The organism is Halomonas heilongjiangensis (assembly GCF_002879645.1).
Lineage (GTDB): Bacteria > Pseudomonadota > Gammaproteobacteria > Pseudomonadales > Halomonadaceae > Halomonas > Halomonas heilongjiangensis.
The window spans coordinates 1-55,595 of sequence record NZ_PNRE01000065.1 but is presented as its reverse complement, the minus strand read 5'-3'; the positions used below and the strand labels follow the sequence as shown (position 1 = coordinate 55,595).

Sequence of the window (55,595 nt, the reverse complement as noted above, 5' to 3'; positions counted from 1 at the left end):
CCTACCTCGCCGTCGTCGATACCGGCAGCCTGACCCGGGCCGCCCGCCAGGTGCACCGAACACAGGCCGCACTCAGCATGCAAATGAAGCGCCTGGAAGAGCAGGCAGGCTGCAGCTTGTTCTTCAAGGAAGGCCGCAACCTGGAGCTCACCAACGACGGCAAGCGTCTCGTCAGCTACACCCGCCGCTTGCTGGCCCTGCACGACGAAGCACTCAGCCAACTGAGAACGGACGCCTCTCTGCCTCCGCTGCGCCTCGGCAGTCCGGATGACTACGCCCAGAGCCTGCTTCCCTTGTTGGTGGATACCATTCATGACCAACACCCCAGAGTACAACTGCAGCTGACCTGCGCACCGACCAGCAAACTGAAAAACCTGCTGGATGAGGGAGCACTGGACCTGGCCATCCTGACTCGAGCGATCAACAGTGATGAAGGCCATGTCCTGACGCTCGATAGGGGGATCTGGATACAGCACCCGCAATTCGACTGGCACCGGTACGAAGCCTTGCCCTTGGCCCTGTACGAAGCCGACTGCAAATTCCACAGCTCGGCCCTGGATGGCCTGAACAAGACGCACCGTCCCTATCGCATCAAGGCACTCAGTGCCAACGCCGGTGCCTTGATGGCTCTGGTTCGACAGGGAAACGCCATTACCGCCGCTGCCACGGCCTCCTTGCCGCCTGATTTGATCGAAGTCGATGCCACCCATGAAATGCCGGCGCTGCCCAGCATCGATATCGTGTTGGTCAGTTCCCCCACGGGGCATCCTCTGGTTTCGGTGAATTGGGCGGGTGAGTTGGCAAGAACTCTGGCTCTCAGGCTCGCGTCCGGGCAGCCCTTGTGACGGCGCGAGCACATTCCCTCAGGGGCGGGCCGAGCGTGTCCAACCCCTCGTCGAGTGTCCAGCGGCCTTCAGCAGCGTCAGGAACACTTGCTGACTCCGGAGGGGCTTCCGACACCTGCGAAGCCTTTGCCCAGCAGATGGGGTAGGATCAGTCATGCTGAATGCCGCACAGGAAGTTAGACGGGAAACTCATGCATGTGCTGATTATTGAGGACAACCCGGATATCATCGCGAATCTGTACGGATATCTGGAACCACTTGGCTACACGCTGGACGTGGCGCGCAACGGCAATGCCGGTATCCCCTGCGCAACGGGCTCCTTCCATGATGCGATTGTCCTCGACCTGTCGCTGCCGGGCATGGATGGCGTGGAGGTATGCCGGACGCTGCGCCGGGAGTATCGCCTGGCGACGCCGATCCTGATGCTGACCGCGCGTGACACGGTGCACGACAAACTGACCGGATTCGAGGTCGGCGCCGACGACTACCTGGTCAAACCCTATTCCCTCCCCGAGCTGGACGCGCGTCTGAAGGCGCTGATACGCCGTGCGCGCAACGAGCATGTGCAATCCGTCCTGACCTTCGGCGAGCTTCGGCTGGATACCAGCACCAGCCAGGCCACACGTGCCGGGCAGCCACTCGACCCGACGCCGACGGGTTACAAGATCCTCACCGCACTGATGCGCGCTGCACCGGCGCTGATGCCCCGTGAAGTGCTTGAGCGCGAGGTGTGGGGCGATAACCCGCCGAACAGCGATGCCTTGCGCACCCATATCCATACGCTGCGCCAGGTGCTCGACAAACCGTTTCCCTACCCCATGCTGCTGACTTTGCCGGGCACCGGCTATCGACTGACAGATATCGATGAAACCTAGGCTCTCGCTCAAAAAGCGCATCGCGCTCACCTACATCCTGCTGGCGGTCGCAGTGGCCGGCGCCTTCAGCCTGGTTTCCTATATCTCGGTGAAGGTTATTGAAGAGCAGGTCATCGACGCACGACTCGCCAAGATGGCGGAAAGGCTGATCGAGTTCCATCGGCAGGGCCATATGCCGGATGCACCACCGGAAGTGCGCTTCCTGATCGACGCCAATATCCCGGTCGAGCTGCGGCGGCTGCCCGCCGGCTTCCACGAACTGAAGCTCGGCAATCGGCAGGTTCATGCCCTGCTGCGCGATCATGGCACCAGCCGTTACGCCGTGGTGCAGGAGGTTGACGAACTCGAGCATACGGAGCTGGTCATCCTCCTGTCCCTGGCTATCGGTTTTGCCGTCAGTGTCCTGCTCGCCGCCGTGCTCGGGGTGCTGAGTGCCCGGCGTGTGATCGCGCCGGTAGCGGCGCTTGCCGATGCGGTCTCCCGTAATGCGGGGCCGACGGAGCTGCCTTCTCTTTCCGCGCAAGATGAAATTGGCGTCCTGTCGCGCGCCTTCGCCAAGCGCACCGATGAACTGCAGCAGTTCCTGCAGCGCGAGCAGCTGTTCACCGGCGACGTCAGCCATGAATTACGCACGCCGTTGACCGTCATACTGGGCGCGGCGGAAGTGCTGGCTGCGCAACTGTCGGACCACCCGGCGCAATATGCCACCGCGGAGCGCATCCGGCGCGTGGCTGACGAAACCGCGCAACGGGTCAGTGCGCTGCTCCTGCTCTCCCGCGTTCCGGAATCCCTGGATGCGCCGCGCATCGTGCTCAATACCATCGTCGAGTCGGAAATGGAGCGCTGCCGGCCCCTGCTGGATGGCAAGACGGTCAAATGCAGGTTGGACTGGACCGAACGGGTATCGGCCCAGGTGCGCCCCGAACTGGCCGGAATCGTGATCGGCAACCTGCTACGCAACGCCTGCCGGCATACCGACCAGGGCATGATCCTTGTGCAACTTGCCGCTGGCCGGCTGGTGATCGAAGACACCGGCACGGGCATTCCCCAGAGGGTGCGCGAGCGGCTGTTCGAACGATTCGTCCACGGTGACGATCGGCCGGCACACGAGGGCACGGGCCTGGGCCTGTCGATCGTCAAGCGCGTGGCCGAGCATATCGGCTGGGACGTGCGCCTGGAGATTCCGGAAGTCGGGGGAACCCGCTTCGTCCTGTCCTTTCCCGCCGTGCCACTCCCTTGACGCCCCTTAACGCATCCTTAACGCCCGACGATCTATCTTGTCGATTCCATCAACAAGATATCCAGGAGGAACACCATGAAAGGACCATTGCTTGCCGTGGGGTTGCTGTTGTTTTCGAGCGCCGCATTCTCCAGTGACGGGGCCCCTTGGGACTATAGCGGCGACACGGGGCCTGATCAGTGGGCACAGCTCAGTCCCGAATACGGCGCTTGTGCAGGGAGCAATCAGTCACCCATCAACCTGACGGGGTTCATCGATGCCGAGCTGGAGCCCATTGCTTTCAACTATGAAGCCGGCAGCGAAGAAATTCTTAATAACGGGCACACCGTTCAAGTCAACACGCTTCCCGGTAGCACCATCACCGTTGATGACATCGAGTTCGAACTGAAGCAATTCCACTTTCACGTGCCGAGTGAAAACCTCATACATGGCGAGTCATACCCCATGGAGGGGCATCTCGTACATGCCGACGAGGATGGCAACCTGGCAGTGGTAGCGGTCATGGTGACGGAGGGGCAAGCAAGCGATGCGCTTGAAAAAGCGTGGGCGCAAATGCCGGAAGAAGGCGAAACGCTAGCGCTGTCAACAGATATCTCCCCGCTGGACATCTTGCCTTCAGATCGTGATTACTACCGCTTCAATGGTTCATTGACGACACCGCCTTGCACCGAGGGCGTGCGTTGGCTAGTGATGAAGCAACCAATTTCCGCATCCAAGGAACAGATTGATCAATTCTTGCAGGTGATGGGTCATCACAACAATCGCCCCGTGCAAGCTGTCAACGCACGCCCCGTGCTGGAATGATCGGCATATCACCGGAACAAGCGGGGCCGTTTACAGCGGCCCCTTGATCTCGACGGCCGGGCACCCACTTCCGGTCGGCGCTGGCAGGAATCGGTCTGCCTCGACCTTTCCCGGGTGCTTGGGTTCCACTCGTGCCACCGGCGAACGCCGCCTGTCACCGACCTCAACGACCATCCTCAGCTTTGCATCCAACGTTACATCTGCTTACTCTTGATCGCTAAGGCCGCTGAAGGTGGCCGGCGGCATCGCAGTACACAGTGGAGCGAGGGGACTATCGCATGGATGGCAGGGGGCGTCGCGTCGTGCAGGGTAGGGCGGTAGCGTGCCCGCCCCCTCGAGTTTTACCTACCCCAATGGGCTTCTGGCGCCCGCGAAGCCATTGCCCAGCATGGCTCAAGCGGTTCTCTACACATCCGTCCTGCCTGACCTCTTTGCGTGAGGTCGCTGATCTTCCGAATCCAACCAGCCTAGATCAGATACTTTTTAAAGATATCGCTACTCTGTCTGAGCGCCGGATATGGTTGGATCGCAAGATTATCAACTGGATAGCCGAGCTATCCGAAGGTGATCTGGATTTCGTTCTCAGCTACCACAACACTAAAGGGATTCCTGCCAACAAACGATTTTCGAGCCTGATTCTTCACTTCTTTAACCATCAGACTCACCATCGAGGGCAAGTTTCTACTTTGCTTTCACAGGCGGGGGTGGATATTGGGGTTGCTGACCTATTGGCTCAGATTCCGGAGGGAAATCATGTATAATAAGGCCAGTCACGGCGACGTCTTCTACATTGCGGATTCGCCTTCATTCCGTAGCCGCGCGTGCTAAGCGGCGTTATACGCCACCAGAGAGGAGTAGTTGATGACGACCGCGAATCAACCGATTGCTCGGTGCGCTTGTGGAAGCGTTGAACTCGAAGTAATCGGCTCACCGATTTTGGGTGCAGCTTGTTATTGCGACGATTGCCAGGAAGGCGCTCGTCAGATTGAAGCGCTCCCGAATGCACGTCCGGTTCTGGGGGCGGATGGCGGGACAGAATATCTGCTCTACCGAAAGGACCGCATGAGATGCTCAAAGGGAGGTGATCTCATGCTTGACTACAAGATAAAGACTGAGTCTCCTACGAAAAGGGTCGTCGCGACATGCTGTAATTCAGCCATGTTTCTCGACTTTCAGAAGGGTCACTGGTTCTCGGTGTACCGAGCAAGGTTCGGTGACAATGCCCCACCGTTGCAGATGCGTATCCAAACCAAGTTCAAGCCCGAGAACTGCGACATTCCGAACGACGTGCCCAGCTATGCGACATACCCGTTCAAGTTCGTCGCGAAGCTCATGGCTGCCAGAGTTGCAATGCTGGTCGGTCGATGAAGCGTAGAAGAGTGGCGCATAACAAATGGTTGCAGGTGACGCTGCGCCTGCAGCGCTTCGCACCTGAACCACGGTGTTGAACAACCTCAGGGGATCAGGATGGTGATACGCTACGCTCTCTCACTGTGTGCCCTGATCGTGTTGATGGCGCCTTCCGCTCGTGCGGAGCAGATCATCGCTGCCAGCTATGCCGAGCCGGTCGATCGGTACGGGCATTATGCCCTTGGTCGGCCGCATGAATATGCGCGTTTGGTAGCGACCACCGACGCCGGGCGAGCAGTGGTGCTGGGCTTGCCCATCGATGAGGTGTTCGAAGTCCTTGCGCCGCGCCTCGTGCAAGTGACGGATCAGACGCCGACGGAATTGCTGGTTATCGTCAGTTCGCTTGACAGCGGGTCGCGGCTGGCGCTGGTCGGCCTCGGTGGAAATCGGCTGGAGATCGTGGCGCAGTCGGTCCCGATCGGTATGCCGAACCGTTGGCTCAACCCGGTCGGCGTCGCCGACCTGAGCGGAAACGGGGAGGCGGAGATAGCCGCGGTGACGACACCACACATTGGTGGCGTGCTGAGGGTCTACCGGCGCAGTGGTGAACGCTGGTCCGATACCGATTATGTAAGGAGGCTGCTTTCTGCATCAGGTGTTGGAACCTCTGAAGATGAGGTGCCTTTTTCATCATGGGGCGAACTGCCCGATCTGGCGCTGCTATCGATCAAGCACTATCAGGAAGACGGGAAAGATTTCTGGCATTGGGTCGTTTTCAAAAGAGTAGATGGCCGGCCTCTTGTGCTTGATTCGGCCAGCTATTTGCCGTCCAACATCCGAACAGACTTCGAGAATATGCACCCAAAATGGTTTATTGAGGTCAATATGCATAGCACCTCGATGCATCCGATCGCTGGCGGGTCGGCTGATTGAGGCGTGAAGTCACCTACGCTTTAATCTCGATAATGACAAGGCCCCCGAGTCAGTCACCTGGCTCGGGGGCCTTGCGTTCTGGGGTACGGTTATTTGGCGGCGAGGGCCACCCCGACCTTCGAGCGATTCGGCCGCTTGATGGCCTGGGTGATCCAGGTGCCGGTGGCGGCGAGCGCCTCGAGGTCGATGCCGGTCTCGATGCCGAGGCCGTTGAGCAGGTAGACGACGTCCTCGCTGGCCACGTTGCCGGAAGCGCCCTTGGCATAGGGGCAGCCGCCGAGGCCGGCCACGGAGCTGTCGACCACCGCGATGCCTTCTTCCAGCACGGCGTAGAGGTTGGCGAGCGCCTGGCCGTAGGTGTCGTGGAAGTGGGCGGCGAGCTTGTCCATGGGGATGTCCCTGGCGACCGCCTCGAGCATGCGCTTGGCGGCAAGCGGGGTGCCGGTGCCGATGGTGTCGCCGAGCGAGACCTCGTAGCAGCCCATCTCATACAGGGCCTTGGAGACCTCGGCGACCTTGGCGGGGGCGATCTCGCCCTCGTAGGGGCAGCCGAGCACGCAGGAGACGTAGCCGCGCACGCGCACGCCGGCCTGCTGCGCGCGTTCCAGCACCGGGGCGAAGCGCTCGAGGGACTCGGCCACGGAGCAGTTGATGTTCTTCTGCGAGAAGGCCTCGGAGGCGGCGCCGAACACCGCCACTTCCTCGACGCCGCACTCGAGTGCGGCTTCCAGCCCCTTGAGGTTGGGGGTGAGCGCCGAATAGACCACGCCGTCCAGGCGGACGAGGTTCTGCATCACCTCGCGGTGGTCGGCCATCTGCGGCACCCACTTGGGCGAGACGAAGCTGGCCGCTTCGATGTAGCGGATACCGGCCGCGCCCAGGCGGTCGATCAGTTCGAGCTTGGTGTTGGTGGCGATCGGCTCGGGTTCGTTCTGCAGCCCGTCGCGGGGGCCGACCTCGACCAGGCGCACGTGTTGGGGGAAGGCCATGGGTGTTCTCCAATCCTCTGCTGGCCTGGCCGGGGGAGTCGCCCGCCTTTGGGTCAGACCCCAGCCGAGGTGCCAGCCTGTGGTTGTGTCTTGTCCGAGCGGTGTTACCTCCGCCGGGGTCTGACCCGCAGGCTGCACGGCGCCGTGGATGTATCAGAGGGCGCCTGCGGCGCCAATCGCGCAGAAAATCTGCGCTCCTACAGGGTCCTCGTCAACCTTGCGGTGACTCGTCGGCGGCGAACTCGAGCAGTACGTCGCCCTGGCCGACGGTATCGCCGCCCTGGAAATGGAAGTTTTCCACGTGGCCATCGGCGGGGGCGGTCATGGTGTGCTCCATCTTCATGGCTTCCATGACCATCAGCGGCATGCCTTTCTCCACCCTTTGGCCCGGCTCCACCAGCAGCGCCACCACGGTGCCGTGCATGGGCGCGGTGAGGGTCGATTCGGCCTCGTGGTGGCCGTGGTCGATGGCGTCGATGCGGCGCCAGAACAGCCGCGTCTCGCCGCGCGGGTCGACCATCACCACCACATGGCCGTCGCGACGCGCCTGCAGGCGGCGGCGGTGGCCGTTGAGCGTGACCGCCACGGCGTCGCCTTCCAGGTGCTGCAGGCTGGCGGTGAGGGTCTCGCCGCCGATGACAAGGTGCCAGGTGGTATCGGTGCCGCGCTCGCGCCGGCCCTCGACCACCACCACGGCGTCGGAATCGTCGGGATCCTGGGCGTGGGCTGGGTCGCAGAGGGCGATGCGGATGGTGTGCGGGGCATTGAGGCGGAAGCCGTCGTGGCGGTCCCAGGGGGAGTCGCTCTCGCACTCGCGGGCGAGCTGGCTCAGGCCGATCAGCGCGGCGCCGGCGTACTCCTCGATGCTGTACCGGCGCGGGGCGAACAGGGTCGCCTCGTGGCGCTCGATAAAGCGCGTATCCAGTTCGGCGTTCTTGAAGGCCGGATGGGTGGCCAGGCGCTGCAGGAAGGCACGGTTGGTGATCACGCCCTGCACGTCCAGGGCGGCCAGCGCGCGGTTGAGGGTGGCCAGCGCCTGGTCGCGGTCGTCGCCATGCACGATCAACTTGGCGAGCATCGGATCGTAGTGCATCGAGACCACATCGCCGCTCTCCACACCGCTGTCCAGGCGCACGCGCGCGCGGCCCTTTTCAAAAGAGCTAAGGCCGGCGCCTTCCAGGTCCATGGCGAAGTGGGTCAGGGTGCCGGTGGCGGGCAGGAAGTCCTGCTCGGGGTCTTCGGCGTAGAGGCGCGCCTCGAAGCTGTGGCCGGTGATGGTCAGCTCGTCCTGGGCCAGCGGCAGCGGTTCGCCCATGGCCACGCGCAGCTGCCACTCGACCAGGTCCTGGCCGGTGATCATCTCGGTGACCGGGTGCTCCACCTGCAGGCGGGTGTTCATCTCCATGAAGTAGAACGAGCTATCGGCATCCAGCAGGAATTCGACGGTGCCGGCGCCCACGTAGCCGATCTCCTGGGCGGCGCGTACCGCGGCCTCGCCCATGTCGCGGCGCAGCTCGGCGGTCATGCCGGGGGCGGGGGCCTCCTCGAGCACCTTCTGGTGACGGCGCTGCACGCTGCAGTCGCGCTCGAACAGGTAGACGCCGTTGCCATGGGCATCGCAGAACACCTGGACCTCGACGTGGCGCGGCTGGGTCAGGTACTTCTCGATCAGCATGCGCTGGTCGCCGAAGGCGGCCTGGGATTCGCGGCGGCAGCCGTCGAGGGCGGCCTGGAAGCCGGCGTCGGATTCGACCACGCGCATGCCCTTGCCGCCGCCCCCGGCGCTGGCCTTGAGCAGTACCGGGTAGCCGATCTTGTCGGCCTCGGCCTTGAGCAGGGCGTCGTCCTGGTCGTCGCCGTGGTAGCCGGGCACCAGCGGCACGCCGGCGTGGGCCATGCGCGCCTTGGCGGCGGACTTGTCGCCCATGGCGGCAATCGCCGAGGCGGGCGGGCCGACGAAGACGATGCCGGCCTGGTCGAGGGCCTCGACGAAGGCGCCGTTCTCGGAGAGGAAGCCGTAGCCGGGGTGGATGGCGCCGGCGCCGGTGCGCCGGGCGGCCTCGATCACCGCCGCGATGTTCAGGTAGCTCTCGCGAGCCGCGGCGGGGCCCAGGCGCACGGCCTCGTCGGCCTCACGCACGTGGCGAGCATTGGCGTCGGCGTCGGAGTAGACGGCGATGGTGCGCAGGCCCATGGCGCGCGCCGTGCGCATCACCCGGCAGGCGATCTCGCCACGATTGGCGACCAGCAGGGTATCGAACTTGGTCATGAGTTGGGCTCCGAGGCAGGCTTGTCGGGGGCGTTCTGGTCAGGGGCCCAGGTGGGGCGGCGCTTCTCGAAGAAGCTGGCCAGGCCCTCCTGGCCCTCCCGGCTTACGCGCAGCTCAGCGATCACCCGGCAGGTGCGCTCGCGGGTGGCATCGGCATCGGGCTCGCGGGCGACCTCGGCGAGCAGCGCCTTGGTGGCGCGCTGGGCCTGGGGCGAGCCGGACAGCAGGGTGTCGATCATGGTCTCGACCTCGTCATCCAGGTCGTCGTGGCCGACCACCCGGTGAACCAGACCCAGCCCGAGGCCGGTCGCGGCGTCGAGCACCTCGGCGGAAAGCGCGTAGCGGCGCATCTGGCGGGGGCCGAGGGTGCGCTGCACATAGGGGCTGATCACCGCCGGCGACAGGCCGATCTTCACCTCGGAGAGGCAGAACCTGGCCTTCTCGGAGGCGATCACGATGTCGCAGCAGGCGGCCAGGCCCACGGCGCCGCCGAAGGCGGCGCCCTGTACGCGACACACGGTGGGGCAGGGCAGGGTGTCCAGGCCGTGCATCAGCTGGGATAACTTGCGCGAGTCGGCCAGGTTGTCCTCGACATCGTATTCCACCATGCGCTTCATCCAGCCGAGGTCGGCCCCGGCGGAGAAGCTCTTGCCTTCGGAGCCCAGCACCACCACGCGCACCTCGCCGCGGCCGGCGGCCTCACGCAGGCGATCGAGGTGGGCGTTGAGCTCACTGATCAGGCTGTCGTCGAAGGCGTTGTGCACCTCGGGGCGGTTCAGCGTCAGCCGGGCGACGCCGCGATCGTCGATGTTCAGGTTCGAATAAGTCTGTGTGGTCATATCGGTATCCTGCTGGCTTCGAGCTTCGAGCTTCGAGCTTCGAGCTTCGAGCTTCGAGCTTCGAGCGCTCGTGGCGCGTAGCCCGGTGCTCGTGGCTGGCGCGAAGCGCCTACATCCGGAACACGCCGAACTTGGTTTCTTGCACCTCGGCGTTCATCGCCGCAGCGAGCGAGAGCCCCAGCACGTCGCGGGTCTGGGCCGGGTCGATGACGCCGTCGTCCCACAGCCGCGCGCTGGCGTAGTAGGGGTGGCCCTGGTGCTCGTACTGCTCGCGGGTGGGCTGCTTGAAGGCCTCTTCCTCTTCCTTCGACCACTCGCGGCCATCGCGCTCGATCTGCTCGCGCTTGACCTGGGCCAGCACGCCGGCGGCCTGCTCGCCGCCCATCACCGAGATGCGCGCGTTGGGCCACATGAACAGCAGGTTGGGCTCATAGGCGCGGCCGCACATGCCGTAATTGCCGGCGCCGAAGCTGCCGCCGATCAGCACGGTGAACTTGGGCACCCGGGCGCAGGCCACCGCGGTGACCAGCTTGGCGCCGTGCTTGGCGATGCCCTCGTGCTCGTACTTCGAGCCGACCATGAAGCCGGTGATGTTCTGCAGGAACACCAGAGGGATCTTGCGCTGGGCGCAGAGCTCGATGAAGTGCGCGCCCTTGACCGCGGACTCGGAGAACAGCACCCCGTTGTTGGCGACGATGCCCACCGGGAAGCCGTGGATATGGGCGAAGCCGGTGACCAGGGTGTCGCCGTAGTAGCGCTTGAACTCGTCGAAGTCGGAGTCGTCGACGATGCGCCCGATCACCTCGCGCACGTCATAGGGCTTCTTGAGGTCGGTGCCGACGATGCCGTAGAGCTCGGCCGGGTCGAGGCGCGGCGGCGTCGGGGCCTGCATGGCGAGCCGGCCGCGCTTCTGCCAGTTGAGCCGCGACACGCAGCCGCGCGCCAGCTGCAGGGCGTGGGCGTCGTTCTCGGCGTAGTGGTCGGCCACGCCGCTCACCTTGGCGTGCACGTCGGCGCCGCCCAGGTCCTCGGCGCTGATCGACTCGCCGGTGGCGGCCTTCACCAGCGGCGGGCCGCCGAGGAAGATGGTGCCCTGCTGCTTGACGATGATCGACTCGTCGGCCATGGCCGGCACATAGGCGCCGCCGGCGGTGCAGGAGCCCATCACCACGGCGATCTGCGGGATGCCCTCGGCGGAGAGGGTGGCCTGGTTGTAGAAGATGCGCCCGAAGTGGTCGCGGTCGGGGAACACCTCGTCCTGGCGGGGCAGGAAGGCGCCGCCGGAGTCGACCAGGTAGAGGCACGGCAGGCGGTGCTTGCGGGCGATCTCCTGGGCGCGCAGGTGCTTCTTCACGGTGAGCGGGTAGTAGGTGCCGCCCTTGACGGTGGCGTCGTTGGCGACGATGACGCACTCGACCCCCGAGACGCGGCCGATGCCGGTGACGATGCTGGCGGCGGGCACCGCATCGTCGTAGACCTCATGGGCCGCCAGCGCCGAGAACTCCAGGAAGGGCGAGCCCTCGTCGATGAGGTGGTCGATGCGGTCGCGCACGAACAGCTTGCCGCGGGATTCATGGCGGGCGCGGGCCTTCTCGCCGCCGCCCTGGCTGATCGCGGCGGTCAGCTCGCGCAGCTTCATCACCTCGTGGCGCATCGCCGCTTCATTGGCCTGGAAGGTCTCGCTGCGCGGATTGATCTGGGTTTGCAGGATTGCCATGTACCCCTCCGGGGAGCTTTGAGCTGTAAGCCTGAAGCTGTAAGAAAACCCCGTGAAGCAGTTGCTTACAGCTTACAGCTTAGAGCTTGCGGCTTGGGTTAAACGGATTCGTTGAAGATCTCGCGGCCGATCAACATGCGGCGAATCTCACTGGTGCCGGCGCCGATCTCGTAGAGCTTGGCGTCGCGCAGCAGCCGCCCGGTGGGGTACTCGTTGATGTAGCCGTTGCCGCCGAGCAGCTGGATGGCGTCGAGCGCCACCTGGGTCGCCTTCTCGGCGCAGTAGAGGATCACCCCGGCGGCGTCCTTGCGCGAGGTCTGGCCGCGGTCGCAGCCGGCGGCCACGGCGTAGAGATAGGCGCGGCAGGCGTTCAGGGTGGTGTACATGTCAGCGATCTTGCCCTGCACCAGTTGGAATTCACCGATGGCCTGGTCGAACTGCTTACGCTCGTGGATGTAGGGCACTACCACGTCCAGTGCTGCCTGCATGATGCCGATGGGGCCGGCGGCGAGCACGGTGCGCTCATAGTCCAGCCCGCTCATCAGCACCTTGGCGCCACGGTGCACCTCGCCGAGCACGTTCTCGGCCGGCACCTCGCAGTCCTGGAACACCAGCTCGCAGGTGTTGGAGCCGCGCATGCCGAGCTTGTCGAGCTTCTGGGCGGTGGAGAAGCCCTTGAAGTCCTTCTCGATGATGAAGGCGGTGATGCCCTTGGAGCCGGCCTCCGGGTCGGTCTTGGCGTAGACTACCAGCACGTCGGCGTCGGGGCCGTTGGTGATCCACATCTTGTTGCCGTTGAGCACGTAATGGTCGCCGTCCTGGCGGGCGCGCAGCTTCATGGAGACCACGTCGGAACCGGCGCCCGGCTCGGACATGGCCAGCGCGCCCACGTGTTCGCCGCTGATCAGCTTCGGCAGGTACCTGGCCTTCTGCTCGGCATTGGCGTTGATCTTGAGCTGGTTGACGCAGAGGTTGGAGTGCGCGCCGTAGGAGAGGCCCACCGAGGCGCTGGCCCGGGAGATCTCCTCCATGGCGATGCAGTGGGCGAGATAGCCCATGCCGCTGCCGCCGTCCTCGTCCGACACGGTGATGCCGAGCAGGCCCATGTCGCCGAACTTGCGCCACAGGTCGTTGGGGAACTCGTTCTTCGCGTCGATTTCGGCGGCGCGGGGGGCGATCTCGTCGCGGGCGAAGGCGTTGACCTGGTCGCGTAGCATGTTGAGCTCGTCGTCGAGGCCGAAGTCGAGGGGCTTGTAGGGCGTGTACATGGTGGGCTCCGTTCCTGTCAGGGGATGCGTCCGGTGCCATGGGCGGCGACGCAACCGGCGATCTCATGTCTTGTAGCGTGGCAGATGGCACAAGACTAGGCGAGGTTTACGTTAACGTAAAGTGCAGCTTTTGGCGTCTGTGACGAAAGTCGCATAGGGCCGGACGCAGGAAGCAGGAACGCAGGACGACAAGGGAACGGCGACCGGGGAGGTCGCCGTTGCTGTTTCAGCCGGCCAGCCATTGGATCAACTGGTGGTAGAGCGGGATGCCGACGATCACGTTGAGCGGGAAGGTGAAGCCCAGGGCGGCGAGCATCGCCAGGCCGATGTTGGCCTCGGGAATGGCGGTGCGCATGGCGGCGGGTGCGGCGATATAGGAGGCGCTGGCGGCCAGCGCCGTGAGGATCAAGAGCGACCCGGCGGGCAGGCCCAGCGCCAGGCCCACGCCGAGCCCGGCGAGGGCGAGCAGCGGCGGGGCGACCAGGGCGAAGGTGAGCAGCCGCCAGAGGCGCCAGGGCAGGGGGCGCAGGGTCTCGGCGGCGGTCAGGCCCATCTCCAGCAGGAAGATCGCCAGCACGGCATGGAAGGCGCCGGTCAGCAGGTCGGTGACGTTGGCGCCCTCCATGGGGCCGTACATGGCGCCGATCACCACGCCGCCGGCGAGCAGGATGACGCCGCGGTTGGTCAGGGTCTCGTGCCACAGGCCCTGCATGGCGGCCGCGGCCTCGGCACCCCGGTAGCGGCGGTAGAGGGCGATGGCCACCATGATCGCCGGCAACTCCATCATCACCAGATAGAGGGTCACCTCGGCGCCGATGGGCAGGCCGCGGCCCTCGGCGAAGGCCAGCGCCACGGCGAAGGTGCCGGCGCTCACCGAGCCGTAGTGGGCGGCGAGGCTCGCGCTGTCGGCGGCCGAGAGGCGCACCAGCCGGCGCAGCACCGGCATCAGGGCCAGCGGAATCACCGCCCCCAGCGCCGCCACCGCGGCCAGTTCCGGCACGATGGACCAGCCCAAATTGCCGTAGAGCGCCATACCGCCCTTGAGGCCGATGGTCAGCATCAGCAGCAGGCTCAGGGTGTCGTAGGCGGCCTTGGGGATGGTCAGGTCGGACTTCACCAGCCCGGCCAGCAGGCCGAGCAGGAAGAACATCACCACGATATCGGGCATGACGGGTCTCGTGTGGTCAGGGGTGGGGGAGCACCAGGAAACGCTGCGGATTGTGCGGATAATGGAATATTGATACCAATAACACTTTGCATCGCTATGGATTGATGATCATCAATGAACATCCGGCATCTGACCTTCCGCCTGCTGCAGGTCTATGTGGCGGTGGTGCGCTGTGGCTCGGTGAGCGAGGCGGCCCGCCGGCTCCACCTGACCCAGCCGACGGTCTCCCAGCAGCTCAAGCGGCTGGGCGAGGCGGTGGGCGAGCCGCTGTTGATCGTACGGCAGGGGCGGCTGGTGCCCACCGAGGCGGGCCATGAGCTCTATCGGGCCAGCCGCGAGGTGCTGGGGCGCTTCGCCGATTTCGACGACTATCTCGTGGCGCTGCGCGGCGGCGAGCGCGGGCGCTTCAGCATCGCCCTGGTCAATACCGCCCAGTACGTGCTGCCGCGGCTGCTCGGTCCCTACAGCCGCGCCTTTCCCGAGGTCGACGTCACCCTGCACATCGGCAACCGCCGCCAGATGCTGACCCGCTTCGAGCGCCAGGACGACGACCTCTACGTGTTCAGTCATCCGCCCTCGCTGGCCCACGCCGTGGCCGGGCGCTTCCTGCGCAACCCGCTGGTGGCGGTGGCCCCCCACGTCCATCGCCTCGCCGGGCACGAGGCAGTGGCCATGGAGGAGTTGCTGAGGGAGCGCTTCCTGCTGCGCGAGCCGGGCTCCGCCACGCGCATGCTGTTCGAGAGCTGGCTACAGGAGCATGGCCTGACGCTCGGCCCGACCCTGCAGATGGCCAGCAACGAGGCGATCCGTGTCGGCGTGGCCGCGGGGATGGGCCTGGCCGTGCTCTCGGAACACGTGCTGCCCCCGGAGCATCCGGACCTGGTGGTCCTGCCGGTGGCCGGGCTGCCCATCGAGAGCCACTGGCAGTTCATCGTGCGCCGCGATCGGCGCCTGTCCCATGCCGCACTCGGCTTCCTGCGCTTCGCCGCTGGGCATCTCGACGAGTGCGTGGAACCGCGCTTCGTGGCGAATGAGTTGGACGGGCTGTTGGCGGGGTTGGGTACCTAGACAATGGTCGTACGTATGAGGCATGCAAGCTTGGTGACAGGTTGGCCCTCTAGAGTTGGCTCTGTCGGGGCGAGACCCCGAAATAATCCAACAATGAGGATGTACATGCCATGTTCGAACGAATCTCAAAAACCGGCCGGAAGGTGCTCATGACCCGCACCCTGGCGGCCCTGCTGGCGTCGCTGTCGCTGACCGCGCCCGTGGCGGCGGATGACTTCCCGGATCGGCCGGTCGACATGGTGGTCGGCTTCGGTACCGGTGGCAGCGCGGACCGCCTGGCTCGCGCCATGTCCAATTTCTTGTCCGAGGAGCTGGATGTTCCGGTGCGTGTCACCAACCGCCCGGGCGCGGGTACGCAGATTTCCGCCAATTACATCCTGTCGCGGCCGGACGATGGCTACACACTCTATGCTTCCACTTTCGCGCCTTACCTGACCAACACCATCCTGACGGGTGGGGCATCCTACGGCATCGACGACTTCTCCTTCGTCAACTTCCAATGGTTCGACCTCGACCTGATTGCCGCCAACAAGGACAGTGGCTTCGAGGACCTGCCTTCCTTGCTGGAAGAGATCCGTGACAACCCGGGACAAGTGCGCGCCTCCGTTGTGCAGGGCTCCGCCGGCCACCTGATGGTTCGGCTACTGCTCGAAGAGGCGGGCATTCCCCAGGAGAACCTCAACCTGGTGACTTACAACAGCGGAGGGGAGGCCCGTTCCGCCGTGGCAGGTGGGCAGGTGCACTTCACCTCGATCAGCGCCGAGGGCAGCGAGGGCATCCGCGAGTTCCTGACACCGCTGGCGATCGTCAACGATGAGCGCATCGACCAGTGGGACGCACCCACCATCAACGAGGCGCTCGAGCCGATGGATCTCGAGGTGCCGGTGCTGCAGGGCTCGATGCGCGGCTTCGCCGTCAGCAGCGAAATGGAGCGTCAATACCCTGAGCGCTTCGGGGCCCTCACCGAGGCGATCCAGAACACCCTGGCGCGCAAGGATGTCCAGGATCACCTCTCGTCCAACGATATCGGCGGTGTCTGGGTCGGTCCCGAACGCTCCAACGAGTTGATGCGTGAGAACTTCGAAGTCTTCGAACAGTACGCTCACTTGCTGAACTGAATCCTTCCGCATGTTGCGGCCCCGGTCAGCCATGTCTGGGGTCGCCTGGAGTCGTCTCATGTCCACCAACAAACGCGACTGTGGGGACCTGCTGGTCCTCATGGCCCTGGCCGGCTTTACCCTGTGGTACCTGCTGGATGCCATTCGGGTCTCTTCGGCCGTGCAGAATCTCCTTTTGATCCTGCCACTCTCCCTCGTGGTGCTGGTCATCGTGCTGCTGGAAGTGGCGCTACGCCTGAAACAAGGAACCTTGCTCACCCGCCCGGAGGGCGAGGGGGAGCCGCTGCATCGCACCCTGCCGGTAGTGGGTCTCTTCGCGGCCTATGTGGTCTCGCTGGAGACACTGGGTTTCGATGTGGCCACGGTGCTGTTCATTGCGCTGTTTCTGGTCATGAAGGGTGAGCGCAACTGGTTGCTGCTGGGCAGCTACAGCCTGACGTTCGGTTTCGGCGTGGCCTTCTTCTTCGCGCAGATGCTGCCTTATCCCATGCACATGCTGGTCTTACAGGGCTGAGGGAGTGACACCATGATCGATTTTACCGCCGTAGAGCAGGGGTTGGCCCTGCTGTTCTCTAGCTTCGCACCCTGGGTGGTGGTGGTTCCGGGCATCGTCATCGGGCTGATCTTCGGCGCCACGCCGGGCCTGCAGATCTCCATGGCCATGGCGATCTTCCTGCCGATGACGCTGTACATGGATTTCGTGCAGGCGATGTTGTTCTTGACTGCGATCTTCACCGGGGGCTCCTTCGGCAGCGGCATCCCGGCCATCCTGATGAACATACCCGGCACCTCCTCGGCGATCGCTACCGCCTTCGACGGCTACCCCATGGCGCGCCAGGGCAAGCACAACCAGGCGCTGGGGGTAGCGCTGCTCTCCTCGGTGATCGGGGTGCTGATGGGCTACCTGATCCTGTTCGTGATGATCCAGCCGCTGTCGCTCATGGTGCTGAAGCTGGGGCCCGCCGAGATGTTCGCGGTCATCCTGTGGGGCATGACGCTGATCGCCAGTCTCAAGGGCGACCAGGTGCTCAAGGGGCTGCTGGCCGGCTTCGTGGGCCTGCTGATCGGCACCATCGGTTTCAACGAGTTGGGCATGGCGCGAGGTACCATGGGGCAGGCCTACCTGCTCGACGGTGTGCCGGTGATTCCCGCCATGATGGGCATGTTCGCCGCCTCGGAACTGTTCAAGCTGGCCAACAAGGGCTTCATCGTCGAGTCGGAGGCTTCCCGCAAGGTCAAGATCTCGGAGATCTTCCAGGGCTTCAAACTGGCACTGAGCTACCCCTGGGTGATGATCCGCGGTGGACTGATTGGGGTCTTCGTGGGGGCGGTGCCCGGGGTGGGGTCGTCGGTCTCCAACCTGCTCTCCTACGTGGAGACCCAGCGCCGTGACAAGGATCCCTCCTCGTTCGGCAAGGGCAACCCCAAGGGGGTAGTGGCCTCGGAGTCGGCCAACAGCACCTCGGAGGCAGGCTCCATGGCCACCCTGCTGGCACTGGGTATCCCGGGTGGCGGGGCCACGGCGGTAATGCTGGCAGCCTTCGCCATGCACAATATCACCGGCGGCCCGCAGTTCATCCGCCAGCAGACCGATGTGGTCTATGCCATCATCTTTGCCAACTTCGCCCAGGTGTTCCTGCTGATGGTGATTGGCCTGCTGTTCATTCCTCTGCTGGCCAACATCGTCAAGGTGCCGATGCGCTACTTGATTCCCTCGGTGCTGGTGCTGGCGGTGATGGGCTCCTTCGGCCTGACCGGCAACATGACCGGACCGGCGACGGTGCTGGTGTTCGCGGTGGTGGGGTGGCTGCTGCGCCACTACGGCTACTCGGTGCCGGCTGCGGTGATCGGCATGCTGCTGGGGGCAATGGCGGAGAAGTCGCTGCTGCACTCCTACCAGATCAGCGGCGGCAACCTGGCCTATGTGCTGGAGCGCCCGGTAACGCTGATCATCCTGGCGCTGCTGCTGGTATCGCTGTTCGGCCAACGCCTGATGAGCTGGATCAAGCGTCGCCAAAGCCCGGTCGGCGCCTGAGCGATGGCGCATCGCTCCACTTCGACGTTACTGATCGGAGCCCTGGGTGGCGGCATTGCCACCCTTGTCTCCCTGCCCATGGCATGGATGCTCGGGCCCCTCTTCGCGGTGCTGGTCGCTTCGCTCGCCGGCATGCGGACAGGCATCGACAAGCGGTTGCACCGCGGTTCCATCGCCATGCTGGGGCTGTTCATCGGCAACCGGATCGAGCTGGACGAGCTGTCGCATCTGCTGGAGTGGTACCCCAGTGTGTTGGCCATGCTGGCTTACATGGGCGCGATGCTGGCCGGGGGCGCCTGGCTGTTCTCCCTCAGTGGGATGAGCCGGTTGAGCGCCGTGTTTTGCTCCTTCCCGGGTAGCATGAATGCCACGGTCATTCTTGCCGAGCGCCTGGGCGTGGACATTCGCTGGATCGCCATTACCCATGCCATGCGTCTGGTCATCGTGGTCGCCTCCGCTGCCTTCATGGCCAGCCACCTTGCCGGTGGCATCGTGCTAGGCGAGGGAGGCGGTGTCGATTGGCAGGCGATGACCCTGCTAGTGCTGGCCCCCGCATCCTGGTGGCTGGGCAGGCTGTTGCGTTTTCCGCTTCCGGAGTTCCTCGGGCCCATGGCGATAGGGGCAGTGCTGGCTACCCTGGGTCATGGAGTCGCGTTACCCGATATTCTGCTGGTGGCAACGTTCCTGGTGCTTGGCAGCTCGGTGGGGGCGCGCTTTGCTGGTACGCCCTGGCAACGGATCATCTGGGTGGGGCGCTATGGAGTGCTGTTCGCTACCTATGCCGTACTGATGGCGGCGGCTACCGCCTGGCTGCTTTCGACATTTACGTCCCATACCTTCGCGGCGGCGCTGTTGGCGCTTCTGCCGGGAGGCGTCGGGGAGATGGCGGTAATCGCGGTGGCGCTGGATGTCGATCCCGTCTATGTGGTGTCGCACCACGTGCTGCGCCTGCTGCTGTTGATCCTGGCCACACCGGTGGTCATTTCGCTGAGCCGGCGAGGGGGGCGCTAGAGGGGGGGAAGGTCACGGTCACCGAGAGCCCTTGACCGGGTGGGCTATCGAGTTCCATCGAGGCGCCGTGGGCGCGGGCGATCTCGTTGACGATGGCCAGCCCCAACCCGCTGCCTGGCGTCCCGGGGCTGGCGCGGAAGAAGCGTTCGGTCAGTCGGGTGAGTTGTTGCGGGCTCACGCCGCAACCGTCGTCGCTGACCCGCAGCCGTACCGTCTGGGCGCTGTAGGCAACCGCCACGTAGAGGGTGCCGCGATAAGGCTGGCCGCCGCCCGCATGCTGGCTGGCGTTCTCGATCAGGTTCTGGACCAGCCAGCGCAGCATCACGCTGTCGCCCATGATCCGGCAGCCAGTCTCCCGTTCGCAGAACTCGAGCTCCTGGCCGCGCTGATAGATGCGCGAGATCGCTTCGGTGCAGGCTTGCCGGCAGATCTCGGCAAGGTCGACGACGGTCATGGCGGAAGCATCCACCAGTTCATGACGCGCCTTGGCCAGGGTCAGCAGTTGCTGAACCGTGTAGCCGGCGCTTTCCGCAATGCGGCCGATCTCATGCAGGTTATGCCGCGCCCCCGGGTCGGCACACTGCCGAGCGGTAAGTTCCGCCAGGGCGCGAATCTCCGATACGGGAGTGCGCAATTGATGGGAGACGTCGGCATTGAATTGCTGAGTGTTGTGTATGCTCTGGCGCATTCGCATCATCAAGCCGTTGATGCTGGCGACCAGCGTAGAGACTTCCCTTGGCACGTCGGCCGTGATCGGCTCCAGGTCGTTCTGCGAGCGACGGCGAAGCGAGCGGCTGATCGAGCGCAGTGGGGCAAGGCCACGGTGGATGGCCAGCATGGCGATGGTCACGGCCAGCAGGCCGCCGATCGTGATCAGGATCGAGAGTGTGAGCAGGAACTCGTTGATCAGGCTTTCCCGCGCTTCGGTGGACTCGGCCACGATCACTTCGATTTGCCCGCTGCGTGTCGAGCGAACCACGGGGAAGGTGGTGGCAACGGCGCGCAGGGCGTTACCGGCGTAGCGAGTATCGAAGAACAGCGGCTCGTCGAGTGGGCCCGGCGGGTCCTGCAGGCCATCGAAGCCCGCCAGTATGTTGCCCTCGGTATCGCGTATTCGGTAGAAGATCTTGCCATCCCCCCGGCTGCCCAGGGTGCTGATGCTGAAGTAATGCATGTTGATGCGCAGCTCGCCATCTACCGAGTAGATGCGCCGCTCCAGACGCTCCGCGGCGTTGAGCAGCATGTCGTCGAACGTTTCGGTGATCTGGCGAGAGAGCACGTAGTAGCTGGTGACGAGTGTCAGCAGGCCGACCAGGCTAAAAGGCAAGCCGATCCAGAGCAGGAGGCGGGAGCGAATTGAGGCCATATCAGTTGGGCTTGGCATCGAGCAGGTAGCCAAGCCCGCGCACGGTGCGTAGCTGCACGCCATCACCGATCTTCTTGCGCAGGCGCGAGATGTAGGTCTCGACGGCGCTGTGGGTAAGGATGTCGTCCAGGTCGGAGAGGCGGTCGGCGAGCTGCGCCTTGCTCACCAGGCGCCCCTGGTTGATCAGCAGATACTCGAGCACTTCACGCTCGCGGCGATGCAGCGTGACTGGCTGCCCACCTACCAGGACGGCCGGGCTGCCGGAAGGAAGCTCGATGTCACCGCATTGCAGGCTGTTCTCTCCGAACTGCTTGGCCCTGCGTACCAGTGCCTTCGCCCGTGCGACCACCTCCACCAGTGAGAAGGGCTTGGCCAGGTAATCGTCGGCACCTTCCTCCAGGCCCAGCACCCGCTGGTCGAGGGCGTCCCGTGCCGAAATGATCAACACGGGCGTCTTGTCATGCCGGCTGCGCAAGCGGCGGAGCAAATGGATGCCATCCAACTTGGGCAGCCCCAAGTCCAACAGGATCAAATCGAAGGAGAGGGACCGCAGCATGAGCTCGGCACTCCGGCCGTCGCCGCAGGTTTCCACTTGGAACCCGGCTTCCTCGAGAAAGGTGGCGATGGAGTTGGCCAGGTTCGGGTTGTCTTCGATGACCAGTGTTTTCACATGGCATACCGATTCAAGCTTCAGACAAGCGTCGCCTCTGACGCAACGCCTTCCAGAGCTGGGAGAGCAGGACCGCCGCAAGGAGAGCGATGATGCCCAGGGAGATGGGGCGGGTGAACAGGACCGTCCAGTCATTCTGGGAGATCAGCATGGACAGGCGCAGGTTCTGCTCGGCCATGGGGCCCAACAGGACCCCCAGCACCACGGGTGCCAATGGGAAGGCGAGGCGATTGAGCAGGTAGCCGACCAGACCGAAGGCCAGCATGACATAAAGGTCCGTTACGTTGCCGTTGACGGTGTAGATCCCTATGGCCATCAACACCAGGGTGGTGGGCACCAGCAGTGCAGTGGGCATGCGCAGGATCTGGGCGAACAGGCGAGTGGCGACCATGCCGCCGAGCAGCAGGAGCAACATGGCCGTCAGCAGCAGCTGCCACATGAAGCCGAAGACCACATCGGGCGAACGGGTGAAGAGCTGTGGGCCGGGCTGAAGTCCGTGGATCATCAAGGCACCCAGTACCAGGGCGGCGATCAGGTTGCCTGGAATGCCCAGCGTCAGGGAGGGAATCATGGCCGAGGCGTTGTCGGCACTGTTGCCGGATTCGGCCGCGGCGACGCCGACCGGGTTGCCGGTGCCGAAGGTCTCGGGATCGGGGGCTCTTCGCTTGGCCTCGTTGTAGCTGAGCAGCGCCGCGAGGTTGCCGCCGGCACCGGGCAGGATACCGACACAGACGCCGATCACCGAGGAGCGGGTCCAGGTCCGCCAGTAGCGCCGCACCAGGCCCAGGCTACCGTCACCGGCCGTGACGCGAAAGCTGTCGGCATTGAAGTAGGATTCGTTGCGCTTTTCCGCCATCTCCAGCACCGGAGGAACGGCATAGAGCCCGATCAAGACGATCAGCAGCTCGAAGCCGCCCACCAGGTAGAGAGTGCCGAAGGTGTAGCGCTCGGCTCCACTGATGGCGTCGACGCCCACGAGGCCGATGATGACGCCGAGCAAGGCGCTGAGCATGCCTTTGCTGATGTCCTTGCCGACCAGGACGGCAATGCTGACGAGACCGAAGAGGGCCACCCAGAAATACTCCGAGGGGCCGAAGGCCAGGGTCACCTTGGCCAGCATGGGGGCCAGCATCATCAGGGCCAGGGCGCTGACGATACCGCCGATGGCAGATGACCAGCATGCGGTCTTGAGGGCGAGGCCGCCTTGCCCCTTGCGTGTCATCGGATAGCCATCGAAGGTGGTGGCGATGGCGGCCGGCGTACCCGGAATGTTGAGCAGGATGGCCGGGATGGAGCCGCCGTACATGGAGCCGTTGTAGATGCCGGCCACCAGCCCCAGGGCGATGATGGGGTCGAACCCGTAGGTCAGCGGCAGCATCAATGCAATGGCCATGACCGGGTTGAGGCCCGGCAGGGCGCCAATCAGGATGCCGATCAGGGTGCCAACGACCAGGCTGACCAGCGACCCGAGCTGCAGCGCCACCGGGAGTGCATTCAACAGTGATTCGAACATCGGGACACCCTTTCTACGAAGCGAGGAAGAACTCGACGGGCAAGGGGCGCCTCAGCACCATGGCAAACAGGCCGTACAGCAGGGTGATGAAGACCAGGGTGATGCTAAGGACTACCACGGGTCGTCGCTCTCCCAACACTGGGGCCAGCACGATGATGAACAGGGCGCTGGTGGTATAGAAGCCCACGGTCGGCAGGGCCGTGTAATAGACCAGGCAGCAGCCCAGCGTGGCCAGGAAGCGTCCGGGGTGATCCACCAGGGCCGCTACGGGTTGCCTGCTGGCTCGTCCGGCCAGCAGGCTCCGCGAACTTCGCCAGATCAGTGGCAGCGAGAACAGCCCCATCAGGGTTCCTGCCCCGATAGGGATGTAGGCGGCGTCGGCATAGAAACCCTTCCCCATCCAGGCAGTGGTGGTGCCGATGATGAGGAAGGCGATGCCAGAGAAGAAGTCTCTGTAATTCATGGACATGATGGCTCTCTGTGCAGGCACAGGTCAGTGTTGCTTGAGGCCGAGGCTCTCCAGGGTCTCGCCAATGGCCTCCGTCTCCAGCCGCAGCCGATCGCGCAGTTCTTCTCCACGTACCAGATTGAGAGTTTCGCCCTGGGCGGTGAGGAAGTCCCGGAACTCCGGGTGTTCCACGGCACGGGCCACGGCGTCGGCGACCACTTCGGCACGCTCCTCGTCCATGCCTTCCGGGCCCAGCATCATGCGCCAGAGTACGGTCTCCAGCTCCGGGTGGCCCAGGGCCGCGAGCCCGGATGCCTGGGGCAGGGCTTCGTTGTCATCGGCAGAGGTCACCAGCAGGCACTTGGTCTGGTCATCCTCGACATAGGGCAGCACCGGCGTGATGGAGCCACCGTAGATGTCGACGTGGCCACCGAGAAAGTTCTGCAGGGTTTCGCCGGCGCCACCGAAGGGGATGGGGCGGGCGGTGATGTCGAAGGCGTCGAAGATCCGTTCGGCGGCCAGGCGCATGGTGCCGCCGACGCCATCGTTGCCGTAGGTGTATTGGCCGGGGTTGGCCTGCAACTCGGCAAGAAACTCCTCGGCGTTTTCAGCCGGGAAATCAGGCGATACGCAAAGGGTATAGGCACTCTGCGAGGTACTGGTGATCGGGGTCAGCGTCTCGTAGGAGTACTGCACGCGCTGCATGTGCGGCACCGTGGTGATGGGGCTGTTCCAGGTGGAGAGCAGGGTATAGCCATCGGGACGCGACCGGGCCAATTGGTTGACGCCGATGGCGCCACCGCCACCGGCGATGTTGAGCACGGCGGCGGGTTGGCCCAGTTCCTGCTCGAGGTACTGGTTGAGCATTCGGGCGACGTTGTCCGTGCCGCCACCGGCGGGCGCCGGCACGATGATTTCGATAGGGCGGTTGGGGTAGTCGCTTGCCATGACGGGAGTGAAGGCAGCGGCTGAGATGGCGGCGGCGGTGAAGAGCAGCGTGGCTTTCATTTGTTGTACCTGTCGTTTGGGATCGGTGGGGAGGTGGCACAGTGCAAGCACATCAGGTGGGCTGTTCGCCGAGGGTGACGCGATAACGAAACCGCTCGGGGCGGCCGTGCACGCGGCGATACTCGATGACACGACCCACCGGGTTGCGCGCAACGCGCTCGATGACGGCAACCGGTGAATCGGCAGGTAGCGCCAGATGCTTGGCGCTGGCCGAGGTGGCGGTACCGAACGAAAGCTCATCCGTCGCAGACGAGATGAGGATCCCGAATTCCTGCAGGAAAACCGGATAGAGCAGGGGCCCCATCTCCTTGGGATCGAGTGACATCAGTCCATCGAAATCGGGCAGGCGCAGGAATATCTCCTCGAACAGCAAGGGATCTCCGGCCCAGAGACGCACGCGTTCCAACTTGAGGCAGCGTGTGCCAGCGTCGTCGCCGAAGGCTCGCTTGACCTCGGGGGGCAAGTCGACTTCCTGGCGGGTGAGGATCCGGCTTTCGGGAATCACCGGGCCGTCTGGATCTTCTACATCGTGAACGTGGAAGAAGCGGAACAGGTCGGCGCGAAATGCCGGTTGCTTGACGAAGGTGCCGGTGCCCCGGCGCCGTTCCAGCAAGCCTTCGTCCACGAGCTGCTTGAGCCCCATGCGCATGGTGGCCAGCGCGACGCCATACTCCTCGGCGAGGCGGTTCTCGGACGGGATCATGTCGCCGGGTGACCATTCGCCATTGGCGATCCGGGACGCCAACTGATCGCGCAACCGGGCGTAGAGCGGGAGTCGTCCATCGGCACGGGGCATGTTCAGTGCGCTCATATGTGGGTTCTCCAAGCGGGATTCCGCTGTCTGGTTGCTGTCACTAAAGACCAGTGTATACTTCTAGTCAACCAGTTCTCTAGAGAACTAGACTTAAGTTCAAGTCGAAACGCCGGGGACAAGTCCCTGCTCGGATGACGGAGAGGAATCGAGAGTGAAGCGAGGATTCGACTGCCATGCTCACGTCTACGCCCGGGTGGATGAGACCAAGGGGTCCAACTACCGTCCGTCGCGGCCGGCACCGCTCGACGAGTGGCAGGGTCACCTGGATGACCGCAAGCTCCGCGGCGGGGTACTCGTGCAACCCAGCTTCCTGGGCCACGATAACCGCGAGCTGCTGGAGATCCTGGGCAAACTCGATGAGAACTACCGGGGGGTGGTGCAACTGCCCAAGGGTACAAGCCTGGCGGAGATGCGTGAGCTGGATGCCGCCGGTATCGTCGGTGTGCGCTGGAATCTCATCGAACGGCGCTGTGAGCTGCCGGACCTGGACGATTGTCGCTGGATCGATTTCCTGGATCGCCTCAAGGCATTGAACTGGCACCTTGAGCTGCACCTGGAGGGAAGCCGCCTCCCGGAACTCTTTCCGGCGCTGCACCAGCACGGTGTCACCCTGGTCATCGATCATCTGGGGCTACCCGTCGAGGCCGATCCCTTTGCCGACGGCGGCTTCCGCCTGCTGCTGGATGCCGGGCGAGCCGGGCGCACCTGGGTCAAGCTGTCGGCGCCTTATCGCTCCCCCGTACGAGACCTCAGGCCACATGTACGAGCTCTGCTGGAGCATCTCGGTCGAGAGCGGCTGGTATGGGGCAGTGACTGGCCCTGGACCCGGCATGAGGGCAGGCACACCTACCGGGATACCTTCGACTGGCTGGCTGATTGGGTCGGCGATGAAGATGACCGTCGGTACATCCTGGAGGAGGCCCCGCGGGAGCTGTTCCGACTCGGCTGAATGACTGCCAGACGAGGATATCCTCACCCCAGGCGGCACGGACGCGAAGTTATTCGGCGTTGGGAAAGAACAGCTGCTGGCCGTCGACTCGGAAGTCGGCGATGGCCTGTTGGCCGGCCTCGGAGAGCAGCCATTCGTGCCACTGCGCGGCGAGGTCGTGCTTGAGGTGGGGATGGCGCTCGGGGGAGATCCGCACGCTGCCGTACTGGTTGAACAGCGTCTCGTCGCCCTCGAACAGCAGCGCGAGCCCCTGGCGGTTGTCGAAGGCGACCCAGGTGGCGCGGTCGGTCATGGCGTAGGCGTCCATGGCGGCGGCGGTGTTGAGGGTGGCGCCCATGCCGCTGCCGAGCTCGCGGTACCAGGGGGAAGCCGGGGCGATCCCCGCGGCTTCCCAGCGGCGCTGTTCGGCACGGTGGGTGCCGCTGTCGTCACCGCGGGAGGCGAAGGGCGCCTCGGCGGCGGCGATCAGCGCGAAGGCTTCGGCCGCCGTCTCGGCATCGGCGATGGCGGCCGGATCGCCGGCCGGGCCGACGAGCACGTAGTCGTTATACATGACGTCGGCGCGTTCGGTGCCATGGCCGTCGGCGACGAAGCGCGTTTCGCCTTCGGTGTCGTGCACCAGCAGGCTGTCGGCATCGCCGCGGCGGGCGATCTCGAAGGCCTGGCCGGTGCCCACGGCCACTACGCGCACCTCGATGCCGGTGGCCTCGGTGAACGCGGGAATGATGGCGCCGAACAGGCCCGAGTTCTCGGTGGAGGTGGTAGAGGCCAGGGTGATATGGCCGATGTTCTGGGCGGCGGCGTTAAGCGATGGCCCCATCAGGGCGAGTGCGGCGAGGATGAGTCCGGCTTTCGGCATCTCGTCTTCCTTACTGTGGTTGTCATCCGCGCTACCAGATCAGATCGCCGTCGATGAAGGCGCGGGTGGTCGGGGAGGCCGGTGTGGTGAAGAAGCGCTCGGCGTCGCTGTGTTCGATCAGGCGCCCCTCGTGGAGCAGCACGACGTCGTCTGCCAGCCGTTTCGCCTGGTTGAGGTCATGGGTGGTCATCAGGATGCGCGTGCCCCGGGCATGGAAGTCGAGGACCGCCGCTTCCACGGCGCGCATCGAGGCCGGGTCCAGGGCGGCGGTGGGTTCGTCGAGGAACAGCACCTCCGGGGCGAGCAGCCAGGCCCGGGCCAGGGCCAGGCGTTGCTGCTCGCCGCCGGAGAGGACCCGCGCCGGGCGCCTTTCCAGGGGGCTCAGGCCGAAGCGCGCCAGGGCCTCGCGGGCCAGTGGCTTGCGTGCCCGCCAAGGGGTGCCGCTGACGGCCAGGGCGTAGGTGAGGTTGTCCAGGGCGGAGCGCTTGAGCAGCACGGGGCGCTGGAAGACCATCGCCTGGCGCGGTGGCTTGCCTTCCCAGTACACCTGCCCGGCGCTGGGGAGCAGCAGGCCGTGGGCCAGGCGCATCAGCAGGCTCTTGCCGGCCCCGTTGGGCCCCATCACCAGGGTGCGCCGGCAGCCGTCGAGGGAGAGGGTCAGCGGCTGGAGCAGCGTCTGGCTGCGGTGGACCACACTCGCACCTTCGAAGCGCAGGGCCGGGATCGCCAGTTCGGGCAGCTGATGGGCCATTTGGGTCATCCCAGTCGCCTCCGGGCCGTCTCGCCCACCAGGTAGGCGGCACCGTTGATCAGCGTGACCAGGGCGAGCAGCACCAGGCCGAGGCCCAGGGCCAGCGGCAGGTTGCCCTTGCTGGTTTCCAGCACGATCGCCGTGGTCATGACCCGAGTGACGCCGTCGATGTTGCCGCCCACGATCATCACCGCGCCCACCTCGGCGCTGGCGCGACCGAAGCCGGCCAGTATCACCGTCATCAGGCCGAAGCGGGCATCCCACAGCAGGGTGGGGATCCGGCGCAGCCGTGACAGCCCGAGCGACTGCAGCTGTTCCCGGTATTCGGCGTGCAACTCCTCCACCTGCTGGCGGGTCAGGGCGGCGATGATCGGCAGGATCAGCAGGACCTGGGCGACCACCATGGCGCCGGGCGTGAACAGCAGGCCGAACTGCCCCAGCGGGCCGGCCCGAGACAGCAGCAGGTAGACCGCCAGCCCCGCCACCACCGGCGGCAGCCCCATCAGGGCATTGAGCACCACCACGACCGCGCCGCGACCCGGGAAGCGCCACAGCGCCAGGGCGGCGCCCAAGGGAAGACCGATCAGCGCGCCGACCGCTACGGCGGCAAGCGACACCTGAAGCGACAGGGCGACGATCTCCCGCAGGGCCGGGTCGAGGTGCAGCACCAGGCGCAGGGCGGTGGCGAAGGCGTTGTCGGTGGTCGGCATGGCACTCCCCGTGACTTCCTTGCATCATCCGCATGACTAGACGCCGATGCATCCTATGCTGAAATTCATGCAGGATCATGCAGTGAAACGACGAGAGACGATCCGATGGCGACGCCTTACACCTACCTCACGACAGCCGAGGCGGCCGACTACCTACGGCTCAAGGAGCGCAAGATCTACGATCTGGTCGCCCAGGGGGTGATCCCCTGCACCCGGGTCACCGGCAAGCTGCTCTTCCCGCGCCATAGCCTCGACCTGTGGCTGATGCACCATCTGGAGGGGGACCAGGCCAGTCGACGACCGGCGCCGCCGGTGCTGGCCGGTAGCCAGGATCCGTTGCTGGAGTGGGCGGTGCGCGAGAGCGGCTGCGACCTGGCGCTGCTCTGTCACGGCAGCGGCGATGGGGTGCGCCGCCTGGCACAGGGCGAGGCGATGCTCGCCGCGGTGCACCTGATCGACCCGGAGAGCGGTGACTACAATGCCCCGCCGCGTCTCGGCCTGGGCGGCATGCGTGACCTGGTGGGGGTGCGTTGGGTACGGCGCTGCCAGGGGCTGCTGCTCGCGCCGGGCAACCCCCGCGGGCTCACCGGCCTGGCCGATCTCGAGCGGCCGGGGTTGGTGGTGGCGCGCCGTCAGCCGGATGCCGGGGCGGAGCGGCTGCTGCGCCACCTGGTGACCCGGGAGGGCGTGAACCTCCAGGCGTTGACCTTCGCCCCCCATCTGGCGCTGAGCGAGGACGACCTGGCCCTGACGATCCGCGAGGGGGAGGCGGACGTGGGGCTCGGGGTCGAGGCGGCGGCGCGCCGCCAGGGTATCGACTTCCTGCCACTGCATTGGGAGCCCTTCGATCTGCTGCTGCGCCGGCGCGACTATTTCGAGTCGCCGGTGCAGCGCCTGCTGGCCTTCGCCCGGGAGCCGCGCTTCGCCGAGCGGGCCGAGGCGCTCGGCGGCTATGACCTCGGCGAGCAGGGGAAGGTGGTCTATAACGCCTGAGGTGGGCGACTTGACGCCCCGCGCCTGTGGGCGATACTGAAGATTAGACCGGTCGGTCTGAAGGGATGACGTATGACGCATGTGACGAAGGAGCGCTTGCTCGAGGCGGGACTCGCCATGTTGCTGGAGAACGGCTACAACCACCTGGGAATCCAGGCGCTGCTGGAGGCGACGGGGACGCCCAAGGGGTCCTTCTATCATCACTTCCGCAGCAAGGAGGACTTCGCCCTGCAGGTCATCGACCGCTACATGGAGGAGGTCCACCACGGGCTGGATCTGAGCCTGGGCAACGCCAGTCTGCCGCCCCTGGAGCGGGTGCGCCGGTTCTTCGAGCTGTCGCAGGAGAAGTACCGCCAGGAAGGCTACCTGGGCTGCCTGCTCGGCGGGGTCGGCCAGGAGCTGTCGGGGATCAGCGAGACGTTCCGGCGCAAGATCGAGACCTGCTTCGCCGGCATCGCCGTGCGGGTCGCCGACTGCCTGGAGGAGGCACGGCAGCAGGGTGACCTGCCGCCGGACAGCGATCCTCGCCAGATGGCGGACCTGCTGGTGGACTGCTGGGAGGGCGCCGCCTTGCGTAGCCGGTTGCGCCGCGACCCAGGTCCACTCGGGGCCATGCTCGACTTCTACTTCTCGGCCGCCACTAAGTGAGGCCTTTTTGTGTGATCGAGACTGTACCGACTGGTCTGTTCCGGACGGCCCGAGGTCGTCCACCACCAGTGGTGAGGGTCGGCTATCCGGCCGACCCGGGAGGTGTCACATGACAAGTACCAACCTCTACGAACGCCTGGGCGGAGAGCGGGGCATCGCCTCGCTGGTCGACGACATCGTCGAGTCCCATATGCAGAACCCGCGGATCCGGGCCCGCTTCCTGCCCTATCGCGAGGACCCCGATCACCTGGAGGTGGTCAAGGGGCACCTGCGAGACTTCCTCGCCGCCGGGAGCGGCGGCCCCGTGGAGTACCGGGGACGCAGCATGCCGGAGGCGCATCGCGGCATGAATATCAGCGAGGCGGAGTACATGGCCGCCATCGACGATATCCTGGGCGTCCTCGACCGCCATGGCATCGACGCCCAGACGCGTCAGGAGGTGCTCGGCATCGCCTACTCGCTGAAGGGGGAGATCATGCACGTCTGAGGCGTCCAGGCCGGCCCGGCCTCTCGACCGCCCGGGGTGCTCCCCCGGGCGGTCTCATTGCGGTGGCTGCTGGTTGGGCGGCACGATGCCCATGCGCTTCATGCGCCGGTAGATGGTGGGCCGCGACAGCCCGAGTTCGCGGGCCACGGCACTGATGTTCCACTGGTGGCGACACAGCGAGCGATGGAGCAGGTCCTGCTCGGGGCCTCCGCGAGTCGCCGCGGGTGACGTGCCGGTGATGCCCGGCGCCGCCAGGCCGGGGCTGGCACCGGGGTGGGCCAGCTGGCCGTGGGTGCACTCCTCGGGCAGGTCGTTTACCACGATCTCGTCGCCCTCGCAGGTGGCCAGGGCGTAGTGCAGGGCGTTGTGCAGCTCGCGGATGTTGCCCGGCCAGGGGTAGGCGAGCAGGGCGCTCATGGCATCGCCGCGCAGGCGCACCCGGGCGTCACGCTGCTGGTTGAGTTCGTCGAAGATGCGGCGGATCAGGTAGCCCTTGTCGGCCCGCTCGCGCAGCGGCGGCAGGCGCAGGCTGGCGCCGTTGAGGCGGTAGAACAGGTCCTCGCGAAAACGCCCCTCAGCGATCAGCCCGCGCAGGTCGCGGTGGGTGGCGGCCACCACCCGCAGGTCGACCTTGATGGGGCGGCTGGCGCCGATCGGCAGCACCTCCTGCTCGGCGAGTACCCGCAGCAGCCGGGTCTGCAGCTGCAGCGGCATGTCGCCGATCTCGTCGAGGAAGAGGGTGCCGCCGTCGGCCTGGGCGATCAACCCCTTCATGCCCTTGCTGCGGGCACCGGTGAAACTCCCCGGCTCATGGCCGAACAGTTCGCTCTCGATCAGCGATTCGGGCATCGCCGCGCAGTTGATGGCCACGAAGGGCTTGTCGCGGCGTCGGCTCGACTCGTGCAGGGCGCGGGCCATACGCTCCTTGCCGGTACCGGTCTCGCCGATCACCAGGATGTTGATCGGCTCGTTGCGCAGTCGCGCGGCCCGGGTGAGGGTGTCGCGCATCGCCGGGTCGTCGTCGGCCAGCGCCTCCAGTGGCGCCAGGCTCGAGTCGCGCCGCGCGCCGGGGCCGGGCACCGCGCTGGCTCGCCGGGGCGGCTCGATCAGGGTCGCGAAGTGGAGTTCGCGATGGCGGTGGGTGCGGAAGGCGCGCACCCGGTCGTCGCTGTGTTGGGGAATGGCCAGCACCTCGTCGACCCCGGCGTCGAGCAGGTCCTGGATGTTCCAGGCCCGGAAGGGGCGTGCCTCGCCGGCCTCCGGCAGCGGCAGCTCGTGGTGGCGCAGCAGCTTGCGCCCGGCGGTGTTGGCCGCCACCAGGCTGCCGTCCGGTTCCATGGCCAGCAGGTAGCGGCGGTTGATCTGCACGAACTCCCGCGAGCGGTCCAGGCAGACGATGGGATGGTCGGCGTAGCGCTGCAGGAAGTAGGCGTCCTCGATCATCTTGGCGGTGTACTTGACCAGCTGCAGGGCGAAGGTCTGGGAGTGCTTGGACTCCGGCGAGTGGTAGGCGGAGATGTCGAGCACCGCCAGCAGCTGGCCGTGGGGGTCGAAGACCGGCGCCGCGGTACAGGTCAGTTGGATATGGTGGGCGCTGAAGTGGTCGCTGTGGTGGCAGGTCAGGGCGCTGCGCTCGTGGATGCAGGTGCCCACCGCGCAGGTGCCGGCACGGGATTCGCTCCAGTCGGCGCCCAGGTAGAGGCCGGTGCGCTGATGCTCGCGCTGGTCGCGCTTGGCGCCGAGAAACTGCACGGCGATGCCGCGGGCATCGGTGAGCAGCACCACATAGCCCAGCGAGGCGACCTGACGGTAGAGCTGCTCGACCCCGGCCCGGGCCACCTGGAGCAGCGCATCGGCCTGGTCCTGGTGCTCGCGCAGGGTGGCCCCGGGCACGTAGCGCGGCGGCGTCGGGCGCGCCGGGTCGAGGCCGTAGCGGTCGATGCAGCGCCGCCAGGAGCGCTCGATCATCGCCGCCTCGCCCTCGGCACTGGGGCTGGCCAGGGACTGGAGAATGGTGTCGATGTGCTGGCGTTGGCTCAGGGTGGCGGTCATGGCGTGCCTCTGCCGGTCGCGGTCTTGTCGTTGTCATGTGTTCAAGGTAAGGGGCCCGGCCCCGCCCCGAGATACGACCTTCGTCGCCCCCGGTTACAGGTGTAACGAGCGGTGTAAAGCCTGCTGTCACGCCGAGTGTCACGCCTGTGGCCTGGCCGGACGCCGCCCGGTGCCCGGTGAGAAGTTATTTTTCCTCTGCAAATAACCGGTTACCGAAAGCTTCGGCCAACCTGGCATGAATTCCGCCATGGGAAGGGCGTGGCCGCCGTCTTCCGACCTGCGGCCCTCGAACAAGAAGAGATCGAGGAGTCACGCCATGACCGACGCTTCCCGGGCGATGCTCAGCCGTCGCCGCTTCCTCACCCTCACCGGCGCCTTGACCGCCGGCAGCCTGGCGCTGGGCGCCACCGGCCTGTGGCCGCGCTGGGCCCTGGCCGAGCCCGAGCTGGCCAATCGCCTGTTGCGCCTGGGGCGCGACATCTATCCCCACGAGGCGATCGAGGACCGCTACTACCTGGAGCCGCTCACCCCGCTGCTCGAAGAGCAACGCGACATGATCGCCGCCGGCCTCGACGACCTGGACCGCCGTGCCCGGGCCGCCCATGGCCACGCCTACGCCGGGATCGACAGCGGTGCCGAGCGCGAGGCGCTGCTGCGCGAGATCCAGGATGGCGACTTCTTCCAGGCCGTACGCAACACCCTGGTGGTGGGCCTCTACAACGACTCGGAGCTGTGGGAGCCGCACTTCGGTTACCAGGGCTCCTCCTGGGAGCAGGGCGGCTATCTCAACCGTGGCTTCGACGACCTGGTGATCGACTGGCTGTGATGGGCCCCCGAGTACCGCACCCGCGACCAATAACAACCGACAACGAGTGAACGAGAGGAGACACGCCATGAGTACCCGATTCGCCCATGACGATGACGGGGTGGTGGTGATCATCGGCTCCGGGGCCGGCGGCGGCACCCTGGCCCACGCCCTGGCCCGCAAGGGCATCAAGAGCGTGGTGCTGGAGGCCGGCAAGCGCCACGCCCTGGAGGACATCGAGAACGACGAGTGGGCCATGTTCGAGAAGCTCTCCTGGCTCGACGAACGCATCACCGCCGGCCCCCGCCAGCTCACCGAGACCTTTCCCAACCTGCCGGCCTGGATCGTCAAGGGGGTGGGCGGCAGCACCATCCACTGGGCCGGCGTGGCGCTGCGGTTCCAGCCCCACGAGTTCCGCCTGCACAGCGAAGTCGGCGACATCGCCGGGGCCAACCTGCTGGACTGGCCGATCTCCTATGAGGAACTCGAGCCCTACTACGTGAAGGCCGAGCGCCACATGGGGGTGACCGGCGAGTCCACCGGCATGCCGCTGCACGACTGGAACAACAACTTCAAGGTGCTGGCCGAGGGCGCCAGGCGGGTCGGCTACGAAAAGCTGCGCGCCGGTCCCATGGCCATCAACACCCGGCCCTATGACGAGCGGCCCCCCTGCCTGCACGCCGGCTTCTGCATGCAGGGATGCCGGTTCGGCGCCAAGTGGTCGACGATGTACACCGACATTCCCCGCGCCGAGGCCACCGGGCACTGCGAGGTGCGACCCCATGCCATGGCGCTCACGATCGAGCACGACAGCGATGGGCGGGCCACGGCGGTGGTCTATGCCGACGGCGACGGCAACCTGCAGCGCCAGCGGGCCCGCGCGGTCTGCGTGGCGGGCAACTCCATCGAGTCGCCGCGGCTGCTGCTCAACTCCCATTCGTCGCTGTTCCCCGAGGGGCTCGCCAACTCCTCCGGCCAGGTGGGGCGCAACTACATGACCCACGCCACCGCCTGCGTGTTCGCCGAGATGCCGAAACCGGTGAACATGCACCGCGGCACCACCTTCGCCGGGATCATCTCCGACGAGGCGCGCCTCGATCGTTCGCGGGGCTTCGTCGGCGGCTACACCCTGGAGGTGATGTCGCTGGGCATTCCCTTCTTCGCCAAGTTCATGGACCCGGCCAACGGCGGCTGGGGGCGCGACTATGCCGCCATCCTCGAGAAGTACGACCACCTCTCCGGGGTGTGGATCTGCGGCGAGGACCTGCCGGTCGAGCGCAACGGCATCACCCTGCACGACTCCCGCAAGGACCGGTACGGCCTGCCGGTGCCGATCGTCTACAAGGGCGACCACCCCAACGACGAGCGCCTGCGCCGCCACGGCCAGCAGCAGGCCGCCAGGTGCTACGAGGCGGTGGGCGCGGTGCGCGTCTTCGACGTGCCGGACTTTCCCACCAGCCACAACGTCGGCACCAACCGCATGAGCGCCCGGCCCGCCGATGGCGTGGTGAACCAGTGGGGCCAGACCCACGACATCGACAACCTGTTCGTCTCCGACGGCAGCCAGTTCACCTCCAGCGGCGCCGAGAACCCGACCCTGACCATCGTCGCCCTGGCCCTGCGCCAGGCCGACCACATCGCTGAGCGCATGTCGCGCGGCGAGCTCTGAGAGGAGGAACCCCTATGCAACCGACAGTCGACCAGCGGCGCTGGATGTACCGCAACATGGTACTCAGCCGCTACCTCGAGGAGCGCATCGAGGCGCTCTACATGGAGGGCAAGACCCCGGTGTTCAACATGGCCAAGGGGCCGATCCCCGGCGAGATGCACCTCTCCAACGGCCAGGAGCCCTGTGCGGTGGGGGTCTGTGCCCACCTGACCCCGGAGGACATCGTCACCGCTACCCACCGGCCCCACCATATCGCCGTGGCCAAGGGGGTCGACCTCGACGCCATGGTGGCCGAGATCTTCGGCAAGGCCACCGGGCTAGCCGGCGGTCGCGGCGGCCATATGCACCTCTTCGACGCGGCCGTGAACTTCTCCTGCTCGGGGATCATCGGCGAGGGCCTGGGCCCGGCGGTGGGCGCGGCACTGTCGAGGAAGTTGCAAGGAACACCTGGAGTCGCCGTGGCCTTTATGGGCGAAGGGGCCGCCAACCAGGGGGCCTTCCACGAGGCGCTGAACCTGGCGGCGGTGTGGCAACTGCCGGTGGTCTTCGTGATCGAGGACAACGCCTGGGGCATCTCGGTGGCCAAGCAGGCCTCCACCGCGGTGCCGCGCAACGACCGGCGCGCCAGCGCCTACGGCATGCCCGGCCACCACGTGGCCGACAACGACGTGGAGGGCGTGTTCGCCGCCGCCGGCACTGCCATCGCGCGGGCCCGGGAGGGGGCGGGACCGAGCCTGATCGAGATCGAGACCGTGCGGCTCGCCGGCCACTTCATGGGCGACGGCGAGGACTACCGGCCCAAGGGCGAGAAGGAGGGGCTCACGGATCCGATCCCGCGCTATCGCCGGGCGCTGCTCGACGCGGGGGTGCTCGACGAGGCCGGCGACGCCGACTTGGTCGCCGAGGCCCACGAGCGGGTCGAGGCGGCCATCCGCTTCGCCCAGCAGAGCGAGTTCCTGCCGCCCGAGGCGGCGCTGGAAACCGTCTTCGTCTGATCGCCGATCGACACCAACAAACTGGAGACAATGCCATGAGCACCATGCAAGCGGCGGTCTGGTATCGCGCCAGGGACCTTCGCGTGGAAACGGTCGAGGTCCCGACCCTTCGGGATCCTCACCAGGTCAAGGTGAAGGTCGCCGCCTGCGGTATTTGCGGCAGTGACCTTCACGAATACAGTGCCGGCCCCATCTTCATCCCGGTCGATGCGCCGCATCCGCTCAGCCAGCAGCGGGCTCCCATCATCATGGGCCACGAGTTCGCCGGCGAAGTCGTGGAGGTGGGGGAGCGCGTCACCCGGGTCAAGCCCGGGGACCGCGTGGCCATCGAGCCCATCCTCTCGCCCAACCAGGATGGCCACTACCTGATGGAGCGCTACAACCTGACGCCCCTGCTGGGGTTCCACGGGCTCTCGGGCGGCGGCGGCGGCTTCTCGGAGTACACCGTGGTGGGCGAGCACATGGTCCACCCCCTGCCCGATGACCTCTCCTATGAGCAGGGTGCCCTGATCGAACCGGCCGCCGTGGGCCTGCACGCCGTGCGGCAGAGCGCCCTGAAGGCCGGCGACAGCGCCGTCGTCTTCGGGGCGGGCCCCATCGGCCTGATGATCATCGAGGCGCTCAAGGCCGCCGGTGCCGCCAGGATCGTGGCCGTGGAGCCGTCGGACTCGCGTCGGCGCAAGGCGACCGAGCTGGGTGCCCGGGCCGTGGACCCCCGGGAGCAGGACGCGGTGGCCCAGGTCCATGCCTTGACCCAGGGCGGTGCCGACTTCGCCTTCGAGGTGACCGGCCTACCCGCCGTGCTGGACCAGGCCATCAACGCCACCCATGCCGGCGGCGAGACCGTGATCGTCAGCATCTGGGAGACCGAGGCCGCCTTCCAGCCCAACGACCTGGTGATCAAGGAACGCACCCTGAAGGGCATCATCGCCTACCGGCATATCTACCCCGCCGTGATGGCCCTGATGCAGCAGGGCTACTTCCGGGCCGAGGACCTGATCACCGCGCGTATCGCGCTGGACGACGTGGTCGAGGAGGGGTTCGAGGTCCTGCTCAACGACAAGTCGCATATCAAGATCATCGTACGGCCCGGCGAGCCGCTGGGCGAAGGAGTCACGCCATGAGTACTACCACCTCCAGCCGCAAGCTGACCATCGCCCGGGCCATGGCCGAGGCCATGGCCCAGGAGATGCGTGCCGACCCCCGGGTCTTCGTGATGGGCGAGGACATCGGCCCCCTGGGCGGGGTCTTCGGCAACACCCGGGGCCTGTATGACGAGTTCGGCGCCGAGCGGGTGCGCGACACCCCCATCTCGGAGACCGCCTTTATCGGTGCCGCCGTGGGGGCCGCCTCCGACGGCATGCGGCCCATCGTCGAGCTGATGTTCGTCGACTTCTTCGGGGTGTGCATGGACGCCATCTACAACCTGATGGCCAAGAACAGCTACTTCTCCGGCGGCCGGGTCAAGGTGCCCATGGTGCTGATGACCTCCACCGGCGGCGGCTACTCCGATGCCGGCCAGCACTCCCAGTGCCTCTACGCCACCTTCGCCCACCTGCCGGGCATGAAGGTGGTGGTGCCGAGCAACGCCCATGACGCCAAGGGGCTGATGACCGCGGCGATCCGCGACGACAACCCGGTGGTGTTCATGTACCACAAGGCACTGCAGGGCATGGGCTGGCTGGGCACCGAGAAGGGCGCCACCGTGGCGGTGCCCGAGGAACCCTATACCGTGGAGATCGGCAAGGCCGCGGTGGTGCGCGAGGGCCATGACCTGACGCTGGTCAGCCTCGGCGCCGGCGTGCACCACTGCCTGCGCGCCGCCAGGGCGCTGGAGGAGGAGGGGTTCTCCGCCGAGGTGGTCGACCTGCGCAGCCTGGTGCCGCTGGACCGCGACACCGTGCGCGCCTCGGTGGCCAGGACCGGCCGGCTGATCGTGGTCGACGAGGACTACCACAGCTACGGGGTCAGCGGCGAGATCATCGCCAGCGTGGCCGAGCACGCCGCCACCCGGCTCAAGGCCGCGCCCAAGCGGGTGGCCTATCCGGACATTCCGATTCCCTTCGCGCCGACCATGGAGCAGTGGGCGCTGCCCAGTGCCGACAAGATCGTCGCCGCCTTTCACCAGATGCTGAACGAGAGTTGAGGAGAGACCCATATGACGACCGAGATCACCGTACCCGAGGACCTCTGGGAGGGCGACAGCGAGGCCGTGATCACCGCCTGGCTGGTGGACGATGGCGCCGAGGTCGCCCAGGGCGACCTGGTCGCCGAGGTAATGGTGGAAAAGGCCCAGTACGAGATCGAGGCGCCGGTTTCGGGGAAGCTGAGCATCGCCAAGGCCGAGGACGAAGTGGTGACCAAGGGTACAACCATCGCCCGTCTCGAGGCTTGAGGAGACACGCCATGAAACTGGAAACCCATGACACTGCCCCGCCCGCCCCGGAGGAGGCGGGCCCCGACGCCTCAAGGGCGCCGCCGGCGAGAGTGGAGCCGCTGCGCGGGATGCGCGGCATGATCGCCTCGAAGATGCTACAGAGCCTGCAGTCGTCGGCCCAGCTCACTCATCACGCCAGCGCGCGACTCGATGCCCTGCAGGCGCTGCGGGAGCGCTGCCGGGCGACCGGCCGGGCCGCACCCTCGGTGCAGGATCTGCTGCTGCGCCTGGTGGTGCAGACCCTGGCCGACTTCCCGGCGCTCAACGCCACCCTGGAGGAGAACCGCATCACCGAGCACCAGGCGGTGCACCTGGGGCTGGCGATCCCGCTGCCCGGCGACCTGCTGGTGGCCCCGGCGCTGTTCGATGCCCAGGCACTGACCCTGGGCGAACTGCCCGAGGCGCGCCGCGCCCTGGTGGCCAGGGCCCAGGCCGGCAAGCTGAGCGTCGGCGAGCTCACCGGCGCGACCTTCACGGTCTCGAACCTGGGGCGCTCCCGGGTACACCACTTCACGCCGATCCTCAACGTCCCCCAGGTGGCGATCCTCGGCATCGGTGGTGTCGAGACCCGGGCCGTGCCAGTATCGGCTGGCGGGCGGGCGGCCGATGTCATCGGCCTGTCGCTGACCTTCGATCACCGCGCGGTCAATGGCGCCCCGGCGGCGGCCTTCCTCGACACGCTGTGCGAGCGTATCGAGACCCTGGCGCCGCCGGGGTTCGATCACGAACTGGCCGTAGCGGCCGAATAGGGGAGTGGGGCATGAGCGTGGTACCGGCTATCGACGAGGCGAGCCTGCCGCTGCAGCGGCCCACCGTGGGTGACGGCCTGGCCGCGGAGGAGGCGCTGCTGGAGTCGATCTGCCAGGGCGAGAGCGAGTTCGGCTTGCTGGCCTGGTCGCCCACGGATCGGGCCCTGGTGATGCCGCGGCGCCATGAGCGCCTCGAGGGCTTCCCCGCGGCGCGCCGGGCGCTGCGCGAGCGGGGCTGGCCGATCCTGTTCCGCTCCACCGGCGGCACCCCGGTGCCCCAGTCCCCGGCGGTGGTCAACGTGGCGCTGGCGCTGCGCTGCCGGGTCGGCAGCTCCGCGGCGCACCTGGAGTGGGGCTATCGTCGGCTCGGCGACCCCTGGTGCGACTGGCTCGCCTCGCTCGGCGTACAGGATGCCGATCTCGGCTCGGCCCCCGGCGCCTACTGCGATGGCCGCTTCAATGTGCGCATCAAGGGTCGCAAGCTGGTGGGCACCGCCCAGCGTTGGCGCCGGGTGCGCGGCTGTCGCGACATGGCGATGCTGGTGCACGGCGCCATGCAGGTGGGGGAGACCCCCGAGACGCTGGTCGAACTGGTCAACGCCTTCCAGGCCGCCATCGACGACCCGCAGCGTTTCCTGGCCGCCAGCCATGTCGCCCTGATCCAGGCACTGCCCGACCTCGATCTCGAGGCCGCGCTGCCGGCGCTGCTCGAACGCTTGGAAGTGGCGAGCTGAGCTCGTTGCTGATCAGTCCGGTTTCTGGAAACGGCAGTAGAGATACCTCTGCTCCACGCCGCCCGGCGTGACGTGCAGTGCCTGGTGGTGCTCGCGGAGGGTGAGCGAGGCGCCGAGTTCCCGGTGGAGGCCTTCCGGGGTGTAGCGGACCACCGCGAGGCCGCTGCAGGTCGGCGGTGCCTCGGGGGCAAAGGTAGCGATCACGATATGCCCCCCCGCGGTCAGCGCTCGCCATAGCCGGTCGACGTAGCGGGTCCGGTCCTCGGCGTCGGTCAGGAAATGGAAGACCGCCCGGTCGTGCCAGATCGCGTAGTGGTCGTCGGGGAGTATTACGTCGGTGACGTCCCCCTCGATCCAGCGCACCCGGCCGGCACGCTCGCCGAGCCTCGCTCGCGCCTGTGCCAGGGCGGCCGCGGCGATGTCGAGGACGGTGAGATCCTCGAAGCCGGCCTCCAGGAGGTCGTCCACCAGGGTGGACGCGCCGCCTCCCACGTCGATGATCGGGGCCGCCCGGGTGACTCCGGTGCGCCGTATCAGGGCCAGGGAGGTCTGCAGGCTGGGTTCGTACCAGCCGAGCCGATGCGACGGCTTGGTCGCATAGAGGCGTTCCCAATGCGGTTTGGTGGTCATGGCACGCTCCCCACCTCGGCGGCTTCGCAGGAGGATCCTGGGCTCGCGGGCATGGTGACACGGAGATTCCCCGTCTCCTGAGTGTCGCCGGTCGAGCGCGTGCCCGCCAGGGCCGCCCGGCGCCTGCCGTGAGGGCGGCACCGGACGGTGCCGCCGCGCGCCTCCGGCTAGTGGCGCGGATCCCAGAGCCGGCTGCCGGTGTCGGCCTCATAGCCCATGCCATGGGGTGAGCTGACCAGTTCCAGTTGCATGCCCCACGGGGCCATGAAGTACACCCAGGTCAGCCCCTCCATGGGGCCTTCGGTGAAGGTCTTGGGCTCGCCGAGCACCTCCACGTCATGCTGCTCGAGATAGGCCACCGCGCTGTCCATGTCATCCACGTAGAAGGCGATATGGTGTCCGCCGATGTCGCTGTTGCGTGGCTGCTCGGTGCGCTGGTCGGGGGCGGTGTACTCGAAGATCTCCAGGTTGGTGCCATTGCCGCAGCGCACCAGGTGGGCGGCGGGAATGGTGGCCTCGGGGTGGACGTCGAGGTTCACGCCCATCCAGTCGTCATCGAAGGGCCCGAAGGGGCCGATGGTGAAGAAGGCCTCGCAGCCGATCACCTCGACGAAGAAATCCACCGCCGCCTGGCGGTCGGGCACGGTGAAGCCGAAGTGCTGGGTTCCACGCATTCCCGGCAGATCCGCCTGGGCGGCCTGGCTGGCCAGCAACAGGGACAGGAAAAGGGGCGCCGAGAGGGTGGCGCGCTTGAGGGTATCGAACATGGCATATCTCCATCGTTGTGCATTGTTGTCGGCGACGGTTGTCGGTGACGGTTGTCGGTGACGGTGGCCACCGGAACGAAGGAGCAATGCCCATGCCAGCCGCGGGGCATATGGAAAGCCTCGCTAAGCCCATGTTTTTAATGGGCTGATTGGGCCAGGGGGAAGGGTGACAGGTGTCAAGGGCGATACAGCGATGTAACGGTTGTCACGTTACAGGGGCGGGATGCGGCGCCGCTCAGAACGAACCCACCAGGGTGCCCACGGCGATCAGCAGCACCAGCGAGACAAGGGGCGCCACGACGGCGACCATGGCGATATCGAGGTAGGCCTGGCGGTGCGTCAACCCGCAGATGGAGAGTAACGTGATCACCGCACCGTTATGCGGTAGCGCATCCAGTCCGCCGGTGGCCACCGCCGTGACCCGGTGCATCAACTCGGGCGCGATGCCGGCGGCCTGGCCCATGGCCAGGTAGGCGTCACCCAGTGTGGCCAGGGCGATGCTCATGCCGCCCGAGGCCGACCCGGTCATGCCCGCCAGCAGGTTGACCGCGATGGCGAGCGAGATCAGCGGGTTGTCGCCCCCCACCGAGGTTATCCAGGCGCTGATCGTGTCGAAGGCCGCGAGCGAGGCGATCACCGAACCGAAGCCGACCAGGCTGGCGGTGTTGAAGATCGGCAGCAGCGAGGCATTGGCGCCGCTGTCGAGGGTGGTGGTGAGGGTCTTCAGGCGTTGCCGGTTGGTGAGGATGATGACCCCGATGGCGATCACCAGGGCGGCGATCACCGACCAGAGCCCGCGCACCGCCTCGATGCCGGTCGCGCCATACAGCGGCTCGGCCAGGTACCCCGTCTCCATGGCCGGGATCACGACCGTGGTGAACAGCAGGTTCAGCGCGATCACCAGCACGATCGGCAGCAGCGCCAGTGGCAGGGAGGGCAGCGAGCCGAGGGGCTGCCGAGAGGCGACTTCGGCCAGGTCGAAGCCTTCGCCCGCCGCGTGTTCGCGCAGGTTGCCGACCACCTGCGGATCGTCCCGGTATTCGCCGTAGCCTTCTCCGGCCCGCCGGGCCTGACGGGCCCGGTAGTTCAGCCAGGCCTGTCCCGACACCAGCATGACGAGCCCGGTGAGGATGCCGAGCCCCGGCGCGGCGAAGGGGGAGGTGCCGAAATAGGGCATGGGGATGGCGTTCTGGATGGCCGGCGTGCCCGGTAGCGCCGTCATGGTGAAGGTGAAGGCGCCCAGGGCGATGGTGCCGGGGATCAGCCGCTTGGGCAGCCGGGCCTGGCGAAACAGGGCCGCCGCAATCGGGTAGACCGCAAAGGCCACGACGAACAGCGAGACGCCGCCATAGGTCATCACCGCGCAGGAGAGCACCACCGCCAGGAGGGCACGCGTGTCGCCCAGGCGCTCGACGATCGCGCTCGCCAGTACCTCGGCGCTGCCCGAATCTTCCATCAGCTTGCCGAACACCGCCCCCAGCAGGAACAGCGGGAAGTAACGGACGATGAAATCACCCGCGGCGCCCATGAAGACCTGGGTGTAGCTGGCCAGCAGCGGGGTGTCGACCGAGACCAGGGCCACCAGCGCGGCCAGTGCCGGAGCCAGGATCAACAGGCTGAGGCCACGATAGGCGAGATACATCAACAGCAGCAACGCAACGGCAATCGCCAGGATACCGATCATCCCGGATCCTCTTCGCCTTGACTGGCGGGGGAGGCATCGTCTGCCGTCGAGAGCGGGCGGAAGGTGTCGGCGAAGACCGTGCTCAGATCGAAGGTCGAGCACTCGCCAAGGGCGTCGAAGTGCTCATCCAGCCACCGGCCGGCCCAGGCACGGCCCTGGGCATGCAGGCGGGAGAGGAAGTCCCATTCGGCATTCATCTTGCTGGAGGCGCTCAGGGCTTCGGCCTCGTGTTCGGCATGGATCAGGTGCAGGCGCATCGAGCGGTAACTCTCGAGCTCCAGCCCCTCCGCCTCGATCAACTGTTGCAACAACTGAATGCTGCGCAGCTCCTTGATCAGGCTCGAGTTGAAGGTGATTTCATTGATCCGGTTGATGATCTCCCGGGAACTGTCGGGCAGCTTGCGACGCACGAGGGGATTGACCTGGACCACCACCAGGTCACGGCAACCCTGATCGTCGACCAACGGATAGAGCGCCGGGTTGCCGCTGTAGCCGCCGTCCCAGTAGGCCTCGCCATCGATCTCTACCGCCGGGAACATGAAGGGCAGGCAGGCCGATGCCATCACGGTATCGACCGTCAGCTCGGGTTGGCGAAATATCTTCGCTCGCCCGGTGCGCACATTGGTGGCGGTGACGAACAGCTTGACCTTGCGGCAGGCGTTGACCCGCTCGAAATCGACCAACCTGATCACCAGGTCGCGCAGCGGGTTGATGGCGAGGGGGTTGAGCTTGGCCGGGGCGATCAGCTGCGTGAGGCTCTCGAAGAGCAGATAGCTCGGCGAATGGTCGAGGCTGTCGTTACCCATCAGCCGGTCCCAGGGGCTGCGCTGAATGGGCGAAAAGCGTGCCGCATCGCTGACCGCCTTCCAGAAGGCATGCAGTGCCGCACGGGCGCCATCGCGGCCACCCACGTGCAGCCCATCGGCCAGCACCACGGCATTCATGGCGCCCGCGCTGGTGCCGCTGATCCCGTCGATTTCCAGCCGATCCTCTTCCAGCAGGCGATCCAGAACGCCCCAGGTCAAGGCCCCGTGCGAGCCACCGCCCTGCAACGCCAGGTCGATGCGCTTCCTTTCGCCCTTCGCCATGCCATCCCCCGCTCACACATGAATGCTGCAACGCAGTGTAGGCCTCCTGCCGGCGCCTGTCTGCATCCTGTCGCTAGTGTGACGCATCGCCGAGGGGCCGGTAGAAGAAGAACTCGCCGACCTCGATCGTCTTGATGTAGTCCGCGGCCCAGGGGGGCGCCACTGTTCGCTGGTGGAAGTAGAGTGCCCCATCGGTGCGGTCCGGTAGCTGCTGGTTGAGGGCTTGCCGAGCGATCTCCTTGGCGATCTCGTAGCGGTCCTCTTCCATGACCTCATCCGGGCGGCCATCACACCACCACGAGAATTGACAGGCGCCCTGCTCGGAGCCTTGGGTGACGACGTCACAGATCGTATTGGGGAAGCCCTCGTGGCCCAGCCGGTTCATGATGACATTGGCGACCGCCTCCATGTCGGTGGCGGCTTCGCCCTTGGCCTCCCAATAGATGCTGCGGGCGAGGCAGGTGAGCGCATCGTCCAGCGGGGCTTCTCCCGCGGGGTCGACCGCCTGGGCTTCGGGCCTGGTGATGGTCTCGGCGGGCGTCTGACTACTGCTCTCGGGCGCGGCAATCTGTTCGAGTGCTTCGGCCTTGCTCCTGGCGGCTTCCGCCTGCTCCGATCGATCGGCCGCGACGACCTGGCCCGTGAACAGGAGGATGGCCACCCAGGTCGCTATCCATATCCGGCGCATCGGCTGCCTCTCTCGGCTGAAGCTTGCCTGACCCACGCCCGCACGAGCCGCTCAGCGATGTGGACGCTCGATTCCGCTTGTCGAGATAGACGGCCAGGTGGGCGCCGAGTTCCCGAGCGTCGTCGTCGACCCCGTGGATGAAGCTCGACTTGCGCCGGCGCATGAACGGCAGGCCCAGCACGTAGAGCCCCGGGGCGTCGACCACGCCGCCGTGATGCCTGAGCTGCCCCTTGCGGTCGAGCACCGGCACCTGCAGCCACGAATAGTCCGGCCGGAAGCCGGTGGCCCAGACGACGGTGCGGATCACGCCGCTGGCGAGGTCGAGGCCGAGGCGTGGCGAGTCCGGCACCCGGGTCGGCGGCAGGCGTTCCGGCGGCCCCGCCGTGCGATCCAGGCCGCTGTCCCTTGCCCAGCCGTCGATGGCATCGAGCAGCCGCCCCAGCTTGAGGTCCGCCGCGGCGCAACGGGCCGGTAGCGAACCGGAGAACTGCAGCCTGCCATCGCGCAGGCCGGCCAGGCGCCCGACCAGCTCGACGCCGCGGTCGGTCAGCGCATTCAGGTCCAGGGTCGATGGGGCCGCGCTGCCGGCCAACTGCGGCGAGGGCACGCGCCGGGCACGGTCGATGTCGTCCACCTCATCGAAGCGCTGGTCGAGGATGCCGGCCGCCTCCATCCACCACTGGATGTCCCGGCCCCGGTAGTGCCGGGGCAGGCGCACGTGTTCGCCCACGGCCAGCGTCACCGGTCGTCCGGAGCGGTGGATCTCGTCGGCGAGCTGCAGGCCGGTCGCGGAGGCGCCGACCACCAGTACCCCGCCGTCCTCCAACTGGCCCGGGTTGCGGTACTCCCGGGCGGTCACGCTGGCAATGGTCGGTGGCAACTCGGCGGCCAGGGCGGGGACCTGCGGCAGGTTGAAGGCACCGCTGGCGATCACCACCGCCCGGCAGCGCCAGTCGCCTCGGTCGGTGATCACCCGGTAGCCGTCGTCCGCCGGCCGCACCGACAGCACCGTGGTGCCGGTCTGTACCGGGGCCGACAGCCGCCTCGCGTACGCACGCAGGAAGGCAACGACCTCCGGCATCGTCATGAAGCCATCGGCGTCGGGCCCCGCATAGCGGAGCCCGGGTAGCCGACATTGCCAGTTGGGGGTCAGCAGGCGCAGCGAATCCCATCGCTCGTGCCGCCATGAATGGGCCACCTCGCCGCGCTCCAGGAGCACGTGGTCGATGCCGCGTCGGCCGAGGTAGTGGCTCATGGCGAGCCCGGCCTGACCCGCGCCGATGACCACGACGGTCACGGCGCGGGCGGGACCGCGTCGTCGATGGCGAAGGCCGTCGATCATTTCACGCGTACCGAGACGTTGGTGGGGTTGGTGAGGGCGTCGTAGACCGCCGAACGCTTCTGGGACTGGGCGACCAGCGCTTCGATCTCCTCCCGGGTGGCGTCGGCGTCGATCTCGAAGGTGACCCTGATGGCATCGAAGCCGTTGCGCACGTCGCCGTCCATGCCCAGGATGCCCTGGATGTCCATGTCGCCCTCCAGGGTGGCCGTCACCGAGCGCAGCTGGATCTGGCGATTCTGGGCGACGGCGGCGATGCCGGCGGTCAGGCAGCCGGCGAGGCCGACCAGCACGAACTCCACCGGGGTCGGGCCATGGTCCTCCGAGGCGAACACCTCGGGGTGGTCGGCATCGAAGGTGAAGCGGGTCTTGTGCCGCTGCTCCTCGCCGAGGCCATGGTAGCCCTCGATGGTGGCCCGGCTGTGGGTGCCGTTGACCCAGTCGCAACTGGCGCGCCAGGTGAAGCGGGCGGCCGCGGGGGCCTGTGCCAGGGCTTCGCGGGCGCCGAGCAGGGCGGTGACGTTGACGCCGTTGTCGACGGGACGGATGGCGGTCTGCATGGTGGTCTCTCCTCAGGATGTTGTCGTTGTCTGACCGGTGAGTGATCGGTCAGACACGAGAGTGCGCCGGGGCCGTGGGACCCAGCGTGGGAGAGGGCGTGGTTTTTCAGGGGGCGGGCGTGGAAGCGCTGCCGTCCGCGGGAGAAACGAGCTGGAAGGACCAGACGCGATCCATCGGCAGGCCGGCCTGATGCTGGGCCAGGCGCACCGACTCGGCGTCGGGGGCACGGTAGAGGCAGATCATCCGCTTGCCGCTGACTGATAAGAAGGTGCGCACGAAGTGCACCCGGTGGTTCTGCAGGCAGGCCGAGCCGGCATCCTCGAGCGCCTGGATCGCCTCGACGGTGACCGGCTCGTCGAAGGAGCGCTCCACCAGCACGTTGGCGCCGGCCAGGTCCGCGAGGGCGGGCCCCGGGGCATCGTGTACCGTGCCGGCCCACAGCCCGGTGACGTCCGCCCCCGCCTGGCGCAGCCCGATCCGCGCCGCTTCCGCATCCGGGGCGTGGAAGTGGCAGAACAGCCGGTGGCCGTCCTTCGCCAGCAGGCTGCCCTGCCAGGCGATCCGGTGCAGGTCGAAGCACTCCCGCGCCCCCAGCGTCAGTGTCATCACGAGCTCTGCCCCGAGCGGTTCCTCGAAGTACCGCTCGACCAGGACATCGATCATGTTTCCCCCTCCGCTTCCCGGTCGGCCAGCAGCTCGGCGACCCGGTGGCGGGCCCAGCGGGCGACCGGGCCCGGCTCGAGCCTCGCCACCGCGGCCGCATGACGCCGCCGGGCGACGGTGTCGCCGGCGGCGCGATGGGCCTCGGCGAGCACGTAGTGGGCCAGCAGCTGCTCGGTGGCCCGCTCCAGGGTCTGTGCATGGGCAAGCGCTTCCTCGGCGCGGGACCTGGCAGCGGCCGGACGCCCGCGCGCCAGGTCCAGCAGGGCCGCCTGGGTCAGCAGGTACGAGAGCCGGTGCTTGGCGTCGGCATGGCGCAACGCCGGAAGCGCATCCTCGAGCGGCGAGGCATCGTCGTCGAGGGCATAGCGGCAGAACGCCTCCGCGGCTCGGGCGAACGGGGCCTCGCTGCCGTCGCGAAGCCGCTCGCCGATCTCCATGAGGGTGGCGCAGCGTGACCGTGCCGCGGCGAAGCGGGAGCCCTCGACATCGATCATCATCAGGTATTCGTTGGCCTGGAACTCGCCCAGGCGGTCCCCGGTGGCCTTGCACAGGGTGCGTGCGTCCTTGAGGTGCTCATCGGCCTCGGCGAGCCGGTTGTCGTGCCATGCCAGCAGGCCGAGGGCCATGGGGATGGCGGGGTGGCTGATCCGTCGCTGTGCGGCCAGCGCCCGGGCCTGGGCCAGCATGGCGGCCGCCTGGTCCAGATCGCGCTCCAGCATGGCCAGGCACTTGGCCGTCTCCGCCATGGCGACGACCTGGTCATGGTCGTCGGCGCTACGGGTCACCCGCTCGGCCTGCAGCGCCTCCTCGTGTGCCCCCGTCCACTGCCCATGAGCCCAGCGGACCTGGCTCGCCAGCTGGTAGCCGAGGCGGGCGTGGGCGAGGGCGCCATGCTCCAGCGCCCGTTCGGCGAGGGCCACCAGTTCATGGGCGGTGGTCTCCCAGTCTTCCAGCGGGGCGGCACTGAGCATCACGTCACGCAGTTCCAGCATGAGGCAGACGCGCCGGGAGCCGGACAGCCGCTCGGTCAGGGCGAGGCCCTGGCGGGCGAGCCTCACCGCCTCGTCGTTGGCGAAGAAGCGCAGGCACAACCGCCCGGCGGTGACCATGGCCTCGGCCGCCAGCCCCGGGTCACCGCTCGACTGGGCGTGACGCACCAGGTCGGCGGCGTGCTCGAGGTCGAGGGCGGCGTTCTGCCCCAGGAGGTCGGCGACCTGCCGGTGCATGACCTGGCGCCGTGATGGGGTAATCCCCGTGTAGACATCGCGCGCCACCCGCTCGTGGGAAAAACACAGCCCACGCTCGGTGGCCTCGAGGAGCCGTAGCCGCTCGGCCGCGCCGAGGGCCTCGCCGATACGGTTGGCATTCAGCCCGGTGACCCGGCCAAGCATCGCCGGGTCGAGGCAGGGCGCCAGCACCGCGGCCCAGCGCAGCACCTCCCGGGCTTCCGGCTCGAGGCTGGCCAGCGCGGCGTCCACTTCCCCGACTCCGCCAGTGCCGGCAGGCGACGATGCGGGGGGGGCCGGTTCGCCGATGGGGGCGGCGGTCTGGTCGCTGGCGTGAGGGCCTGGCGATGGGGCTGCCACCCGTCCTGCCGTGCCCCGTCGGGCCCGCAGCAGGGCACCGCCGGTGGGGATGCCCGCCTCCTTGAGCAGGCGCATGCCCAACTGGAAGTGCTGCTCGGCCTCCCGGGGACGGTTGAGGATCAGCAGCAGGCGGATCAGCCCGGCGCGGGCGTCTTCGTCGAAGGGGGCCAGCCGGACGAGCGCATGGGCGTGGGCGAGCGCGCGCTCGGGCGTCTCCGCCAGACGCTCGACCAGCGCCGACAGGATCGCCGTCTGGGCGCGCATGGCGCGTTCGCGTTCGGCCAGGCACCAGCTGTGGAAATCGTGGAAGCGCGACAGGTCCAGGCCCTCCAGGAAGGGCCCCCGGTAGCGCATGGCCACGGCCTCGAGCGTATCGATGGGGGCTTGGTGCGGGCCCTGCTCGAAGGCCTCGTGCAGGGCGCTGACGTCGAGGTCGATATCGGAGGTATCGAGCCCCACGCAGAGCCGGTCGGCGATGATGCGGGGGCGCTCGGGATCGTCCGCCAGCCGGCGTAGCTTCGACAGGCTCCAGCGCAGCGACCCGCGGGGATCGTCGGGCAGTTCCCAGAGCAGGTCGCAGAGGTGCTCGCGACTGAAGGTGCGGGGATGCAATGCCAGATAGGCGAGTAGCGCCCGGGTCTTCTTCGATGGGGGGAGTGGCAACGGCTGGCCGTCTCGAAGCACCTCGAGATCACCGAGCAGGTTGAGGGTCAGCGCGTTCATATCGCCCGCCCCGGGTGGGATAACCCTTCCAGTATAGCGCGGCCGCCCATGCCGCCCTCGGCCCGATATCGCCCGGTTGAGCCCGCTGCCGTTCTGGTGCACCGTCACGCCCGGAGCGGCGTCTTCCACGCCGGCCGCTGGAAAAACCACGCTGGCTACCACGGCCACTTCCTCGGGCCCGCCCGATACTCCTGGCAGTGGCAGACACCACCGGTTCCCGAGGAGGCTTGGCATGGCCCGTTACGACAGCATCCTGGACACCATCGGCCGCACGCCGCTGGTCCGGCTCGACACGTTCGCACCCCCTAGGGTGAACCTCTACGCCAAGGTCGAGGCGTTCAACCCCATGGGCTCCGTGAAGGACCGCATGGCGCTCGCGATCATCGAGCAGGCCGAGCGCAGCGGCGAGTTGCGCCCCGGCCAGACGGTGATCGAGGCCACCAGCGGCAATACCGGGATCGGGCTCGCCATGGTGTGTGCCCGCAAGGGTTATCCGCTGGTGGTGACCATGGCCGAGAGCTTCAGCGTGGAGCGGCGCAAGCTGCTGCGCTACCTGGGCGCCCGGGTGGTGCTGACCCCGGCCTCGGAGAAGGGCACCGGCATGCTCGCCAAGGCCATCGAACTGGCCGAGACGCATGGCTACTTCCTGTGTCGCCAGTTCGAGAACGAGGCCAACGCCGAGGTGCACTCCCGAACCACGGCCCGGGAGCTCCTCGACGACTTCCGCGGCGAGGTGCTGGACTGCTGGGTCTCCGGCTTCGGCACCGGTGGCACCCTCAAGGGGGTGGCCCACGCCCTGAAGCAGGCGGACCCGGCGACCCGTGTCGTCGTCGCCGAACCCGACAATGCCCGGCTGCTGGGCAGCGGCCTGGCTCAGCCGCGCCAGGCCGGTGGCGTCCCCACCAGCCACCCGAGCTTTCGCCCCCACCTGATGCAGGGGTGGAGCCCGGACTTCATCTCGCCGCTCACCGAGGCGGCGCTGGCGGCCGGGCTCGTCGACGAACTGGTACCGGTCGCGGGTAGCGAGGCCCTGCGGCTCGCCCGCGAGCTCGCCCGCCGGGAGGGCATCTTCGTCGGCACCTCCAGCGGCGCCACCCTGGCCGCCGCCCTGGACGTGGCCCGGCGCTCGCCCCCGGGCAGCAACATCGTCTGCATGCTGCCGGACACCGGCGAGCGCTACCTCTCCACCCCGCTGTTCGAGGGTATCGGCGAGCAGATGAACGACGAGGAGCTGGCCCTGTCGCGTTCCACGCTGGGCTATCGCTTCGACACCGCGCCCACCGCGGCCCGGCAGCCACCAGCGGCGGGGGGCGAGCGGGCGGCGCTGGATGCGGAGGCCGAACGCTTCGTCGACGAGACCGTGGCGGCGGAACCGGTGGTGATGTTCGCCCTGGAGTGGTGCGAGTTCTGCTGGTCGGTACGCAAGCTCTTCGCCCGGCTGGGCATCGAGTATCGCAGCGTCGACCTCGACTCGGTGGCCTACCAGGCGGACGACCTGGGGGGCAGGATCCGCGCCGTACTGGCCGAACGCACCGGGGCCAGGACCATTCCCCAGGTCTTCATCGGCGGCGAGCATGTCGGCGGCTGTAGCGAGCTGTTCGACGCCTGGCGCGACGGTTCGCTGCGTGGGCGGCTGGAGGCCCGGGGGGTCGCCTACGACCGCGATATCGAGCTCGATCCCTACGACCTGCTGCCCGGCTGGCTGCACCCCCGCACAGCGACGGCGTGACGGACCCCGTGACCCACCCATCCATCGAGGAGACCCTGTCATGTCCTTTATCCAGACCGTGGCACCCGAGCAGGCCTCGGGCGAGGTGCTGGCGATGTACCAGCGCCAGCAGGCCCACTTCGGCTACCTGCCCAACTATGCCAGGGCGTTCAGTCACCGCCCCGAGGTGATGGCGAGTTGGGCGGCGCTGCTGGCGACCATTCGCCGCCATGTCGAGCCCCGGCGGTTCGAACTGGTGACCCTGGCCGCCGCCCAGGCGCTGGGGAATAGCTACTGCTCGCTGGCCCATGGCAAGATGCTGTCGGAACTGCTCGGGGAGGACGAGGCACGGGCGATTGCCGCGGCCGACGGGCGGGACGCGCTGACCGAGGCGGAGCGGGCGATGATGGCCTTCGCCCGTAAGGTGGCGCGGGACGCGAGCAGCGTGAGCCAGGGCGACGTCGACCGGTTGCTGGCACTCGGCTTCGCCGACGAGGAGGTCTTCGACATCGTCACCGTGGCCGCGGCACGGGCCTTCTTCACCAAGGTGCTGGATGGTCTCGGCACCGAGGCGGATGCCGCCTATCGGGAGATGGCGCCCGCGTTGCGCGAGGCGCTTACCGTGGGGCGGGCCATCGCGGCAGCGCCGGGCTGAGGCCGAGAGATCACAACTAGCGGAACAGCCATGAGGCCACCAGGCGCACCACTCGGGGCATGATGGCATAGACCACCAGGGCCACGATGGTGGCGGCGACCAGGCCATGGCGGATGCCCCAGGTGTCGAGGGCCCGGCAATCGCCGGGCCACGCGCGGTTAAGCCCTTCTGGGCGGTGTAGCTCTGGATCAGGTTGGCGTAGGCGGGGAGGTGGCCGGCCAGCAGGCCGCCGAAGCCCTCGATGTCGTTGCGCCAGTCGCGGTGCAGCTCACAGCCGACCCCGAACCAGGTCATCAGCTGGGCGCCGGCCTGGGACATGCGATCCCAGGCGGCCTCGCGGGTGGTCTGGTTGAAGGTGTCGGAGGCGTCGGTGACGACGAACACTTCGTAGCCCTCCTCCAGGGCGGAGAGCATCGGGAAGGCCACGCACACTTCGGTGACCACGCCAGCGATCAGCAGTTGCTGCTTGCCGGTGGCCTTGACGGCCGCCACGAACTCCTCGTTGTCCCAGGCGTTGATCTGCCCGGGGCGGGCGAAGTAGGGGACGTCGGGGAGGGTCTCCTTGAGCTCCGGCACCATGGGCCCGTTGGGGCCGTCCTCGAAGCTGATGGTGAGGATGGTGGGGATCTCGAAGAACCTGGCGATGTCGGCCAGGGCCAGGACGTTGTTCTTGAATTCGTCGGGGCTGAACTCGCGCACCAGCTAGGGCAGGCCGGCCTGATGGTCGACCAGCAGCAGGGCGACGTCGTCCTTGTTGAGGCGGTTGTAGGCATAGGACATCTCATTTCTCCTTGCTTCTTCGGATGGCACGCCCGGCGGGATGCCGGGCGCGGTGGGCAGCGGCAGGCTCCTCACACCTGTACGCAGTCGCTCACTGCCCCCTCCAGCGTGCCCACCACTCGCCTGGTCGATCAGGTCCTCGGCGCCGGCGGCCAGGCGGGCGGCCTCGGGGTCGGGGAACCGACGCGGGGCGACCAGCACCAGGTCGGTCAGGCCCATGGTCTTCATGGCCCGCGCCGAGGCGCCGATATTGCCGGGGTGGAAGGTCTGGACGAGGACGATGCGGATATTCGATAACATAAGATCGAGACGTAAGCTTCGAACCGCAGGCCAGTCGCCAGTGGGCGGTGGCTATCCAGGGAGAGATCGTCGAGCAGTTCATCCGCACCTTTCGGCGGCCGCCGAAGAAGTGCTTGATCCTCGACTTCGACGCCACCGACGACCCGGTGCATGGCGAGCAGCTCGGTCGGCATTTTTCCGGCTTCTACGATGGGTATTGCTTCCTGCCGCTCTACATCTTCTGTGGCCAGCAGTTGCTGGTCAGCTACCTGCGCCCGGCCTATCGCGATGCGGCCCACCATGCCGGGGCCATCCTGGCCCTGCTGGTGCGGCGGCTGCGCCAGGCCTGGCCCGAGGTGAAGCTCGTCTTCCGCGGCGACAGTGGCTTCTGTCGACCGCTGATCCTCGCTTGGTGTGAGCGCCATGGCGTCGAGTACATCGTTGGCCTGGCCACCAAAAGCCGCCTCGAGAAGCTGTCGCTGGATATTCGCTATGAGTCCGCCATCCGCTGGGAGGCCGAGCGTGGAGTTACCCCGATTCAGTGGACGGTACACGGCTTTAGCCTGAGGCTGCCGCCCGAAGGCTACCGTGCTCGGTGTAAGGCACTGAGTTCTATCACGTTATCACGCTCTTTGGTGCTGCTGAACGACTTCGTCGTGGTGTGTCGTCCAGCTTGCGATGCACGGCAGGCTGCCACATATCCTGTAGATGACATTTGACCGTCCTGTATCCTATGTCATATATATAGGTTGTGAGTGGTTAGAGGCCAGACTTGGCCAGGTGCCCTGGCCACCGGGTAGCGCCAACAGGCTTCACGTAACGAGGGGAGACATCGATGAGTATCGATTTCGTGGTACACGATGCCGGCGACAGCGTCGGCGTGGTGGTAGTCGAGGGGGTCGAGGCCGGGCAGAACTTGACCGGTTGGGTGATGCACCAGGACCAAACGATCACCTTTGAGGTGCTGGACCCGATACCGATCGGTCACAAGCTGGCAATTCAGGATCTGTCTGAGGGCGATACCGTGATCAAGTACGGCGTCGACATCGGTCGTGTTGTTCAGCCGATCAAGAAGGGCGAGCACCTTCACGTCCACAACGTCAAAACCAAGAGGTGGTAAGCATGGAACTCAAGGGTCGCAAGTTCATGGGCTATCGTCGCGAGAACGGCCGCGTGGGGGTGCGTAACCACGTGATCGTCTTGCCGGTAGACGACATTTCCAATGCCGCCGCCGAGGCTGTCGCCAACAACATCAAGGGCAGTCTCGCTTTGCCTCACCCCTATGGCCGGTTGCAGTTCGGTGCCGACCTGGATCTGCACTTCCGGACACTGATCGGTACCGGCAGCAATCCCAATGTGGCGGCCGTGGTGGTCATCGGCATCGAGCCGGGCTGGACCAGCAAGGTCGTCGACGGGATCAAGGCCACCGGCAAGCCGGTCACGGGCTTCTGGATCGAGCAGAACGGTGATCACAACACCATCTGCGCAGCATCCAAGATGGTACGCGAATACGTGCAGTATGCCTCCGAGCTGCAACGTGAAGAGTGCGACATCAGTGAGCTCTGGGTCTCGACGAAGTGCGGTGAATCCGACACCACTTCGGGCTGTGGGGCCAACCCCACCGTGGGCAATGCCTTCGACAAGCTGTACGAGGCGGGATGCACCCTGGTGTTCGGCGAGACCTCGGAATTGACCGGGGGTGAACACCTGGTGGCGGAGCGCTGTGCCACGCCAGAAGTTCGCGAGAAGTTCCAGGCCATGTTCGATCGCTACAGTGACATGATCGATCGTCACAAGACCAGCGATCTCTCCGATTCGCAGCCTACCAAGGGGAATATCGAAGGCGGTCTGACGACCATCGAGGAAAAGGCACTGGGCAATATCCAGAAGATCGGCCACCGGTGCCGTGTCGATGGCGTGCTCGACAAGGCCGAGGCGCCGGACAAGCCGGGGCTGTGGTTCATGGATTCCTCCTCGGCAGCGGCGGAGATGGTCACTCTCTGTGCCGCCTCGGGATACGTGGTGCATTTCTTTCCCACCGGCCAGGGCAATGTCGTCGGCAATCCCATTCTTCCGGTGATCAAGATCTGTGCCAACCCTCGGACGGTGCGAACCATGGGGGAGCATATCGACGTCGATGTGGCCGGGCTGCTGGCACGCGAGGTCAACATGGACGAAGCCGGCGATCAGCTGCTCGAGATGATGCTGCGCACCGCCAATGGTCGCCATACGGCCGCCGAGGCGCTGGGGCATCGTGA

54 protein-coding genes and 2 pseudogenes (1 of these 56 running past the window's edge) are annotated in these 55,595 nt (G+C 66.7%); 29 read left to right on the top strand and 27 right to left on the bottom strand.

Features of this window, described 5'->3' with window-relative positions:
- From C1H66_RS14720 to C1H66_RS23265, 7 genes are all read left to right on the top strand, one after another.
- Positions 1–845, top strand: partial view of a LysR family transcriptional regulator gene (locus tag C1H66_RS14720; RefSeq protein WP_102628635.1) — the 3' portion only. 22 nt of this gene lie to the left of the window's left edge; only the last 845 of its 867 coding nucleotides appear in the window; the start codon falls outside the window, past its left edge; it ends in the stop codon at positions 843–845.
- 191 nt (positions 846–1,036) lie between these two features.
- Positions 1,037–1,720 (top strand): response regulator transcription factor, encoded by a 684-nt coding sequence (locus C1H66_RS14715; protein ID WP_102628634.1) that lies wholly within the window; start codon positions 1,037–1,039, stop codon positions 1,718–1,720.
- Complete coding sequence (locus C1H66_RS14710; protein WP_102628633.1) at positions 1,710–2,960, top strand: ATP-binding protein; 1,251 nt, start codon at positions 1,710–1,712, stop codon at positions 2,958–2,960. Before C1H66_RS14715 ends, C1H66_RS14710 begins: the two co-directional genes overlap by 11 nt.
- Before the next feature lie 75 nt (positions 2,961–3,035).
- Positions 3,036–3,764, top strand: a complete 729-nt coding sequence (locus tag C1H66_RS14705) for a carbonic anhydrase (protein WP_102628632.1) — start codon at positions 3,036–3,038, stop codon at positions 3,762–3,764.
- Positions 3,765–4,042: 278 nt separating this feature from the next.
- Positions 4,043–4,525, top strand: coding sequence for a DinB family protein (locus C1H66_RS14700; RefSeq protein ID WP_102628631.1), 483 nt, complete (start codon positions 4,043–4,045; stop codon positions 4,523–4,525).
- Positions 4,526–4,625: 100 nt separating this feature from the next.
- Positions 4,626–5,132, top strand: coding sequence for a GFA family protein (locus C1H66_RS14695; protein WP_102628630.1), 507 nt, complete (start codon positions 4,626–4,628; stop codon positions 5,130–5,132).
- A gap of 99 nt (positions 5,133–5,231) precedes the next feature.
- The gene (locus tag C1H66_RS23265; RefSeq protein WP_240618339.1) at positions 5,232–6,047 is read left to right on the top strand and encodes a hypothetical protein; all 816 of its coding nucleotides are present in this window, start codon (positions 5,232–5,234) and stop codon (positions 6,045–6,047) included.
- Positions 6,048–6,136: 89 nt separating this feature from the next.
- Here the strand turns inward: C1H66_RS23265 and C1H66_RS14685 are convergent, their stop codons facing one another.
- From C1H66_RS14685 to C1H66_RS14660, 6 genes are all read right to left on the bottom strand, one after another.
- Entirely contained in the window at positions 6,137–7,036 is a 900-nt protein-coding gene (locus C1H66_RS14685) for a hydroxymethylglutaryl-CoA lyase (RefSeq protein ID WP_102628629.1), read from the bottom strand.
- Positions 7,037–7,247: 211 nt separating this feature from the next.
- The gene (locus C1H66_RS14680; RefSeq protein ID WP_102628628.1) at positions 7,248–9,305 is read right to left on the bottom strand and encodes an acetyl/propionyl/methylcrotonyl-CoA carboxylase subunit alpha; all 2,058 of its coding nucleotides are present in this window, start codon (positions 9,303–9,305) and stop codon (positions 7,248–7,250) included.
- A complete protein-coding gene (locus tag C1H66_RS14675; protein ID WP_102628627.1) occupies positions 9,302–10,144 on the bottom strand; it encodes an enoyl-CoA hydratase/isomerase family protein in 843 nt (280 codons plus the stop codon). Before C1H66_RS14675 ends, C1H66_RS14680 begins: the two co-directional genes overlap by 4 nt.
- Before the next feature lie 109 nt (positions 10,145–10,253).
- Positions 10,254–11,861 (bottom strand): carboxyl transferase domain-containing protein, encoded by a 1,608-nt coding sequence (locus C1H66_RS14670; RefSeq protein WP_102628626.1) that lies wholly within the window; start codon positions 11,859–11,861, stop codon positions 10,254–10,256.
- A 98-nt stretch (positions 11,862–11,959) separates the two neighbouring features.
- Complete coding sequence (locus C1H66_RS14665; protein WP_102628625.1) at positions 11,960–13,129, bottom strand: isovaleryl-CoA dehydrogenase; 1,170 nt, start codon at positions 13,127–13,129, stop codon at positions 11,960–11,962.
- Positions 13,130–13,355: 226 nt separating this feature from the next.
- Entirely contained in the window at positions 13,356–14,297 is a 942-nt protein-coding gene (locus C1H66_RS14660) for a sodium-dependent bicarbonate transport family permease (protein WP_102628624.1), read from the bottom strand.
- Between the two features lie 114 nt (positions 14,298–14,411).
- On the opposite strand from C1H66_RS14660, the gene C1H66_RS14655 reads away from it, so the two are divergent.
- From C1H66_RS14655 to C1H66_RS14635, 5 genes are all read left to right on the top strand, one after another.
- On the top strand, positions 14,412–15,365 hold the full coding sequence (locus tag C1H66_RS14655) for a LysR family transcriptional regulator (protein WP_102628623.1): 954 nt from the start codon (positions 14,412–14,414) through the stop codon (positions 15,363–15,365).
- Between the two features lie 149 nt (positions 15,366–15,514).
- On the top strand, positions 15,515–16,483 hold the full coding sequence (locus C1H66_RS14650) for a Bug family tripartite tricarboxylate transporter substrate binding protein (RefSeq protein WP_370741339.1): 969 nt from the start codon (positions 15,515–15,517) through the stop codon (positions 16,481–16,483).
- A 58-nt stretch (positions 16,484–16,541) separates the two neighbouring features.
- Positions 16,542–16,997 (top strand): tripartite tricarboxylate transporter TctB family protein, encoded by a 456-nt coding sequence (locus C1H66_RS14645; RefSeq protein WP_102628621.1) that lies wholly within the window; start codon positions 16,542–16,544, stop codon positions 16,995–16,997.
- Between the two features lie 12 nt (positions 16,998–17,009).
- Entirely contained in the window at positions 17,010–18,518 is a 1,509-nt protein-coding gene (locus tag C1H66_RS14640; RefSeq protein ID WP_102628620.1) for a tripartite tricarboxylate transporter permease, read from the top strand.
- Between the two features lie 3 nt (positions 18,519–18,521).
- Positions 18,522–19,529, top strand: a complete 1,008-nt coding sequence (locus C1H66_RS14635; RefSeq protein WP_102628619.1) for an AbrB family transcriptional regulator — start codon at positions 18,522–18,524, stop codon at positions 19,527–19,529.
- Here C1H66_RS14635 and C1H66_RS14630 read toward each other — a convergent pair.
- Genes C1H66_RS14630 through C1H66_RS14605 form a run of 6 tightly spaced genes read right to left on the bottom strand, consistent with a single transcriptional unit; the run spans position 19,498 to position 25,330 of the window.
- Positions 19,498–20,958: a sensor histidine kinase gene (locus tag C1H66_RS14630; protein ID WP_240618336.1), complete on the bottom strand. Its 1,461-nt coding sequence runs from the start codon at positions 20,956–20,958 to the stop codon at positions 19,498–19,500. The genes C1H66_RS14635 and C1H66_RS14630 overlap by 32 nt on opposite strands.
- Positions 20,897–21,565, bottom strand: coding sequence for a response regulator transcription factor (locus tag C1H66_RS14625; protein WP_102628617.1), 669 nt, complete (start codon positions 21,563–21,565; stop codon positions 20,897–20,899). The genes C1H66_RS14630 and C1H66_RS14625 overlap by 62 nt, the downstream gene beginning before the upstream one ends.
- A gap of 13 nt (positions 21,566–21,578) precedes the next feature.
- Positions 21,579–23,078, bottom strand: a complete 1,500-nt coding sequence (locus tag C1H66_RS14620) for a tripartite tricarboxylate transporter permease (protein WP_102628616.1) — start codon at positions 23,076–23,078, stop codon at positions 21,579–21,581.
- Between the two features lie 13 nt (positions 23,079–23,091).
- Entirely contained in the window at positions 23,092–23,547 is a 456-nt protein-coding gene (locus C1H66_RS14615; RefSeq protein ID WP_102628615.1) for a tripartite tricarboxylate transporter TctB family protein, read from the bottom strand.
- Between the two features lie 24 nt (positions 23,548–23,571).
- The gene (locus C1H66_RS14610) at positions 23,572–24,534 is read right to left on the bottom strand and encodes a Bug family tripartite tricarboxylate transporter substrate binding protein (protein ID WP_102628614.1); all 963 of its coding nucleotides are present in this window, start codon (positions 24,532–24,534) and stop codon (positions 23,572–23,574) included.
- Between the two features lie 52 nt (positions 24,535–24,586).
- Positions 24,587–25,330, bottom strand: a complete 744-nt coding sequence (locus C1H66_RS14605) for a GntR family transcriptional regulator (RefSeq protein WP_240618335.1) — start codon at positions 25,328–25,330, stop codon at positions 24,587–24,589.
- A gap of 169 nt (positions 25,331–25,499) precedes the next feature.
- Between C1H66_RS14605 and C1H66_RS14600 the strand changes: the two genes are divergently transcribed.
- Positions 25,500–26,297, top strand: coding sequence for an amidohydrolase family protein (locus C1H66_RS14600; RefSeq protein WP_102628612.1), 798 nt, complete (start codon positions 25,500–25,502; stop codon positions 26,295–26,297).
- A 49-nt stretch (positions 26,298–26,346) separates the two neighbouring features.
- Here the strand turns inward: C1H66_RS14600 and C1H66_RS14595 are convergent, their stop codons facing one another.
- The 3 genes from C1H66_RS14595 to C1H66_RS14585 all read right to left on the bottom strand — a co-directional run bounded on the left by C1H66_RS14595 (position 26,347) and on the right by C1H66_RS14585 (position 28,617).
- Entirely contained in the window at positions 26,347–27,117 is a 771-nt protein-coding gene (locus C1H66_RS14595; protein WP_370741343.1) for an ABC transporter substrate-binding protein, read from the bottom strand.
- 70 nt (positions 27,118–27,187) lie between these two features.
- Positions 27,188–27,907 carry an ATP-binding cassette domain-containing protein gene (locus C1H66_RS14590; protein ID WP_102628715.1) on the bottom strand — a complete coding sequence of 240 codons (720 nt, stop codon included), beginning with the start codon at positions 27,905–27,907 and terminating at the stop codon, positions 27,188–27,190.
- Between the two features lie 5 nt (positions 27,908–27,912).
- A complete protein-coding gene (locus C1H66_RS14585) occupies positions 27,913–28,617 on the bottom strand; it encodes an ABC transporter permease (RefSeq protein WP_102628610.1) in 705 nt (234 codons plus the stop codon).
- Positions 28,618–28,722: 105 nt separating this feature from the next.
- Here C1H66_RS14585 and C1H66_RS14580 point away from each other — a divergent pair, with 105 nt between their 5' ends.
- From C1H66_RS14580 to C1H66_RS14570, 3 genes are all read left to right on the top strand, one after another.
- Positions 28,723–29,610 (top strand): helix-turn-helix transcriptional regulator, encoded by an 888-nt coding sequence (locus C1H66_RS14580; protein ID WP_102628609.1) that lies wholly within the window; start codon positions 28,723–28,725, stop codon positions 29,608–29,610.
- Between the two features lie 72 nt (positions 29,611–29,682).
- Positions 29,683–30,258, top strand: a complete 576-nt coding sequence (locus C1H66_RS14575; RefSeq protein ID WP_102628608.1) for a TetR/AcrR family transcriptional regulator — start codon at positions 29,683–29,685, stop codon at positions 30,256–30,258.
- A gap of 109 nt (positions 30,259–30,367) precedes the next feature.
- Positions 30,368–30,745 (top strand): group I truncated hemoglobin, encoded by a 378-nt coding sequence (locus C1H66_RS14570; RefSeq protein ID WP_102628607.1) that lies wholly within the window; start codon positions 30,368–30,370, stop codon positions 30,743–30,745.
- Between the two features lie 54 nt (positions 30,746–30,799).
- Here the strand turns inward: C1H66_RS14570 and C1H66_RS14565 are convergent, their stop codons facing one another.
- The gene (locus C1H66_RS14565) at positions 30,800–32,797 is read right to left on the bottom strand and encodes a sigma-54-dependent Fis family transcriptional regulator (protein WP_102628606.1); all 1,998 of its coding nucleotides are present in this window, start codon (positions 32,795–32,797) and stop codon (positions 30,800–30,802) included.
- A 316-nt stretch (positions 32,798–33,113) separates the two neighbouring features.
- Here C1H66_RS14565 and C1H66_RS14560 point away from each other — a divergent pair, with 316 nt between their 5' ends.
- From C1H66_RS14560 to C1H66_RS14525, 8 genes are all read left to right on the top strand, one after another.
- A complete protein-coding gene (locus C1H66_RS14560; RefSeq protein WP_102628605.1) occupies positions 33,114–33,623 on the top strand; it encodes a gluconate 2-dehydrogenase subunit 3 family protein in 510 nt (169 codons plus the stop codon).
- A 67-nt stretch (positions 33,624–33,690) separates the two neighbouring features.
- Complete coding sequence (locus C1H66_RS14555) at positions 33,691–35,271, top strand: GMC family oxidoreductase (protein WP_102628604.1); 1,581 nt, start codon at positions 33,691–33,693, stop codon at positions 35,269–35,271.
- A 14-nt stretch (positions 35,272–35,285) separates the two neighbouring features.
- Positions 35,286–36,266 (top strand): thiamine pyrophosphate-dependent dehydrogenase E1 component subunit alpha, encoded by a 981-nt coding sequence (locus tag C1H66_RS14550; RefSeq protein ID WP_102628603.1) that lies wholly within the window; start codon positions 35,286–35,288, stop codon positions 36,264–36,266.
- Between the two features lie 35 nt (positions 36,267–36,301).
- Positions 36,302–37,390 carry a 2,3-butanediol dehydrogenase gene (locus C1H66_RS14545; protein WP_276308840.1) on the top strand — a complete coding sequence of 363 codons (1,089 nt, stop codon included), beginning with the start codon at positions 36,302–36,304 and terminating at the stop codon, positions 37,388–37,390.
- Positions 37,387–38,412, top strand: a complete 1,026-nt coding sequence (locus C1H66_RS14540) for an alpha-ketoacid dehydrogenase subunit beta (RefSeq protein ID WP_102628602.1) — start codon at positions 37,387–37,389, stop codon at positions 38,410–38,412. Before C1H66_RS14545 ends, C1H66_RS14540 begins: the two co-directional genes overlap by 4 nt.
- A 12-nt stretch (positions 38,413–38,424) precedes the next feature.
- On the top strand, positions 38,425–38,661 hold the full coding sequence (locus C1H66_RS14535) for a biotin/lipoyl-containing protein (RefSeq protein ID WP_102628601.1): 237 nt from the start codon (positions 38,425–38,427) through the stop codon (positions 38,659–38,661).
- Positions 38,662–38,672: 11 nt separating this feature from the next.
- On the top strand, positions 38,673–39,452 hold the full coding sequence (locus C1H66_RS14530; protein WP_102628600.1) for a 2-oxo acid dehydrogenase subunit E2: 780 nt from the start codon (positions 38,673–38,675) through the stop codon (positions 39,450–39,452).
- Positions 39,453–39,463: 11 nt separating this feature from the next.
- The gene (locus C1H66_RS14525; RefSeq protein ID WP_102628599.1) at positions 39,464–40,186 is read left to right on the top strand and encodes a lipoate--protein ligase family protein; all 723 of its coding nucleotides are present in this window, start codon (positions 39,464–39,466) and stop codon (positions 40,184–40,186) included.
- Between the two features lie 12 nt (positions 40,187–40,198).
- Here C1H66_RS14525 and C1H66_RS14520 read toward each other — a convergent pair whose 3' ends face one another.
- The 9 genes from C1H66_RS14520 to C1H66_RS14480 all read right to left on the bottom strand — a co-directional run bounded on the left by C1H66_RS14520 (position 40,199) and on the right by C1H66_RS14480 (position 49,915).
- Positions 40,199–40,816 carry a class I SAM-dependent methyltransferase gene (locus C1H66_RS14520; protein WP_102628598.1) on the bottom strand — a complete coding sequence of 206 codons (618 nt, stop codon included), beginning with the start codon at positions 40,814–40,816 and terminating at the stop codon, positions 40,199–40,201.
- A 167-nt stretch (positions 40,817–40,983) separates the two neighbouring features.
- Positions 40,984–41,583: a VOC family protein gene (locus C1H66_RS14515; protein ID WP_102628597.1), complete on the bottom strand. Its 600-nt coding sequence runs from the start codon at positions 41,581–41,583 to the stop codon at positions 40,984–40,986.
- Positions 41,584–41,818: 235 nt separating this feature from the next.
- Positions 41,819–43,267, bottom strand: a complete 1,449-nt coding sequence (locus C1H66_RS14510) for a GntP family permease (RefSeq protein ID WP_102628596.1) — start codon at positions 43,265–43,267, stop codon at positions 41,819–41,821.
- Positions 43,264–44,355: a patatin-like phospholipase family protein gene (locus C1H66_RS14505; protein WP_102628595.1), complete on the bottom strand. Its 1,092-nt coding sequence runs from the start codon at positions 44,353–44,355 to the stop codon at positions 43,264–43,266. Before C1H66_RS14505 ends, C1H66_RS14510 begins: the two co-directional genes overlap by 4 nt.
- A gap of 73 nt (positions 44,356–44,428) precedes the next feature.
- A complete protein-coding gene (locus C1H66_RS14500) occupies positions 44,429–45,016 on the bottom strand; it encodes a cell wall hydrolase (RefSeq protein WP_240618333.1) in 588 nt (195 codons plus the stop codon).
- On the bottom strand, positions 44,901–46,385 hold the full coding sequence (locus C1H66_RS14495; protein WP_240618332.1) for an NAD(P)-binding domain-containing protein: 1,485 nt from the start codon (positions 46,383–46,385) through the stop codon (positions 44,901–44,903). Before C1H66_RS14495 ends, C1H66_RS14500 begins: the two co-directional genes overlap by 116 nt.
- On the bottom strand, positions 46,382–46,942 hold the full coding sequence (locus C1H66_RS14490) for an OsmC family protein (RefSeq protein WP_181423486.1): 561 nt from the start codon (positions 46,940–46,942) through the stop codon (positions 46,382–46,384). Before C1H66_RS14490 ends, C1H66_RS14495 begins: the two co-directional genes overlap by 4 nt.
- A 106-nt stretch (positions 46,943–47,048) precedes the next feature.
- Entirely contained in the window at positions 47,049–47,606 is a 558-nt protein-coding gene (locus C1H66_RS14485; protein WP_102628594.1) for a DUF4242 domain-containing protein, read from the bottom strand.
- Positions 47,603–49,915, bottom strand: a complete 2,313-nt coding sequence (locus tag C1H66_RS14480; RefSeq protein ID WP_170064157.1) for an ATP-binding protein — start codon at positions 49,913–49,915, stop codon at positions 47,603–47,605. Before C1H66_RS14480 ends, C1H66_RS14485 begins: the two co-directional genes overlap by 4 nt.
- A gap of 232 nt (positions 49,916–50,147) precedes the next feature.
- Here C1H66_RS14480 and C1H66_RS14475 point away from each other — a divergent pair, with 232 nt between their 5' ends.
- Positions 50,148–51,644, top strand: coding sequence for a pyridoxal-phosphate dependent enzyme (locus C1H66_RS14475; RefSeq protein ID WP_102628592.1), 1,497 nt, complete (start codon positions 50,148–50,150; stop codon positions 51,642–51,644).
- Between the two features lie 40 nt (positions 51,645–51,684).
- Positions 51,685–52,278 carry a carboxymuconolactone decarboxylase family protein gene (locus C1H66_RS14470; RefSeq protein ID WP_102628591.1) on the top strand — a complete coding sequence of 198 codons (594 nt, stop codon included), beginning with the start codon at positions 51,685–51,687 and terminating at the stop codon, positions 52,276–52,278.
- A gap of 168 nt (positions 52,279–52,446) precedes the next feature.
- Here the strand turns inward: C1H66_RS14470 and ycaC are convergent.
- Positions 52,447–53,058, bottom strand: a pseudogene (ycaC, locus tag C1H66_RS14460) (isochorismate family cysteine hydrolase YcaC); the annotation flags it as partial.
- 74 nt (positions 53,059–53,132) lie between these two features.
- A pseudogene (locus C1H66_RS14455) lies at positions 53,133–53,358 on the bottom strand (TrmH family RNA methyltransferase); the annotation flags it as partial.
- A gap of 47 nt (positions 53,359–53,405) precedes the next feature.
- On the opposite strand from C1H66_RS14455, the gene C1H66_RS23260 reads away from it, so the two are divergent.
- From C1H66_RS23260 to C1H66_RS14440, 3 genes are all read left to right on the top strand, one after another.
- Entirely contained in the window at positions 53,406–54,056 is a 651-nt protein-coding gene (locus C1H66_RS23260; RefSeq protein ID WP_102628590.1) for a transposase, read from the top strand.
- Between the two features lie 116 nt (positions 54,057–54,172).
- Positions 54,173–54,457: a UxaA family hydrolase gene (locus tag C1H66_RS14445; protein WP_102628589.1), complete on the top strand. Its 285-nt coding sequence runs from the start codon at positions 54,173–54,175 to the stop codon at positions 54,455–54,457.
- Between the two features lie 2 nt (positions 54,458–54,459).
- On the top strand, positions 54,460–55,595 hold a 1,136-nt coding region (locus C1H66_RS14440), incomplete at its 3' end, for a UxaA family hydrolase (protein ID WP_102628588.1).

Coding starts and splice junctions, on each gene's coding strand:
- C1H66_RS14715 (WP_102628634.1), top strand. CDS start 1,037: ATGCATGTGCTGATTATTGAGGACAACCCGGATATCATCGCGAATCTG.
- C1H66_RS14710 (WP_102628633.1), top strand. CDS start 1,710: ATGAAACCTAGGCTCTCGCTCAAAAAGCGCATCGCGCTCACCTACATC.
- C1H66_RS14705 (WP_102628632.1), top strand. CDS start 3,036: ATGAAAGGACCATTGCTTGCCGTGGGGTTGCTGTTGTTTTCGAGCGCC.
- C1H66_RS14700 (WP_102628631.1), top strand. CDS start 4,043: ATGGATGGCAGGGGGCGTCGCGTCGTGCAGGGTAGGGCGGTAGCGTGC.
- C1H66_RS14695 (WP_102628630.1), top strand. CDS start 4,626: ATGACGACCGCGAATCAACCGATTGCTCGGTGCGCTTGTGGAAGCGTT.
- C1H66_RS23265 (WP_240618339.1), top strand. CDS start 5,232: ATGGTGATACGCTACGCTCTCTCACTGTGTGCCCTGATCGTGTTGATG.
- C1H66_RS14685 (WP_102628629.1), bottom strand. CDS start 7,036: ATGGCCTTCCCCCAACACGTGCGCCTGGTCGAGGTCGGCCCCCGCGAC.
- C1H66_RS14680 (WP_102628628.1), bottom strand. CDS start 9,305: ATGACCAAGTTCGATACCCTGCTGGTCGCCAATCGTGGCGAGATCGCC.
- C1H66_RS14675 (WP_102628627.1), bottom strand. CDS start 10,144: ATGACCACACAGACTTATTCGAACCTGAACATCGACGATCGCGGCGTC.
- C1H66_RS14670 (WP_102628626.1), bottom strand. CDS start 11,861: ATGGCAATCCTGCAAACCCAGATCAATCCGCGCAGCGAGACCTTCCAG.
- C1H66_RS14665 (WP_102628625.1), bottom strand. CDS start 13,129: ATGTACACGCCCTACAAGCCCCTCGACTTCGGCCTCGACGACGAGCTC.
- C1H66_RS14660 (WP_102628624.1), bottom strand. CDS start 14,297: ATGCCCGATATCGTGGTGATGTTCTTCCTGCTCGGCCTGCTGGCCGGG.
- C1H66_RS14655 (WP_102628623.1), top strand. CDS start 14,412: ATGAACATCCGGCATCTGACCTTCCGCCTGCTGCAGGTCTATGTGGCG.
- C1H66_RS14650 (WP_370741339.1), top strand. CDS start 15,515: ATGACCCGCACCCTGGCGGCCCTGCTGGCGTCGCTGTCGCTGACCGCG.
- C1H66_RS14645 (WP_102628621.1), top strand. CDS start 16,542: ATGTCCACCAACAAACGCGACTGTGGGGACCTGCTGGTCCTCATGGCC.
- C1H66_RS14640 (WP_102628620.1), top strand. CDS start 17,010: ATGATCGATTTTACCGCCGTAGAGCAGGGGTTGGCCCTGCTGTTCTCT.
- C1H66_RS14635 (WP_102628619.1), top strand. CDS start 18,522: ATGGCGCATCGCTCCACTTCGACGTTACTGATCGGAGCCCTGGGTGGC.
- C1H66_RS14630 (WP_240618336.1), bottom strand. CDS start 20,958: ATGGCGTGCAGCTACGCACCGTGCGCGGGCTTGGCTACCTGCTCGATG.
- C1H66_RS14620 (WP_102628616.1), bottom strand. CDS start 23,078: ATGTTCGAATCACTGTTGAATGCACTCCCGGTGGCGCTGCAGCTCGGG.
- C1H66_RS14615 (WP_102628615.1), bottom strand. CDS start 23,547: ATGTCCATGAATTACAGAGACTTCTTCTCTGGCATCGCCTTCCTCATC.
- C1H66_RS14610 (WP_102628614.1), bottom strand. CDS start 24,534: ATGAAAGCCACGCTGCTCTTCACCGCCGCCGCCATCTCAGCCGCTGCC.
- C1H66_RS14605 (WP_240618335.1), bottom strand. CDS start 25,330: ATGCCCCGTGCCGATGGACGACTCCCGCTCTACGCCCGGTTGCGCGAT.
- C1H66_RS14595 (WP_370741343.1), bottom strand. CDS start 27,117: ATGGGGCCATCGCTTAACGCCGCCGCCCAGAACATCGGCCATATCACC.
- C1H66_RS14590 (WP_102628715.1), bottom strand. CDS start 27,907: ATGGCCCATCAGCTGCCCGAACTGGCGATCCCGGCCCTGCGCTTCGAA.
- C1H66_RS14585 (WP_102628610.1), bottom strand. CDS start 28,617: ATGCCGACCACCGACAACGCCTTCGCCACCGCCCTGCGCCTGGTGCTG.
- C1H66_RS14580 (WP_102628609.1), top strand. CDS start 28,723: ATGGCGACGCCTTACACCTACCTCACGACAGCCGAGGCGGCCGACTAC.
- C1H66_RS14575 (WP_102628608.1), top strand. CDS start 29,683: ATGACGCATGTGACGAAGGAGCGCTTGCTCGAGGCGGGACTCGCCATG.
- C1H66_RS14570 (WP_102628607.1), top strand. CDS start 30,368: ATGACAAGTACCAACCTCTACGAACGCCTGGGCGGAGAGCGGGGCATC.
- C1H66_RS14565 (WP_102628606.1), bottom strand. CDS start 32,797: ATGACCGCCACCCTGAGCCAACGCCAGCACATCGACACCATTCTCCAG.
- C1H66_RS14560 (WP_102628605.1), top strand. CDS start 33,114: ATGACCGACGCTTCCCGGGCGATGCTCAGCCGTCGCCGCTTCCTCACC.
- C1H66_RS14555 (WP_102628604.1), top strand. CDS start 33,691: ATGAGTACCCGATTCGCCCATGACGATGACGGGGTGGTGGTGATCATC.
- C1H66_RS14550 (WP_102628603.1), top strand. CDS start 35,286: ATGCAACCGACAGTCGACCAGCGGCGCTGGATGTACCGCAACATGGTA.
- C1H66_RS14545 (WP_276308840.1), top strand. CDS start 36,302: ATGAGCACCATGCAAGCGGCGGTCTGGTATCGCGCCAGGGACCTTCGC.
- C1H66_RS14540 (WP_102628602.1), top strand. CDS start 37,387: ATGAGTACTACCACCTCCAGCCGCAAGCTGACCATCGCCCGGGCCATG.
- C1H66_RS14535 (WP_102628601.1), top strand. CDS start 38,425: ATGACGACCGAGATCACCGTACCCGAGGACCTCTGGGAGGGCGACAGC.
- C1H66_RS14530 (WP_102628600.1), top strand. CDS start 38,673: ATGAAACTGGAAACCCATGACACTGCCCCGCCCGCCCCGGAGGAGGCG.
- C1H66_RS14525 (WP_102628599.1), top strand. CDS start 39,464: ATGAGCGTGGTACCGGCTATCGACGAGGCGAGCCTGCCGCTGCAGCGG.
- C1H66_RS14520 (WP_102628598.1), bottom strand. CDS start 40,816: ATGACCACCAAACCGCATTGGGAACGCCTCTATGCGACCAAGCCGTCG.
- C1H66_RS14515 (WP_102628597.1), bottom strand. CDS start 41,583: ATGTTCGATACCCTCAAGCGCGCCACCCTCTCGGCGCCCCTTTTCCTG.
- C1H66_RS14510 (WP_102628596.1), bottom strand. CDS start 43,267: ATGATCGGTATCCTGGCGATTGCCGTTGCGTTGCTGCTGTTGATGTAT.
- C1H66_RS14505 (WP_102628595.1), bottom strand. CDS start 44,355: ATGGCGAAGGGCGAAAGGAAGCGCATCGACCTGGCGTTGCAGGGCGGT.
- C1H66_RS14495 (WP_240618332.1), bottom strand. CDS start 46,385: ATGATCGACGGCCTTCGCCATCGACGACGCGGTCCCGCCCGCGCCGTG.
- C1H66_RS14490 (WP_181423486.1), bottom strand. CDS start 46,942: ATGCAGACCGCCATCCGTCCCGTCGACAACGGCGTCAACGTCACCGCC.
- C1H66_RS14485 (WP_102628594.1), bottom strand. CDS start 47,606: ATGATCGATGTCCTGGTCGAGCGGTACTTCGAGGAACCGCTCGGGGCA.
- C1H66_RS14480 (WP_170064157.1), bottom strand. CDS start 49,915: ATGAACGCGCTGACCCTCAACCTGCTCGGTGATCTCGAGGTGCTTCGA.
- C1H66_RS14475 (WP_102628592.1), top strand. CDS start 50,148: ATGGCCCGTTACGACAGCATCCTGGACACCATCGGCCGCACGCCGCTG.
- C1H66_RS14470 (WP_102628591.1), top strand. CDS start 51,685: ATGTCCTTTATCCAGACCGTGGCACCCGAGCAGGCCTCGGGCGAGGTG.
- C1H66_RS14445 (WP_102628589.1), top strand. CDS start 54,173: ATGAGTATCGATTTCGTGGTACACGATGCCGGCGACAGCGTCGGCGTG.